Genomic DNA, 55,480 nt, shown 5'->3' with positions numbered 1-55,480 from the left:
GGTGCTGCCCCAGCTGCAGGAGGTGGTCATCGAGGGCCGGGCGGGCCAATGGCATCTGCCCCTCATCGAGCGTCCACAAGAGACGATGGCCATCCTGTCAAACTTTGCCGACTCGCGCCCGCCTTACCCGGGCGAGCGATCCGCTGAAGGCGGCCAGGCCGGCACCGGCCAGCGCGAGGAACGCGGTGAGGAACACGATGCCCGACAGCAGGCTGTGGTTGATAAACGAGCGCATGGACGTCTGACCGCTGCGGGCTAGAGCATCGATTTTGGTCTGCTGCTGGCTGACAATGTCAAGGAACATGTTGTCGATGGCGAGGAAGGTGCCGATGGTCAGGGCGCCGATCAGGGCCCCGGCGATCGCCCCGGCTAGGGCCAGCCCACCCGTGCTGACCGCGGTGCGCGAGGCCAGGATGCCAACCGCCGCCAGCGAGGCAAAGATCACCAGGTAGGCGACCAGGACGGAGACCGTGTCGTCGTCCTCCCGGCTGGGGAACACCACGTTGGACAGCACGATCTCCACCGACAGGGCGGCCCACACCAGCAGGCCGACGACCACGCCCTGTTTGAGGGCGCGCCGGGTATCTGTGCTCATCAGCGACTCCTTGGTGACATGCGCGTCTACCGCGCCGCGGGCGAGGTCGACGGCCATGGCCAGCCGCGCCGGCCACGGCCTGTGCTTCAGATCGTCAAGCAGCTGGCCCATCTCGGGGCCGTATCGTTCCCGCCACGCGGCCGGGTAGAGCGCGAGCAGCCATCTCATGCGAACGCCGCCAGCCGTTTGAGCCCGGCGGCCACTACCCGGCGCGCATCCTCCAAATAGGACCGAACGGCCTGCGCGCCGGCGGGGGTGATCCGGTAGGGGCGACGCCTGTCCTGCTCTGGCAACGCCTCTATCAGCTGCCGCTGCTCGAGCCTGGCCAGCGCCGCATAGAGCGTCCCCGGGCCCAGCGTGGTGCCCGCCAGCTCCTCGATGTCCTTGATCAGGGCATAGCCGTGCTTCGGGCCATCGGCGAGGCTGGCCAGAATCAGCACACTCGGCTCGGCGAACCTGCCCAGGCCATCCATGGTCACTCCGCTCTGCTCTATATCGCGACGCGCTATATCGTATAACGTAATAACCCGGCGGTGCTACTGTCCGGGGACGTGGGGAGAAGTCATGCCGTCGTCATTGGAGCCAGCGTTGCGGGTTTGACCGCCGCCCAAGCCCTGGCCAGCCGCTTCGACCGGGTCACCGTTCTCGACCGGGACATCCTGCCCGACAATCCGGTGCCACGCCGCGGCGTGCCGCAGGGGCATCACCCGCACGTTTTGCTGGCCTCCGGGCAGGCCGCGCTCGACGAGCTGTTTCCCGGCGTCAAAGAAGAGCTCGTCGCCGGTGGGGCGGTGCCCTTCGAGGCCGGGCGCGACATGTGCATCCACCGTTTCGGGGTGGTGTGGCCGCCCGCCGACACCGGACTGCACCTGGTCTCGTTCAGCCGCCCATTCCTGGAGACCACGCTGCGCGGCCGGCTTCTGGCGCACCCCAACGTGTCCATTCGCGACGGTGTGGCCATCGCCGCGCTCACCGGCAGCTCGCTGGGCGTCACCGGGGTCCGGCTCGACGACGGCGAGACGCTGGCCGCCAATCTTGTCGTCGATGCCACCGGGCGTGGCAGCCGTTCCGACCGCTGGCTGGCCAACCTCGACTTCCCCGTCCCGGAAGCGGCGGAGGTGAAAATCGGGGTGGGCTATTCCACCCGGGTGTTTCGCCGCGAGCCGGGCTTCCTGCCCGAAGGCGTCTGCGTCTTCATCCTGCCCACCCCGCCGCGGGGCAGGCGGGCCGGGCTCATCCTGCCCATCGAGGGCGACCGCTGGCTGGTCTCCATCGGCGGCTGGCACGGCCAGTTCCCCAAGGACGAGGCCGAGTTCCAGCGGTTCGCCAAGGAGCTGCCCTACCCGGCCATCGCTGACCTGCTTCGCGACGGCGAGCCTTTGAGCGAGGTCGTGTCCTACGGATTCCCGTCCAGCCGTCGTCGCTATTTTGAGAAGCTTCGTCTTGTACCGGGTGGGTTTGTCACGACCGGAGATGCTGTCTGTAGCTTCAACCCGATTTACGGCCAGGGCATGACTTGTGCCGCCCTCGACGCGCTCGCGCTGGGGCGGATGCTGGACAAGCACTCCAGCGCCGATGCCGCGATGGCCCGCGACTACTACCGGGAAGTCGGCTCGATTCTGGCCACGCCATGGCGTTTCGCGGCCGGCGGCGACTTCGCCTTCCCCGAGACGCAAGGCCCCAGGCCGCCCGGCATCGCTCTGCTCAACCGCTACTCGCGCCGGGTCCAGCTCGCCGCCCGCTATGACCCGGTTGTCCGCCGGGTGTTCAGTTCGGTCCAGCATCTGGTCATCCCACCGAGTGCACTTTTTCAGCCGTCCATCGTAGCCAAAGTCGTCAGGGGATCACGTAGCGTGAACGAATGACAGTCGTCGCGGTGCTCAATTACAAAGGCGGGGTCGGCAAGACCACGATGACCGCCAACCTCGGCGCTGAGATCGCCAACCGGGGCCGCAAGGTGCTCCTCATCGACCTCGACCCACAGGCCAGCCTGACGTTCTCGTTCTATCGGCCCGATGAGTGGGATCCCGATCGCACGATTCTGCGCTGGTACGAGTCGTACATCATGTCCGGCGCAGCCAAAAACCTGGAAGAACTGGTGCTCACCCCGCCGCGGGTCAACGCCGCGCTGGAAAGAGGCCGCCTCGACCTGATCTCCTCCGACCTTCGCCTGGTGGACGTGGAGCTCGATTTGGCCCACGGGCTGGGCGGCGCCCGCTACCAGACCTTCAACCCGCACTACCTTCGCGTCTACCGTCTGCTGGCAGACGCCTTGGCGGGCAAGGCTTTCGAAGAGTACGACGTGATCCTGATGGACTGCGCGCCCAATTTCAACATGGTAACCCGCACCGCCGTGGTCGCCAGCCAGCACATCCTCGTGCCGGCCAAGGCCGACTATCTGTCCACATTGGGCATTGACTATTTGCGTACCAGGCTTTCGCAGCTGGTCGACGAATACGATCGGGTGGCCGGCTCGAACCCGGCCGTCGCGATCAACCCGGTCATCCTCGGCGTCGTCTTCACCATGGTCCAATACGCCGGGGCCGGGCTGATGGTCAAACTTCAGGGATACATCAACGGGCTCAAGGACATCGAGGTGCCCGTGTTCCGGCACACGCTGCGGGAGAGCAAGGCCGTCTTCGCCGATCCGGGCGAGCACGGCATCCCGGCGGTACTGTCCCGCCAGACCACCGAGAACGTGGAATACGATCTGCACCAGATCACCAACGAGTTCCTCTCCCTGATCAGAGTTTAGGAGTGCAGGTGAACCTCGAGCGCACGCACGATGTCCTGGTCAAGGTGGCCGAGTTTCTGCGTAAGCTGCCCGACGACCAGGTCGACGCCCTGCTGTCCGGAGAGGCGCGCCTCGAGCTCATCCCCAAGGGCCATCGGGTCGCCGCCCCCGCCGGGGCGAAGAAACCGGCCGCGCTCGACATCTCAGCCGAGCAGGTCAACGCGGATCTCAAGGCGCTGAACGACCGGGCGGCCGCGACCAAGTACCTCAAAGACCTCAAGCTGGCCAAGGCGCCCCTCGCGGAACTGGCCAAGCAGCTCGACGTGGCCTGCGCCAGCAAGGACACCGCCGCGATCATCATGGAGCGGATCGTGGAACAGAAGGTGGGCCGCCGCCTGTCCAGCGACGCCATCTTCGCCCGCAAACAGTAGCCGGCGGTTTATTCAGGCCGCTCCAGGAGACGGGCTGCCTCGCGCAGCACTTCGGCCCAGCGCTCATTGGCGGTGCTGTTGCGCACCAGGATCGCCACCTGCGCGGCTGGGCCGGCCACCGACGAGGGAAGCGGCGCGCCGGGCATCGCCAGCGCCTTCCTCGACGGCTCGGATGCCTTGAGCGGCAAGGGATCTCCTACCGCGATGACGTCGAGGTAGCCGGTGGTACGGGTCAGCGCCACATAGAGCAACCGAAGCCCGCGCGGGTCCGAGGCGACAATCGCCTCCGGCTCAACAACTATCACCGCATCGAATTCCAGGCCCTTGGCCTCCTGCGGGCTGACCAGATTGATGGCGCGGCCCAGCTCGCCACGATCGGCGCTGCTCCAGCTGGAACCGTTGGCGGCCAGCGCCTCTTCCACCTCACCGCGCTGCGGCGCGGCGCAGATGATGCCGACGAACCGGCCCTCGGCCGCATGCACCGCGGCCATGGTGGCCACCCGCCCGGCCCGGTCGGCCTCCTCAGCGCGATGGATGCGCGGGCCTTGCGGGCCTTCGCGCACCGCCTCGGGAGCGACCGCCTCGGGAGCGGCCACCCGGTGAAGCGGGGCGGCGTGATCGAAGATCTGCTTGGGCACCCGGTAGCCGTAGCGCAGATTGACCACATGGTGTTCCAGCTTGGCCGGCAGGTGCTCGGCCACCTCGGCCCAGCTGTCGCGCGCCCATGCCCCGGTCGACTGCGACAGATCGCCGACGATGGTCAGCGAGCCGGTGGATGAGCGCCGCGCGATGCTGCGCAACTGCATCGGCGACAGGTCCTGCACCTCGTCGACGACGATGTGGGCATAGCGCTGCGGCGAACCATTGATCAATTGCTCGGCCTCGTCGAGCAGGGGCAGATCGTGGCGGCTCCACACCTGTTCGGAGAGCCGGTCTGCCGCCCTTCTGCGCAGCGACAGCAACTCCTCGGTGGTGAACTCCGCGCCGCCCGCGGCGAACAACCGCTCCTTTGAGCCCAGCAGATCGCGCAGGAACGCGCCCGGGGTCATCACCGGCCACAACCGGCTGAGCAGGTTTTCCACCACACCCGCGGGCGCGGCCAGGCCGCGGTCGGCCAGCATCTGCACCAGGCTGTCGCGCAAAGCCAGCCGCCGCTGGGTGTATGGCATGTCCAGCCGGCGTGCCGCCGTCACCGCCGCCTCCACCTCGGGACCCGGCAGCGTGACGAAGCGGCCATCGACCAGAAGCCGCTCGGCGGGCTCGGGAACACCGACGCGGCCGTCGAGCGCCCTTGCCAGCAGGCCCACCATCCGCGGGTCGCCTTTGAGCCGAACAGCATCGGGCTCGTCGCGCCAGCCGAGCGCCACCTCGGGCGCCAGCTTGGTGATGTCCACCTGTGCCACCTCGGTGTCGCCGAGGCTGGGCAGCACCGAGGTGATGTACCGGGCAAACGTCGGGTTGGGCCCGACCACCAGCACCTCACGGGCCTGAAGCCTTTCCCGGTGTTGGTAGAGCAGCCACGACACCCGGTGCAGCGCGATAACCGTCTTTCCCGTGCCCGGCCCGCCCTCGATGACCAGCACCTGTTCCAGCGGCGCGCGGATCAGCTCGAACTGGGCCGCCTGAATGGTCGCCACGATGTCACGAAGGCTTCCGGTGCGGCCGCGATTGAGATCCCGCAACAGTTCCGAGTCAGGCCCGGCCACCGCCGCCGCGATGCTGGCGAAGATGACGTCGGTAAAGTCGTCGATATGATTGCCGGAACAGGCAAAGGTGCGCTTGCGCGCCACATTCCTGGCATCGGCGTGGCTGGCCAGATAATACGGCTCGGCCGCGGGGGCTTTCCAGCTGATGACCAGCGGCTCGCTCTCCTCGTCGAGGATCAGATGCTTGCCGATGTAAAGCGCCGCGCCCTCCTGGTCGTCGATCCTGCCGATCGCCACCGCGTCGTCGGCCCCGCCGACCTGTTCGGCGCGCTGGCGCGCCTCACGGATGAGCGCCGCTGCGGCAGCCGGGTGCACACCGGCCTGACCGGCGAGGCTACCGCCCTGCCGCTTCTGTTCGCGGTGCTTTTCGGCGCGGTCGAAATACTCTTGCTCCCGCGCGATCTCCGCCGACTTCGGATCCACCGGGACAGGCTACTCACAGTTTCAGGTCGAGAACACCGCCGTCGCGGGTGAACCCGATCCGGTGATAGAACGGCCGAGGACGCAGCCCCGCGCGCACCGACAGGTTGGTCAGGCCACGCGCTCTGGACTCGGCGATGATGGTTGCCATCAAATGCCCACCAACGCCCCGATTGCGCCATTGCGGTGCCACATAGACACTCTGAATGTCACCCACGTAGCGGTTTAGCTGCCCGACACCCGGCGGGCGGGCGATCAGCGCCAGCCACGCCATGCCGACCGGCTCACCCTCCACAAAGGACAGATAGGCCGGGTGGGTATCGGTATGTGCACGAGCCAAATCGGCAAACGTGTCAACGTATTCCGACCGCCCAGGCGAGTCTGCGCCGCGATCCGGATCGCCCTCGTGACTCCACGCCCAGCGCATCCCACCAAGAATCTCCGCCTCGTCGGGCCCCGCCAGCCGCGTCACAAGTTGGTCCAGCACCCCAAACACGCTACCGCACAACGCAATCTCGAAATGAACAAATTCTTCGAGCAAACATTCGCACACCTGTTGCCACCGCAATCGCGCCAAAACTAGCCTGATCGCCATGACCGGGGAAACCTTGCAAGAAATCCACCGCAGACTGGGGCTGCCGGAAATCCCGCAGGAAGCCATCGACAAAGCGCGCGAGCAAATCCGTGAGCACGAGCAAAGGATGGCCGATCCTGAGCGAAGGGCCGCCCGTAAAGCAGAGTCAGAGGCACTCCTCGCCCAGTTCAGAAGGCCGAAAGTCAGGATGTTGCCGGGCGAAAGCCTGCCAGAGCTCCATCGGCGGCTCGGCCTGCCGGAAATCCCGCAAGAAGCCATCGACAAAGCCCGACGAGACTTTGCGGAGCAGGAGCGAATTCTTGCTGATCCCGTCCGCAAGGCCGCGCGGCTGGCCGAGAGCGAAGCGTTGCTTGCGCGTTTCAGGCGGCCAGCAAGGTGAGCACCGCCCGCATCATCGACACCAGTGCAATTCAGCGTTATGTCGCCGCCGAAGGGATAACTGTCTCGGGCGTGCTCTCGTTCATGGCCGACGTCGGGGTGAGGGTTCTGGCTCCAGCGGTCTCCATAAGTGAGGCCTATTGGGCTGTCAAACTTGACGACAGCCCAATGCTCGATGTCTTCCACACGTTGCCGCAGCTCGCGGTGGAGCCGCTGCAAGCCACAGATGCGATGATCGTCGGTAACATGGCCCGCTTCATGGGCAGCCTCGGCCTAGCCAACGCCTGCATGCTGGCCCGATCTATGGATATCCCGTTGATGACAGCTGATCCTGTGCCTGCGAGCAAGCTCTTGCCCGCCGAGCTCATCTGGGAGGTCTGACCGGCATGGAGCTGGCTCTGACCACCAGGGTTGCCGGGGCTTCCATGGTACGCCCGGTGGGCAGGTTGGCCAGGACCAGTTCCATCGCTTTGGCGCCCATGTCGGTGAGGTCCAGGCGGATGGTGGTCAGGGCCGGGGTCACGTCGACGGCGACCGGCAGGTCGTCGAAGCCGACGACCGAGACGTCGTGACGGCCCAGGTCTCGAAGCGCGGCAAGGGTTCCGACCGCCATCAGGTCGTTGAGGGCGAAGATGGCGGTCAGGGAACGGTCTTGCAGCAGCGACATCGCGGCGGCGCGGCCGCCTTCGCGGGTGAAGTCGGCTTCGGCGACGGCTGCGGGTTCCATGATCGAGGAGAAGCCGCCGAGGCGGTTGCTGACCGTGGCCAATGTGGAGGGTCCGGTGATGACGCCGACGGTGGTGTGGCCGAGATCGGCGAGGTGGGTGGCGGCGAGCTGGCCACCCCCGTAGTTGTCGGGGGCGATCGTGTCGAAGGCGTCGCCGTGCGTGCCGATGGCGACGACCCGGCCGCCTGTCGAGGTGAACTCGGAAAGGGAGGGGGTCAGTGAGGAGTCGGTGAAGGCGGAACCGGCGAGCAGCACCGCACGGGCCCGCTGGGCGCGCAGACGGGCCAGATAATCCATTTCCAGCCCGGGGTCGCGGAAGGTGTTGGCAACGAGGACCATGAGGTCATGTTCGCGGGCAACGCGCATGGCGCCAGTGGCGATGGCCGCGAAGTAGGGGTCGGCGATGTCGTGGACAAGGAGGCCGACGACGGTGCTGCGGGAGCTGGCCAGCGACTGCGCGGGAGCGTGAGCGACGTAGCGGAGCTGGGCGGCGGCGTCGGTGACCTTCTCCACGAGGGCGGACGCCGGTGTCCGCCCGCCGCTGCCGTGCAGCACTCGGGAGGCCGTCGCCAGCGACACCCCGGCGAGGGCGGCGACCTGCTGCAGAGTTGGACCTGTTGACGTGGCGCGAGGCATGTGCGTAGGGTACCGCATGCGCTGGAAAGCGCTTTCCGCAGTGCGGCGGGAGTCGGGCAGGGCACCGGGATGGGTGGAGTGTGGACGTGGACCGTAGATCTATAGGCATCGTGATGAACGGCGTTACCGGCCGGATGGGCTACCGCCAGCACCTCGTGCGTTCCATCCTGGCGATCCGGGAACAGGGAGGGCTCACCCTCAGCGACGGCAGCGTGATCTGGCCCGAGCCGGTCCTCGTGGGCCGCAACGCGGCCAAGCTTGAGCAGCTGGCCCATCAGCACGGGCTGACCCAGTACACAACAGATCTAGACAAGGCGCTCGAAGAGAACGAGATCTACTTTGATGCGCAAGTGACCACCGCGCGGGTAGATGCTCTGAAGAAGGCGATCCACCGCGGCCGGCACGTCTACACCGAGAAGCCCACCGCCGAGTCGCTGGCCGATGCGCTGGCCCTTGCCCGCGCAGCCGAAGCCAGGGGCATCAAGCACGGCGTGGTGGCCGACAAGCTTTACCTGCCGGGGCTTCGCAAGCTCAAGCGGCTGGTCGATTCCGGCTTCTTCGGCCGCATCCTCGATGTGCGCATCGACTTCGGCTATTGGGTTTTCGAGGGAGACTGGCAGCCCGCGCAGCGGCCCAGCTGGAACTACCGCGCCGAAGACGGCGGCGGCATCATCCTGGACATGTTCCCGCACTGGCGTTATGTGCTCGACCACGTCATCGCGCCGGTCAGGTCGGTTTTCGCCCACGCGAGCACCCACATTCCGCAGCGCTGGGACGAGCAGAACAACCCTTACGCCGCCACCGCCGACGACGCGGTCTACGGCGTGTTCGAGCTTGAGGGCGGCATCGTCGCGCAGGTCAACAGCTCGTGGACCACCCGGGTCGACCGCACCGAGCTGGTGACCTTCCAGGTCAACGGCACCGAGGGCAGTGCGGTGGCTGGGCTGCGGGGCTGCCGCGTGCAGCACCGCGCGACCACGCCGAAACCGGTGTGGAACCCGGATCTGCCGGTGTCGCACGACTTCCGTTCACAGTGGACAGAGCTTCCCGACAACGACGTCTACGACAACGGATTCAAGACGCAGTGGGAGGAGTTCCTCACCTGCGTGGTCACCGGTGCCGAGTACCCACATAATCTATTCGCCGGCGCCAGGGGTGTGCAGCTGGCCGAGCTGGGCCTGCGCTCGGCCCGGGAGGGTCGCCGCCTCGCGGTGGAGGACCTGGCATGACTTCCCGCATCTTCTATGCGGCAGCTCACGTGGTGGCCACCTCCGACACCGGCATCGACTGGGAAGCCACCCTGCGTTTCCGCCATCACCTGTGGTCGCTGGGATTGGGGGTGGCCGACGCGATGGACACCGCCCAGCGCGGCATGGGCATGCCTTGGGAGGCGACCAAGGAGCTCATCCGGCGCAGTGCCGCCGAAGCCAGCTCCGTCGGGGGCCTTCTTGCCTGTGGTGTGGGTACGGATCAACTGCCGCCCCAGTCCCAGTCCCTGGCCGACATCGAGGCGGCCTACCTCGAACAGCTGCAAGTGGTTCAGGAGGCGGGCGCCGGGGTCATCCTCATGGCATCCCGAGCGCTGGCCGCGGCGGCCGGCGGACCCGAGGACTACCATGCCGTCTACGGCAAGGTGCTGTCGCAAGTGGACAGTCCGGTGATCCTGCACTGGCTGGGTGACATGTTCGACCCGGCGTTGCAGGGCTACTGGGGTTCGGCCGACCTCGACCGGGCCGCCGAAAGCGCCCTGGCGCTGATGCATGAGCACGCCGACAGCATCGACGGCATCAAGGTGTCGCTGCTGGACGCCGACCGCGAGATCGCCCTGCGCGCCGCGCTGCCCGAGGGCATCCGGCTCTACACCGGTGACGACTTCAACTATCCCGCCCTGATTGAGTCGGGTTCGCATGCGCTGCTTGGCATCTTCGACGCCATCGCGGTGCCCGCGGCGGCGGCGAAGGCAGCCCTCGACGCGGGGGACACCGCACGTTTCCGCGAGCTGCTCGACCCGACAGTTCCGTTGGCGCGTCACATCTTCGAGACACCCACCTTCCACTACAAGACCGGCATCGTCTTCCTGGCGTGGCTCAACGGGCACCAGGAACACTTCCGGATGCTCGGCGGCCACCAGTCGGCCCGCTCCCCCGAACACCTGCGCCGCCTCTACGAGCTGGCGGTGCAGGCCGGAGTCATCGCCGACCCGGAGCTGGCCGCCGCCCGCCTGGCGAGCCTGGCATGAAGCTGTCGCTGAACACCGCGACCGTCAAGCGGGCCTCGCTGGCGCAGGCCGCGCAGCTGTGCGTGGAGAACGGCATCACCGGGATAGGGCCGTGGCGCGACGCGGTCGAGGCGGCGGGCGGAGCCGGCGCGGTGCGCAAACTGTTCGACTCCCACGGCCTGACGGTGACCAGCCTGTGCCGTGGCGGCTTCTTCCAGCTCGGGCTCGATGACACGCGCCGGGCGATCGAGGAAGCAGCCACGCTCGGCACCCGCGAGCTCATCCTCGTCGTGGGGGGCATGCCGGACGGGTCGAAGGATCTTCCGGCCGCCCGGCGGGTGGTGGCGGATTCGATCGAAGCCCTTGTCCCGTACGCGGTTCAGCACGACGTGCGGCTCGCCATCGAGCCGTTGCATCCGATGTTCTGCGCCGACCGCGCTGTGGTGTCCACCCTGGGCCAGGCGCTCGATATCGCCGAGCCCTTCGCGCCGCACGAGGTGGGGGTGGTGGTCGACACCTATCACGTGTGGTGGGATCCGCAGTTGCCCGCCCAGATCGCGCGCGCCGGCGACCGCATTGCCAGCTACCAGGTGTGTGACTGGGTGGTGCCGCTGCCCGAGGACATGCTGCTGGGCCGCGGCCACGTCGGCGACGGCCACATCGACTTCCCCGCCATCACCGGGGCGGTGCGGCGGGCCGGATACGACGGCTATGTCGAGGTGGAGATCTTCAATCAGTCCATTTGGGACACTGATCCGGCCACCACCGTCGCCACTGTCGCGCAGCGGTGGCCTCTCGTCGGCGTCTAGGCGGGCCCACGCGGCGGGGCCGTTGCCGGTAGCGTGGCGGCCTGTGACGATTGTTCGGCCCGCTCAGCCCACCGAGATTCCTGCCCTGACCGAATACTCCGGAGACGGTGAACGAAACGCCGCCACCGCTGGATATCTGACCAGCCTGCTGGAAAGCGGCTGCACCAAGCCGGAATGGTGCTTGGTCGCCGAGGAGCCGGGGGCCGGGCTCGTGGGCAATGTGGTGCTGTGGACCGCGCCCGGTCACCCGGAGCCGATCGATATCGTGCTGCTTGACGCCACCGACGCCTCGGTTGGCGGCCGGCTGCTGGAGCGGGCCGGTGAACTCGCCCGCAGCCTGGGCGCCCAGCGTCAGGGCCACTGCTGGGACAGCCCGGCCCAAGCGCCGCAGTTCCAGCGCGACCCGCAGCTGCGGGCTCAGCTCCTCGCCGACGCGGGGTTCGCCGTTGACCGCGACGGGGAAAGGTTCGCCTGGCGCACGGCCGACGGAATGCCCGAGCTGGATCCCCGGCTGACGTGGCGGCCGCTGACCGAGCTGGGCGAGGCGCCCTTCGTCGACCTGCTGGAAGACATCCTGGCCAACACCGCCGACGCGCTGCTGCGGGCGGCGGTCGCCGAGCAGGGCCTGCGCAAGGCCGCCGAGGCCCATTTCCGGGAGTGCCTCGAATATGACCACCAGCCCCATTGGTACGAGATCGGCTACGACCCGGACGGCACGGCCGCCGCACTGAGCCTGCCCGCCCGCAACGCCGCCTTCCCGATCATCGGCATGGTCGGCGTGGCGACCGCCCACCGCGGCAAGGGTTATGCCACCTCGGTGGTGGCCCGCGGTACCCACCTGCTGGCCATCAGCGGCGCGACGGAGATCCGCGGCGACTGCGACCGGTCCAATGTCGCCATGGTCAAGGCCTTCGCCCGCTGCGGCTACCAGAACTTCGCCAACCGCCGCATGTACAGCCGCGCGCTCTGAGCGGCATTGGGGTTGCCTTCGAGTGCGCTCTAAGACATAGCGTTGTCGCTGACGCCGCGATGTGCCGCGCCCGAAGGGACTCCCGATGAAGCTTGGACTGCACTACTGGAACTACTCGCGACCGGCCGATCCGGCATCGATCACGGACACGCTCGCCCAGACCGCGCAGGTGGCCGAGCAGGCAGGCATCTCCTCGTTCACCGTCATGGATCACTTCTTTCAGATGGAGGGCGCGGCGGCGGCCGACGAGCCGATGCTGGAGGGGTACACGACGCTGGGTTTTGTGGCGGCCAAGACCACCCGGATGACGCTGGGTCTGCTGGTGACCGGGGTGATGTATAGGCATCCGGGCGTGCTCGCCAAAACCGTGACCACGCTGGACGTGCTCTCGGGGGGCCGGGCCCGCCTGGGCATCGGCGCTTCCTGGTACGAGCGGGAGCAGCGGGGCCTGGGGGTGCCGGTGGTCCCGGTCGGCGAGCGCTTCACGCGGCTGGAGGAGGCGATACAGATCTGCCAGCAGATGTGGAGTGACAACAACGGGCCTTATGAGGGCCGGCACTATCAGCTGGCCGAGACGCTGTGCGTGCCCGCTCCGATCAGCAAGCCCGGTCCGCCCATCATGATCGGCGGCGGGGGTGAGCAGAAGACGCTGCGTCTGGTGGCGCGCTACGCCGACGCGTGCAACCTCTTCGCCACCAGCCCCGACGACATCGCCCACAAGCTCGGCGTGCTGCGCACCCACTGCGACGCGGAGGGACGCGACTACGACCGGATAGCCAAGACCGCCGTCTTCGTCCGTCCCGTGCTCAGCGACGTCGACGCGTTCCTCACCGACGTGGCGGCCTATGCGGCGCTGGGCGTGACCGAGATGCAGCTGATGCCCGACCGGCATCCCGTCGAGTACATGGAGGCAGTGGCCGAGCAGGTCCTGCCGCGCCTGGCGTGACCTGGGAAACATCGACCGACGTCCACGCGTTTCTCGCCGCGGCCGGTGACTTCCTGAGGGCCGCCCCGATCGACAACACGGTGTTGCTGACGGAGGCGGCGTATCTGGCTGCCCGGCCCGGCAGCACCACCGACCAGCTTTACGGCTGGTGGCAGCCGGCCACGGGCGATGTCGCGGGCGCGTTCCTTCGGGCGCCAGGGCATCCGCCGATCCTGTCGCTGATGGCCGGCGAAGCGCTGGAGTCCATTGTGGACGAACTGGCCGCAGCGAGCGCGGTCGGTGTGGACGGCCGGCTGGCCGATTCGGTGGTGGCCGCCTGGCGGCACGGCTCGGGCATCGAGCTTCGTGAGCGGTCGCGGATCAGGCTCTACCGGCTCGGCGATCTGCGGCCGCCACCTTTACCGGCCGGGCGGGCGAGGGTGGCCACCGCGGCCGACCGTGAACTGCTCGTCTCCTGGTTCGGCCGGCTGATGGCCGCATTTCCTGACGACCCCAGCGAGCTGGCTTATGTGGTCGACGACCCGCTCAGCTACGGCGGCATCGTGTTGTGGGAGCGGGCCGGCACGCCCAAAGCGATGGCCGGGCGGAGCCGCCAGGTTGCGGGCATGGTGCGGCTGAGCGCGGTCTACGCGCCCGATGACCCGGCCGACGGCGACGCCGCCTTCGTCGCCGCCTGCATCGCGGCAAAGGAGTTGGCCCGCGATGTCCTTGTCCTGGCTCAAGCAGCGGACACGGCCACCGCTGCGAGCCATCGGCAGCTGGGCTTCGAGCCGGTCCTTGACCGGATCATGCTCGCGGCTAGGTGACGGTGATGACGACCTTGCCTTTGGCGTGTCCTTCACCCAGGTACCGCAACGCCTCCGGCACCTCGTCCAGCCGGTACCGGCGATCGATGACGGTCGTGATCCTGCCCTCCTGGCACAGCTCGATGATGGGCGCCAGGTGCTTGACTCCCAGTGCCACCGGCAGCAGGCGTATCCGCTTGCCGGCTCGCCTTCCCATCAGCGGCCCGCGCAGCAGCACCCCAAAAAGCGTTGCCACGGAGCCACCGACATACAGATAGCGCCCGCCGGGGGCCAGCGCGCGGGAGTAGGCCGACACCGGGCGATAGGCGGCCAGGTCGAGAATCACGTCATAGGTGCGGCCGTTGCGGGTGAAGTCCTCCCGCCGGTAGTCGATGACATGGTCGGCGCCCATGGAGCGCATGAATTCCAGCTTCTCCGCATTGTCCACACCGGTAACTTCTGCGCCGAGCAGCTTGGCCAGCTGCACGGCATACATGCCCGATCCGCCCCCGGCGCCGTTGATCAGCACCTGCTCGCCGGGCTTGGCCAGCCCCCTGGTGCGAATGCCTTGCAGCGCAATGGCTCCCGCTTGGGGCAGCGCGGCCGCCTGCTCGAAGGTCATGCCGCTCGGCATGCGCGCCAGCACACCTTGCGGCACGCACACGTACTCGGCGAACCCGCCCATGTGACTGAGAATGTCGGCGAACACCTCGTCTCCGGGTTGGAACAGCGTGGCTTGCGGACCTGTCGCCTCGACCCGCCCGGCGATGTCCGACCCGAGAACCCGATGCCGCGGGCGAAACGGGCCGTTGATGCGCGAGTAGAGCGGCTTGCCCCGCAGCACCTCCCAGTCGGAGGCGTTCAGCGACACCGCGTGCACCTTCACCAGTACCTCGTCGGCCTTGGGGATGGGCGTGTCGATGTCTGCCAATGCCAGCACTTCGGGCGACCCGTACCGCGAATAGACAACAGCCTTCATGACTCTCCCTAGTCGATCAGATCAGGTGAGTGTTTCGACGAGCCTTTCGCCGTCGGGCCAAGGCCCGTAGCCGCTCGCCGTTTCGAGGTGGCCGGCCTCTCCCGCGTCGAAAAGCTCTGCGCCCCAATCGTCGGCATAACGCTGAAACTGTGCGAAGGACGTGTACGGATCGGTGTGGCTGGCTACGAGAATAGTGCGGAAGGGCAACCTCTGCCGCGGCACGAGCCCGAACGAGGGCCAATGCTTGTCTACATAGGGCGGCGTGACCAGCAACGCCGCTTGAACCGGGCCGACATGGCGCTGCGCCCACACCACCGTGCTGAGGCACCCGCCGCTGTGGGCGATCAGCACGGCCGGCTCGTCGTCGGCGGCGATGGCCGCATGCAGCGCCTGCACCCGATCCTCCAAAATGAACGGTGGACCCGGCGGGCGGGGCGCCCAAAGGTAGCTGGGATTCGCGGCGGCCCAGCGTTGCATCCAATGTTCCGGCTTGGGCAGGCCGCGTCCGGGCACCAGCAAATGTCGAGGCATAACTGCATTCTGCCTTCAGCGCCCTCGCCGATGTGAGAGGCTCCGGGTGACTTCGTGTCCGGCTGGGGAGGGGCGCAAACAGTGAAGGTTGTAGTCATCGGCGGCACCGGGCTGATCGGGTCGAAGGTCGTGACGGCGCTGCAGGGGCAGGGCCACGAGGCGGTCGCGGCCGCGCCCAACACCGGCGTGAACACCATCACCGGAGAGGGCCTGGAGGCGGCGCTGGAAGGCGCTTCCGTGGTGGTCGACGTGTCCAACTCGCCGTCCTTCGAGAGCGCGGCGGTGCTGGAGTTCTTCCAGACCTCAACACGTAACCTGCTGGCGGCGGCGATGCGGGCCGGCGTCGGGCATTACGTGGCGCTGTCGGTGGTGGGCACCGAGCGGCTGCCCGAAAGCGGCTACTTCCGGGCGAAGGTCGCCCAGGAGCAGCTGATCTCAAGCTCCTCGATCCCCTACACGCTGGTGCATGCCACCCAGTTCTTCGAGTTCCTCGACGCCATCGCCCAATCGGCGACAGAGGGCGACACCGTGCGCATCGCGCCGGTACTGTTCCAGCCCATGGCCGCCGACGATGTCGCCGGCATGGTGGCTGACGTGTCGGTCGGGGTGCCGTTGAACGGCAGGCTCGAAATCGCCGGGCCGGAGCAGTTCCGCTTCGACCAACTCATCCGTGACTACCTGCGCGCCAAGGACGACCCGCGCGAGGTGGTCACCGACCCCCACGCGCCCTACTTCGGCGCCGAGCTCAGCCAGGACAGCCTCATTCCCGCGGACGGGCATCGCGTCGGCCAGCTCCACCTGCAGGACTGGCTGAAGCGCCAGGCCGGCTGAGGAGCCGGAAAACGGTTTGCGCGCCTGTTCATCATGGCGGTATGACGTGGATCGCACCCGACGTAGCGCGGGGACAACGGACGGACATGGCCTGCGGCGAACGCGAGATGCTGGACAACTGGCTGAAGCTTCGCCGCGTTCTCCTGCTGCGCAAATGCTCAGGCCTGACCGCCGATCAGCTCAAGACCGCCTCCGTCGAGCCGTCGACCCTGACCCTGCTGGGGATCCTGCGGCACATGACCGAGGTGGAGCGCTTCTGGTTCCGGACCAAGTACCTTCACGAAGACGTGCCCGACGCCTACGCCACCGACGAATTCCCCGACGCCGACTTCGACCTCGTCGCTGATGCCGACGCACAAGCCGACTACGCCTTCTTCCTGAAAGAAACCGCAACATGCGACGCAGCGGTGGCCGAACGCGACCTGGACGAGCCGGTCGACGACCCCAAGGCCCCGACCGGCAAGGTAAACCTGCGCTGGGTCTACCTGCACGTGATGGAGGAATACGCGCACCACACCGGCCACGCCGACCTCATTCGCGAGCGCATCGACGGATTCACCGGCGCCTAGCTTAGCCGGGCAGGTCCAGCTCGAGGTTGAGCCAGTGGGCGAGGTCTTTGATTTCCCGTGTCACCGCGGCGGTGGCCGCCTTGGTGAAGGGGGCATCCTCGTGGATGGCGTCTACTCGCAGCACCCGTGCTTTACGGTCGGCCGTGGCGTCGAGTTTGCCGATAAGCCGGTCGCCGTAAAGGATCGGCAGGGCGTAGTACCCCCAACGTCTTTTTGCGACTGGCTTGTACATCTCCAGACCGTAGTCGAATTCGAATAGCTCGACCATTCGCTTGCGGTCATAGACAAGCCGGTCGAAAGGCGACAACAGCGCGGCCCGCCCGGAGAACGGTTGGCCCAGCTGCGCGGGGTCGACCCGCCAGGCACCCTTGACCCCTTCGATCACGGCTGGCTCCCCCACCTGCGCCACGTCCGCCGGCTCCACCGAGGTTTCCGGTGCTTGGGCGCGGGCGATGCCCAGCGACCGCAGGCGTTTGGCGTTGCGGATGTCCAGCGCCTTTTCCTCGGGCACGATTTCGTCGAGATAGACCCGCTCGGCCAGATCAAACAGGCGTTCCCGGCCACGCCTGCCGGCGATGGCGACCTCGCCTCGCAGCACCATGAAGCCCAGCAGCATGGACACGTTCCGATCGTCGTTCCAGCCGGTGGACTTCCACGGGATCTCGGTGGTGTCGGGCAACGCGGACAACGGAAGCGGGCCTTCGGCGTCGAGCCGATCGAGAATGTCGCGCCGGCAGGTATCGTTGGCCAGCACCCATTCCCGCTGGCCTTCCTCCCAATCGCGCAGACCGGTGCGGGTCTCCCAGGCGGCCATCTCGGCGCGGTACAGGGCGATGTCCTCGGCGGGCCGGATCATCCCGCGCAACTCCATCAGGGTCCCGTCCTCCAGCGCCTCCACCAGCTCGGCCGGGGCGTAGGACGACCCGAGACGGCTCCACACCACCAGATCGGCGCTGGGCGCGACCGCTGCAGTGGGTTCGACCTGGAGCAGAGTCAGCCGCCTCACCACGTCGAGCAGCGAGGCCGGGCGGTGGCTGTCAAGGAGCTGAGCGCGGATGGCGATGCGGCGCGCGTCGCGCCGCGAAAGCTCGTGCACGGTCACCCTTGCCAGGCTAGGCCATCATCGGGCCGGCCTGGCATCCTGTGAACTATGCAGAGCGTCTATGAAGCAGCCGGCGGCGACGAGGGATTACTGCGCCTGGCCGAGGCTTGGCATTCGCGGGTCATGGCCGACGAGAAGCCGCCTCACGCGACGCAGAACTCGTTGCCCTCCGGGTCGAGCATCACGACGTGGCCGAGGTGCTCGTCGTAGGATTCCTCCCGGACAAACGTGGCACCGGCGGCCACCAACTCGGCCGCCTTGGCCCGGATGAGCAGCTCGCGCTCGGCCATGTCCCAAGGCGGCTCGCCGGCCACCCGGATATCGATGTGCATCCTGTTTTTGGCTGTTTTTCCTTCGGGTACCTTGAGAAAGCCGATGGCTGGGCCAACCCCTCCGGATCGATGATGGAAGCGCCCTCCGGGTCGTCGTAACCCGGCTCAGTCACATACCCGAGCGCGATCGCCCAGAAGGCCGCAATCTTGTCCGGCTCGGCGGCGTCGCAGCCGAGCGTCCAATGTGTCGCCATGACGGGCAAGGTATCAGCGTTGTCGGGTTTCTGATAGCCGGAACCTTTTGGCGCGCAACGGCCAGGCCACTCATGTCAGCAGATGTGCCCGCGCGGGCACGAGCCTGACACGTGGAGGAACCATGACACGGACACGAAAACTGATCCGGCTAAGCCTGGCGCTCAGCGTCGGTCTGCTCGGATCTCAGCTGGTGCACGTCGCACCGGCCGCCGCAGCTGTCCCCGGCCTGGTCCGGATCTCGGCCACCAGCGTCAACGATTCCAGCGATCCCAAGACGGTCACCGCCCACTGTCCCGACGAAACAGTGCTGCTGAGCGCCGGGTACCAGATCAATGGCGCCACCGGTGAGGCGGTGGTCGACGACCTCCCGCTGACCAACTCGGCCTCGGTCACGGTGGTCGCCTACGAGGAGGATCCGTTTGCCGGCAACTGGAATCTGACCGCCTATGCCATCTGCGCCGAGGAGCTTTCGGGCCTGGAACGGATCACCGAGATCAGCAGCACCGAGTCGCAGGGCTTCAAAGGCGCCACCGTGGCCTGCGATATCGGCAAGGCGCTGATCGGCGGGGGCTTCGTCATCACCGGCGCGACCGGTGAAGCCTTGATCGACGACATTCTGCCGAGCAGCAACGTAGGTCTTGAGCCGCATACCGTCGCCGTCACCGCCTACGAGACCGACCTGGACTACCCGGCGAACTGGTCGGTGACCACGCACGCCACCTGTGCCTACCCCCCGACCGGTCTGATCCGGCGGTCGGCCACCAGCACCACCAGCTCAGCCGACTCCAGGAGCGTCACCGCCTCCTGCCTGGGCGATGAGGTCCTGGTCGGCGCCGGATACCAGATTCACGGCGGGCTGGGTGACGTGGTCATCGACGACATGCGGCCCAACGGCGACGCCACCACGGCGCCGACCTCGGTCACCCTTTCCGCCTACGAAACCGACCCGAATTTCCTTACCGATTGGGATATCACCGCGCACGCGGTCTGCGCCGACATCGCTGACTGATCACCCCACGGGAACGCGTGTGGGCGTGCCGGTTTCGGCATTGCCCGCACGCTCACCAACCGCCCGGTAACCCTCGAACAGCGGCCCGCCGTGGCGCTCGAGGAGCTGGCGGATATAGCCGGCCGGGTCTTGGCGCGCGGCAAGCCAGTCGTCGGCCACGGCCGGATCCCACTGCCTCAGCTCACGCAACAGCCATTTCCCGCCGCCCGTCCAGCGCCCGGCCAGACTGAGCGTGCACTCGCCCGCGGCCTGCCAGGCGGTAGCGGCGATCACGGTGCGCTCGCCGGGATCCACCGCGTGGACGAGATCATCGAGGAGATCGGTCAGCCCGTAGCGTGCCCGATCTCTCTCCGCTTCCGTCAACGGCGGCGGACCGCCGGCGAGCACCTTGGCGCAGCGTTCCTGCCACATCACGGGATCGCCGGTGAGAGCCACCCCGGTGCCGAGCATCCGGTGCAGGTGTGGCTTGCGGGCGGCCAGCTCGGTGGCCAGATAGTGACGCAACGTTTGCTCGTCGTGCACGAACAGCTCCACCGGCCAGCCGCGGTAACGACGCGAATCACGGTGTGGCGCTTGAGGATCGCCATCGGGCAGCAGCACGACGATGTCCAGATCCGATCCCAGCGTCCGCGCCGAGGTGATCACGCTGCCGGTCAGGATTGCCCAACGCGCCTGCGGGAACAGCTCGTCGACGACGTTGCGCGCGTCGAGGACCGGATTCTTGTTCATGGACCAAGGATCGGCGACCGGTGGCGCGGTGGGCAAACCAATTTGGGGCGAAGCCACCCGGCTCCACACTTTTTTGGCGGCGTGTTGTTGCAGCTCATCATGGATGTCGATCTCCGTTGGCGGATCTGTGAGCTGGGCTGCCCCGGTGGTACCGGGTAGCGTGTGGCGGCGTGACCCCCACCTGGTCCTATTCGCGCTGGAAAGCGGCAGTCGTCGCGATCGCGGTATTGCTGGCGTTGACCGCCGGCGCCCCGGCCACGGCCGAGCCGACGACGCCCGAAGAGGGCGGTTCGCAGGCGCTGACCACGCTGCGCGCCAATCTGGCCGCGGCGGCGGAGGGGTACATCAAAGCCGAGACCGAGTTCGCCGCCTCCAAAGCCAAGCAGGCTCAACAGCAGGAAAGGCTGGCGGTCGCCGAGAACGATGTGGCCCGGGTCCGGGCGCGCATCGCCGACTTCGCCGCCGAGGCCTACCGCACCGGCCGGATCACGCCGGTGGCGCTGATGCTGCAGGCCACCAGCACGGAAGACTTCCTCGGCCGGGCGCAGACCCTCGACAAGATCAGTCGCGCTGATCTTGATCGGATAGGCGATCTGGCGGAGGCCAAATCCCGTGCGGCGGAAGCGAAAGCCGCCATCGATGCGGAGGTCGGCGCGCAGGCGGCCGCGGTGCAGGAGATGGCCAAACGAAAGCTGGCCGCGGAAAAGGCGCTGGCGTCGGCCTCGGCGAAACGCGCCGATGTGGTGGACCCGTCCGGGATGCCGGTGGCGCAGCCCGCGCCGCGCAACCCCGACGGCACCTGGCCGAGCGAGTCGTGTTCGCTGGACGATCCGACCACCAGCGGCTGCATCACGCCGCGCACCCTGCACGCGATGGCCGAGGCGAAGCGGGCCGGGTTCACCTGGTACGTCTCCTGTTTCCGGCCCGGCAACCGCTATGAGCACCCGAAGGGCCGCGCCTGCGACTTCGCGGCGACCCCGGACGGGTTCGTCAACAGATCGGCCGGCGGGGAGAACAAAACCTACGGCGACCGGCTGGCCGCCTTCTTCGTCAAGAATGCCAAGGCCTTAGGCGTGATGTACGTGGTGTGGTACTGCCAGATCTGGCAATACGGCGTCGGCTGGCACCGCTACAACTCGGCCGGTTCCAACTGTGGCGACGACCCCGCGGGCGACCACACCAACCACGTTCACCTGTCGGTCTACTAGGGCTTCACCCGGCGATGAGATGGATCGGGGCGGTAGCCGCGACATCGCGCACGGGGGTCTCGTCGACCTTGGCCTCGGCGGTGACCACGACGGCAGCCTCCAATGTGGACGCTCCCGCGGCCAGCGCGCTCGCCACCGCCAGCTGCAGGGCGGTGACCTCGAACGAGGGCTGGCGGACGGTGACGCCGGTGTAGCTGCGGCCGTCCTCGTCGCGCACGGCCGCGCCTTCAACGGCCCCGACCCGGGCGCGGGCGGATTTGGCCAGAGTTACCAGCTTCTCGTCCTCGGCGGACAGCTCAGACATCGGCAAGGTGCCTTTCTCCGGATACGGCCGGCGACTCCTGCGCGATGGTGCGCCGGACCAGGACTGTATCGATGTGGTTGCGGCGGCCCGTGGTGCCCTCGGCGACCAGGGTGAGCCCGCCGACAGTGGCCGATGAGCCGGGGATCGGCACCCGGCCAAGGGCCTGCGCCAGCAACCCGCCCACGGTTTCGACCTCGTCGGCGGGCAGGGCGACATCGAAGATCTCACCCAGGTCCTCGATGGGCAGCCGGGCGGTGACCCGGACCTGATCCTCGCCGACCCTCTCGATGGGCGGCCGTTCGACGTCATATTCGTCGGTGATCTCGCCGACGATCTCCTCCAGGATGTCCTCGATGGTGACCAGCCCCGCGGTGCCACCGTATTCGTCGATGACGATGGCGATGTGGGTGCGGGCCGCCTGCATCTCGGAGAGCAGATCGTCGACCGGCTTGGACTCGGGCACGAAGACCGCGTCGCGCATCAGCATGAGCACCTGGGTGGTGGCGGCGTTGCCTTCCTGGACCCGCCGGGCGATGTCCTTGAGGTAGACCACCCCCAGCACGTCGTCGACGCTCTCGCCCACCACCGGAATGCGTGAGAAGCCCGAGCGAAGCGCCAGCGCGAGCGCCTGTTCGGCGGTCTTGCTGGCCTCGATCCACACCATTTCGGTGCGCGGCACCATCACCTCGCGGGCGATGGTGTCGCCCAGGGAGAAGACCGAGTGGATCATTTCGCGCTCGCCGTGCTCCACGACACCGCGCTGTTCGGCCAGGTCGACCAGCTCACGCAGCTCCACCTGGGTGGCGAAAGGCCCCTCGCGGAATCCGCGGCCGGGAGTGACCGCGTTACCGATGACGATCAGAAGGTTGGCCAGCGGGTTGAGAATGCGCCCGAGCCAGCGCACCACCGGCGCGGTGTAGCGGCCCACCGAATAGGCGTGCTGGCGGCCGATCGTGCGCGGGGCGACACCCACCACCACGTAGCTGATCAGCGTCATCGCCCCGGCGGTGACCAGGGCGGCCTTCCACGCCGAGCCCTGGAACGTTTCCACCGCCACCAGCGCCACCAACGTGGTCGCGGTCAGCTCGCAGAGCAATCTCAAGAGCAGCAGAAGATTTATATGTCGTACGGCGTCCGAAGCCACGGCATGCAGCGCCTGCGCGCCGCGCTTGCCCTCCCGGGCCAGCTCGGCCGCCCGCGCGGGCGACACGACGCCAAGCGCGGACTCGGTCATGGCGAAGATTCCTGCCAGCACCACCAGGCCCGCCGCCGAGCCGAGCAGGGCGGCGTCAGGCAGGCCGCCTAAATCACCACTCACTGTCTTGCCTGCCAGCTTTCCAGCAACTTGCCCTGCAGGGAGAACATTTCCCGCTCCTCTTCTGGCTCTGCGTGGTCGTAGCCAAGCAGATGCAGCACCCCGTGGATAGTGAGCATATTCAATTCGTCGGCGACGCCATACTTTCCGTCGGCGGGTCTTACCGCCTCGCCCTCATCTTGGTCGCGGCGCATGCGCGGATCGGCGTTGCCGTACTTGAGCGCCTGGGCGGTGGCCACCTCCGGGCACAGCACGATATCGCCGAGCAGGGTGGGCGCGCCGGTCGCCTCGGCCGGGCCGTGGTCGATGGTGTTCTCATCCATCGGGAAGGCCAGCACGTCGGTCGGGCCGTCCTTGCCCATCCAGCGATGGTTGAGCTCGGCCATGTAATCGGAGTCGACGAGCAGCACCGAAAGCTCGGCCAGCGGATTGACCCCCATCTGGCTCAGCGTGTGCCGGGCGATCGCCACGATCACATCGGCGTCGACTTCGTACCCGGACTCGTTGGCGATCTCGATCGACATATTTCCTCAGCTATCTACGTCGGCCCGCGCGGCGGCCCTGCATCGCGTGCACCTGTGGCGGGGCCTCCTGCGTGGCGTCCCACCTGGCATAGGCGTCAACGATCTCACCGACCAGCTTGTGTCTCACGACATCCGCGCTGGTGAGGCGGGAAAAGTGGACGTCTTCCACGCCATCGAGGATGTCCTGCACGACGCGCAACCCGCTTGAGGTGCCACCGGGCAGGTCGACCTGGGTCACGTCACCGGTGACGACGATCTTGGAACCGAACCCGAGCCGGGTGAGGAACATCTTCATCTGCTCGGGCGTGGTGTTCTGCGCCTCATCGAGGATGATGAACGCGTCGTTGAGCGTCCGGCCCCGCATGTAGGCCAGTGGTGCGACCTCGATGGTGCCCTGGGTCATCAGCCGCGGGATCGACTCGGGATCGATCATGTCGTGCAGCGCGTCATAGAGCGGCCGCAGATATGGATCGATCTTCTCGTTGAGCGTTCCGGGCAGAAAGCCAAGCCGCTCACCGGCCTCGACCGCGGGACGGGTCAGGATGATCCGGTTGATCTGCTTCGCCTGCAGAGCCTGGACCGCCTTCGCCATCGCCAGGTAGGTCTTTCCCGTGCCGGCCGGGCCGATGCCAAAGACGATGGTGTGCTGGTCGATGGCGTCGACATATTTCTTCTGGCCCAGCGTCTTGGGGCGGATGGTGCGCCCGCGACGGGAGAGGATGTTGAGGGTCAGCACCTCGGCCGGACGCTCGGCGGTGCCCTCGGTGAGCATTTCCGCGGTGCGCCGGACTGCGTCTTCGGTCAGCGTCTCGCCCTTCTCGATCAGCTCTAGCAACTCGGAAAAGAGTCGCTCGGCAAGCGCGTTGTCGGCCGCCGATCCGCTAATGGTGATTTCGTTTCCCCGCACCATGACATCGCTGGCGAGGGCTTTCTCGATGAACCGGAGGTTGCGATCTCCGGTGCCAAGAAGCTGAACCATGATGCGCGGGTCAGCAACGGTGATCTTGCTCTGTGTCGAACTGACGCTCATAACTCGGCCAAGCGGCCTACCGCCACCTGCTTCCTGGACTCGACGTTGGACTCCATGGTAATCGCCACTGCTAGCCACCCACGAACACGTTTACGCCATCAAAGGTCTGCTGACGGCGAGTGAATCGATAGGTGGCCCAGTGCATGACTGTTATTTCCCCGTCGGGGCCTCGCGTCAACCTCAGCAGCTCCCCGGCCTCACGCCCGGACATCGTGCGATAAATGTCCGTTTCACCGGCGACCGGGGCGAAGGTAGCGGGGGTCAGCCACTGCGGGTCGTCGACCCCGGTGGCCGTCAGCGAGCCCTCGGACCAGCGGAAGACGTATTCGTACCCCTCACCCCACCAGCGCCCCAGCGCGCTGCTCAGCTCGGCCGGCACCGGGGTGCCGGGCAGCCACACCGGGATGCTCATCGGATCGCCGGTCAGCGCCTCGTTGATCAGGCGGTGGGCCAGGTCGAAAATCTCCGACGCGGTGCCCGAGGAGGCCAGGACGGCCGCGCCCACGCCGCCGGGGTTGCCCGGCCCGCCCTGGCGGCCGTAGGCGGCGGCGAGGAAGCCGGGCATGGCGCCGTTGTGCCCGACGTGCACCGAGCGGTCAGGCTGGGGATAAAGCATCGGCCCAAGCCCAAAGCTGGTCAGCCACACCCCTTCATGGCGCGGGGTCAGCGGCCAGCGCATCTCGGCCAGCGTCGCGGCGGAGAGCACCTCACCGGACGACTCGACGCTTTCCGGGTCGGCCAGGAAGGCACCCCAGGTGGCCATGTCGGCGGCCGTGCTCCAGAGCTGGGCGGCGGGCGCCACCGCGCCGAAGTCGGCGGGCGGCTCGGGCCGGGCATTGTCGGAGTAGGCATCGACCAGATAGCCGGTCACCGCTTGCGAAGGTGGCGCCAGGGTGGTGGCGGCAAGGCCCAGTGGACCGCAGATGCGCTCCTGCACCAGAGGCCACCACTGACCGTCGAGCACCTTGGCGGCCAGCTGCCCCAGCACGGCGAAGCCGAGGTTGGAGTAGTGGAAACGGCGCGCTTGCGGGTGCACGGCCTCGGCCCGGGCCAGCTCCTTGAGCAAGCCCTCCAGATCGGGGGCGACCAGGGTGTCCCACACGTCGCCGAAGGGCTCGCGTTGCAGGCCCGCGGTGTGCGACAGCAGCCGCCGGATGGTCAGCTCGCCGTGGGCCGGGACGTCGAGGTAGCGCGACACCGGATCGTCAAGGCGCAGCAGACCCGCGTCGCGGCACTGCATCACCAGCACGGCGGTGAAGGTCTTGGTGATCGAGCCGATGCGGAACCGGCTGTCGGCACTGAGCTCGATGCCGGTGCCGGAGGTGCCGACCTGGCAGGTCCACAGCTCACGATCGTTGCGCCGCAAGGCCACGCTCAAGGCGGGCACCCGGGCCGTGGCCTGGGTCTGGCGGACCATCGTCTCCAGGGCGCGCTGCGACTCAGTCATAGATCTCCATATGTCTGCCCGCCGAGCACGTGGGCGTGGGCGTGAAAGACGCTCTGGCCGACCGACTCACCGGTGTTGAAGACCACCCGGAACCCATCACCCAACAGCCCTTCCTTCTCGGCCACCGCGGCCACACCGGCCAGCAGCTCACCCGCCAGCGCCGTGTCGCCGGCACCCAGCGCGGCGATGTCGGCATAGTGCTCCTTGGGTATGACAAGCACGTGCACAGGAGCCTTCGGGTGGATGTCGCGGAAGGCGAGCACAGACGGCGTCTCAAGGACCACCGTCGCCGGGATCTCACCGGCGACGATGCGGCAGAACAGGCAGTCGGTCACGAGTTGTTTCTACCAGCGCCCGAGCCGGACCGCGAGAACCGAAAGCGCGGCCACCCCCGCGGTCGAGGTGCGAAGAACGCTGTCGCCCAGCCGCACCGCACGCGCGCCCGCGGCCTGAAACGCCGCAAGCTCGGTGTCATCGATGCCGCCCTCGGGACCGATCACGATGACGATCTCACCGGAGGCGGGAAGCTCCACTGTAGACAGTTTTTCACCCGCTTCTTCGTGAAGTATCAACGAGTTGGCGTCGAGTCGCTTGGCCAGGGCCTTGGTGGACACGTCGGGTTCGCCGCCGATGACCGGCACCCAGGCGCGCCTGGCCTGTTTGGCCGCCTCCCGGGCGGTGGCCACCCATCTGTCCCGGGACTTGAACCCGCGATCACCGCGCCACTGCGCCACGCTGCGGGCGGCGGCCCACGGCAGGATCTCGTCGACCCCGGTCTCGGTCATGGCCTGCACCGCCAGCTCGCCGCGGTCGCCTTTGGCGATGCCCTGGGCCACCGTGAGAACCGGCTCAGGCCTTGCCGCGTACCCACGAGAAATCAGGGAAAGCAGAAGGCTGGCGCCGGCAACGGCCTTGACCCGAGCCTGGGCCATGCCGCCCCTGCCATCGGCAAGGAGCAGCTCCTCGCCTTCCCGCAAGCGCTGCACGGTGGCGGCGTGGCGGCCTTCCGGGCCATCGAGGGTGAACTCGTCCCCCGATGGCAGCTCGCCGACCAGAAATAGCGGAAGCGACATCAGTGACCGTTGAAGGCGTCTCGCATCCGGGAGAAGAAGCCGCCTTGCTTGGACAGCTCGGCCACCTCTTCGCCGCGCATCCGGGCAAACTCGCGCAGAATCTGTTCCTGCGTGGAATCAAGCTTTGTCGGGGTACGCACGTCGAGGTGCACGAACAGATCACCGCGCCCCTGCCCGCGCAGGTGTGGCACGCCCTTGCCCCGGATGCGAAGCGTGGAGGCGGGCTGGGTGCCGGCCTTGACCTCCAGCAGCTCCTCGGAGTCGAGCGTCTTGATGGTCAGCCTGGTGCCCAGCGCCGCCGCCGTCATCGGCACGGTCACCTTGCAGTGCAGGTCGTCGCCCTTGCGGGCGTAGACGTCATGCGGGCGCTCGTGGATCTCCACGTAAAGATCGCCGGATGGGCCTCCACCCGGGCCGACCTCGCCCTGTCCGGCCAGGCGGATGCGCATGCCGTCCTCGACGCCGGCCGGGATCTTCACGGTCAGGCTGCGCCGGGTGCGCACGCGTCCGTCGCCGCCACACGTCGCGCAGGGATGCGGGATGATCGTGCCGTAGCCCGAGCACGCGCCACACGGCCGCGACGAGACCACCTGGCCCAGGAACGTGCGCTGCACCGACTGCACCTCGCCCCGCCCGCCACAGGTGTCACAGGTCTGCGGATGGGTGCCCGCCGCCGCGCCCGCGCCTGCGCACGTGGTGCACAGCACCGCGGTGTCGACGGTGATCGGCGCTTCGACCCCGAACGAGGTCTCGACCAGATCGAGGTCGAGCCGCAGGATCGCGTCGGCGCCGGGCCGGGTGCGCTGGCGGGGCCCGCGGGCGGCGGTGCCGCCGAAGAACGCGTCCATGATGTCCTGGAAGCCCACAAACGGGCCGCCCGGGCCACCAGGCCCGCCCATGCCGCCGCCACCGGGGCTGAGCGGATCGCCGCCGAGGTCGACGATCTGGCGCTTCTGATCGTCGGAGAGCACCTCATAGGCGTTGTTGATGTCCTTGAACTTCTCCGCGGCCGCCGGGTCGTCGTTGACGTCGGGGTGATATTGGCGCGCCAGCTTGCGGTATGACCGCTTGATGTCGTCCGCGGTGGCATCCCGGGGAACGCCCAGAATGCCGTAGTAATCCTTGGCCACGTGATCCGTCTCTTCGTCACTCAGTGTTGGGTCAACAGGTCGCCGACGTAACGAGCTACCGCCCGCACGGTGGCGATGTTCGCGGGATAGTCCATGCGGGTGGGGCCCAGCACGCCAAGCCCGCCCACGACGGTACTTCCTGGACCGTAGCCGGTGCTGACGACCGAGGTCGTGCGGAGGTCTGCCACCTCATTCTCGTCGCCAATGCGCACGATCGCACTCCCAGCCTTGACCTGATCGAAAAGCTTGAGCAGGATCACTTCCTCCTCCAGCGCTTCGAGCACGGGCCGCAGCGAGCCCGCCAGGTCGAGCGGGGTGTGGAAACGGGCCAGGTTGGCCGTGCCGGCGATGGTGATGCGCTCCTCATGCCGCTCCACCAGCGTCTCCAGGAGCACCACCGCCAGCGCGTTCATCGCGGGCTGGTTGAGGTTGGCCTGCTCGGCCAGCTCAGCCACCAGCGGTGGGGTGTCGACCAGCTTGCTGCCGACCAGCTTTTCGTTGAGGGCTCGGGTGAGGTTTTCCACATCTTCCACCGAGGTGGGCTCGGGCAGCTCGACGATGCGCTGCTCGACCCGGCCGGTATCGGTGATCATGACTATCAGCAGGCGGGTGGTAGACACCGGGACAAGCTCGAGGTGCCGCACTGAGGAACGGGCCAGGCTCGGATATTGCACCACGGCGACCTGCCGGGTGAGCTGGGCGAGCAGGCGCACCGCCCGGTGCACCACGTCGTCGAGATCCACCGCGCCGACCAGGAAGCGCTCGATCGCCCGGCGCTCGGCCGGCGAAAGCGGTTTGACCTTGGAAAGGCGGTCGACGAAGAGGCGGTAACCGCGATCGGTCGGGACACGCCCGGCCGACGTGTGCGGCTGACGAATGTAGCCCTCTTCCTCCAGAACCGCCATATCGTTGCGCACGGTGGCCGGTGACACGCCAAGGGAGTGCCGCTCCACCAGTGCCCGGCTTCCGACGGGTTCCTGGGTCGCGACATAGTCCTCGACGATGGCTCGCAGCACGTCAAGCTTGCGGTCGTCCAACGCCATCTTCACCTCCACCCACGGCTAGCACTCGACTGTAGTGAGTGCCAGTCTACGTGTCAGTGTCACGAATCGGTCAGGTGTGTTGACTGGCGCGGTTTGATCGTTAGTCCTAGCCTGTCGGGCATGAGTGAACCCACCCCGCCCGGCGTGCCGCAGGATCCTACTGCGTCCCCGCCGGTCGCGCCGCCTTCGGCACCGAGCCCTCCTCCTAGTGCTCCGCCGTCGGCCCCGTACTCGGCCGCCCCGCCGCCGCCTGGTGGAGGTTACTCCGCCGGCCCGCCGATCAGTGGCAGCGTCGCCCCGGTTGGCTATGCCAACAATGATGAGAAAACATGGGCATTGGTCGCCCACTTCGGAGGAGCGGGTGCTGCCCTCATAACAGTGGGCTGGCTCGGCTGGCTCCCGCCATTGATCGCCATGCTGGTCAAGGGCAATGAGTCGCCAACCGTTCGCGCACATGCCGTCGCGGCGCTGAACTTCCAGATCCTCTGGGCAGCCGTCTCGGTGATCAGCTCTATCCTGATTTGCCTCGTTATCACCTTCCTCACCCTCGGCATCGGGGTCCTGATGGCCGTGATCTTCGGCATCATCGCCGGAATCAAGGCCAACGAGGGCCAGCTCTACCGTTACCCCGCCTCAATCAACATCATCAAGTAAGCAGATCGCGGACCACTGCGTCCGCCATTAGCCGGCCGCGCAACGTCAAGGTTGCGCGGCCGTCTTTGACTTCCAGCAGGCCCGGCTGCACCCTCGCCAGATCGAGGCCGGCCGTGGGCAGGCCCTCGGCCAGGCGCAGACCAAGCAGGATCGACTCGATGTGCCGCTGGTCGGCGGTGAGGATCTCGCGGCCCAGGCCCGGGGACTTGCCTTCGCCGAGGCGTTGCGCATATCGCTTGGGGTGCTTGACATTCCACCATCGCACGCCGCCGACGTGGCTGTGCGCGCCGGGGCCCAGCCCCCACCAGTCGCCGCCGCGCCAGTAGAGCAGGTTGTGCCGGCATCGGGCCTGCTCATCGGCGGCCCAGTTGGACACCTCGTACCAGTTCAGCCCCGCCTTGGTCAGCCGTTGCTCGGCAGCCAGGTAGCGGTCGGCGGCCACGTCGTCGTCGGGCGCGGCCAGCTCGCCCCGGCGGACCCGCGCGGCCAGCCGGGTGCCGTCCTCGACGATCAGCGAATAGGCGCTCACATGGTCCACCCCGGCTCCCGTCGCCCGATCCAGCGACTCGTCGAAGTCGTCGGCGCTCTCCCCCGGCGTGCCGTAGATCAAGTCCAGGTTGACGTGGGTGAATCCGGCCTCGCGCGCCTGGATCGCGGCCTGCGGGGCCCGCCCGGGCGTGTGCTGGCGATCCAGGATGCGCAGCACCGGCGCCGAAGCGGACTGCATGCCCAGCGAAATGCGGGTGAAGCCGCCGTCGCGAAGCTGGCGAAGCGATTGCGGCGTCACCGATTCCGGGTTCGCCTCGGTGGTGATCTCGGCGTCGCCCACGATGCCCCAGGTGGCATTGATCGCGTCGAGGAGGCGGCACAGCTGTGCCGGGCTGAGCATGGTCGGCGTCCCGCCCCCGACGAAGATCGTGTCCACCGGCCGTCCGGGCACTATCCCGCGCGCCAGCCGCAGCTCCGCCTCGATCGCGTCGAGGTATCCGTCGATGTCGGCGCCGCCCAGCTCGCTCGCGGTGTAGGTGTTGAAGTCGCAGTAGCCGCAACGGCTGGCGCAGAACGGCACGTGCAGGTACACGCCGAAGCCGCGCCGGCCGAAGCCGGCCAGGGCGGACTCGGGCAGGATTCCGTTCTCGGGTACCGGTTCCCCGTCAGGTAGCTGCGCCATGACCACTAGTCTGCCCTCATGCCCTACATTCGGAGCAGCCATGCGGGCGGGATCACCACCCTCGTGTTGGACTCCCCCGCCAATCGCAACGCGCTGTCCACCGGCCTGATGCGCGAGCTGCTCGCCGGGCTGAGCGCGGCCGCCACCGACGAGGCCACCCGGGTGGTGGTGCTCGATCACACCGGCACGGTCTTCTGCTCGGGCGCGGATCTGTCCGAGACGGCCGCGGCCGCCTCCAGCGGGGACATGCCCGCGAACATGATGGGCGATGTGCTGGCGGCGGTCGCCGAGAGCCCCAAGCCGGTCATCGCGGTGGTACGCGGCCCGGCCCGGGCCGGCGGCGTGGGCCTGATCGCCGCCGCCGATCTCGCGGTGTGTGCCGGCACGGCCACCTTCGCCTTCTCCGAGGTGCGCCTCGGGGTGATCCCGGCGCTGATTTCGGCCACGGTGCTGCCCCGGCTGGCCCCGCGGGCGGCCGCCGAGCTCTACCTGACCGGCGACGTCTTCGACGGCGCGAAGGCGGCGCAGGCCGGTCTGGTCAACGCGTCGGTGGCGGCCGAAGATATCGACGCGGTGGTATCCGCCTGGTGCGCTTCGCTGGTGCTGGGTGCGCCGGGCGCGCTGGCCGCCACCAAGCAGCTGCTGCGCCGCAGCCCGACCCTTTCGGACATCAACGAGCTGTCAGCGCTTTCCCTGGAGTTCTTCAGCTCCGCCGAGGGACGCGAAGGCGTGGCAGCCTTCCGGGCCAAGCGTGCCGCATCCTGGGTTCCGCCGACATAGAGTGTCTGCGTGCGGGCTCGGCCGACCATAGCTGTTCTGCTGTTCCTCGCCCTGGTTTTCATCCTGGGCGGATACCTGGCGCGCCAGCACTTCGGCGAAGGGCTGTCCATTCCCGATATGTCCAGCAACTGCGCGGCCAACGGCGACACCGAGGTGCGGCTGGACTCGGAACAGATGGGCAACGCGGCGACCGTGGCCGCGGTCGGCATCCGGCGCAACATGCCCGAGCAGGCGATCGTGGTGGCGCTGGCGGCCGCGTTGCAGGAATCGAAGCTGCGCAATCTCGACGATCTGGGCCACCGCAACGATCACGACTCGCTCGGCCTGTTTCAGCAGCGGCCCAGCCAGGGCTGGGGCAGCCCGGAACAGATCCTCGATCCCCGCTACGCGACGGAACGCTTCTACAGCGCGCTGGTGAAGATCAAGGGCTGGGAGCGGATGCGGGTAACCGAAGCGGCGCAACGGGTTCAGCGCTCGGCCTTTCCGGAGGCGTACCAGAAGTGGGCCGATGAGGCGCTCGTGCTGACCCTAGCGCTGACCGGCCAGCAGGGCGGCGCCATCGCCTGTGACACCGCGCCGGGCGCGGCCAAGTCGGGTGCGGCCGCGGCCACCGCGGCGGTGCAGCGACTCAAGCAGGATTTTGGGGCCAAAGCGCCGAAAATCACCACAGAACAGCACACCATCCTGGTACCGGCAAAAGATGCCAAGACCGGCTGGCAGCTCGCGCTCTGGATGGTGGCCAACGCCAATCGAACAGGGGTGACAAAGGTGAGCTTTGGCGACCAGCAGTGGTCGGCCGAGCGCGGATCGTGGGCGCTCACCGAGCCCGCCAGCCCGCAGGTGATAGCCGAGGTGCTTCCCGCGAAATAACGCGAGTTACTATCGGCTCTTCTAGTGCCCATCCGCTAGGGGAGCCAATGACTATCACCCCCCAAGTCGAAGAGACCGCTTACGAGCCGATCTCCGAGGCAGATCGACAGGAATTCCACGACCAGGGCTTTCTCCTGCTTCGTAATGTCCTGACCGAGGACCACCGGCAGCGCCTCGAAGACGCCATGGACCGGGTTTACGCGGAGGAGATCGCGGCCGGGCGCGGCTCCAAGGACGGCACCGTCCACCTGCTCGGCTTCCTGACGCGCGACGACCTCTTCGGTGACCTGCTGACCCACGGCCCCGTTTTCCGCTACATGTGGGGGCTGGCCGGCTGGAACATCTACACCCATCACAACCATCTCGACGTCACGCCGCCAGCGGCTGAGCCCGAGAAGCCTTACTGGGGCTGGCATCAGGACGGGTACAGGCAGAATTCCGACCCCGAGACGATGGACCCGAACCTGCCGCGGCCGATGTTCTCGCTGAAGGTCGCCTACGTGATCTCGGACATGTCCGAGACCGGCCGGGGCGCCACCAAGGTCATCCCGGGTGGGCACCTGCAGAATTCGCTGGCCCGCCCCGCCGACACCAAGGTGCACAACCCCGACCCGGACGGCACCGTCGAGATCACGGCGAACCCGGGCGACTGCTTCATCTTCGACCGCCGGTTGTGGCACTCGCGTTCCACCAACCTGTCGACGATCACCCGCAAGCTGCTGTTCATCGGCTACACGTACCGCTGGATCCGCCCGCTGGACGACATGCCCATCGACATGTCGAGCCCGTGGTGGGCCAACCGCACGCCGGTGCAGCGTCAGCTGCTGGGCGAGGCCACCCACACCGCCAACCACTGGGGCGTCAATTGGGACGGTTTCGTTGACGAGGAGATCCCGCTGCGCAAAGAGCTACGCGAGCGAGGCCTCCTCGACCGCGCCGTGCCCTGGCTGAGGTAACAGAAAAAGAGGGGCGCCCACGGCGCCCCTCTTTTGTGTCGTTCACAGGTTAAGCGTGAGAGATACACTCCCCGGCTACCAGTGCTGGGCTGTTGATCGGAATGACCAGGCCCACCAGGGAAACCGGGCCGTTCTCGCCACAGAACTGGAATGGCAGCAGCGTCAGGTCGAGGTTGCTCAGGAGCGGGATCTCCGCTGGGTTTTCCCGCGGCTCGATGTCGGCGGTCGCGTTGACGCAATCGCCAAGCACCGTCGTGGGCGAGTTCGCGGCGACGACCGCGCCGAGCCCGGCGACCGCGCTGGAGCCACAGACCTGCCAAGGCGCGACGCTGACGATCGAGCCACTCAGCAGCGACAGCAAGGTTCCGTTGTCGGGGCTCTCGCCGTCCGGCTCAAGGATGATGTTGTTGGCGTTGTAGCAGTCGCCGGTCACCGTGTTCGGGGTGCCGACGGACACCGTGGCACCCACCCCGGCCACCGCGTTGGAGCCACAGACCTGCCAGGGCAACGCCAATACTGACGTGTCATCGAGGATCGAGATGATTCCGGAGGTCGTGTCCTGCTTGAGCAAGACGTTGGCGTTGTAGCAGTCGCCGATGACCGTGTTGGCGCTCGATGCCGAAGCCACCGCACCGACTCCGCCTACCGCGTTGGAGCCGCAGATCTGCCAGGGCACCAACTTGGCGGAGCTGCCGACTCCGATGGTGATGAGCGGTTGTTGCACGGTGTCCCAGGGCGCCTTCATCGACAGCGCCGACTTGCCCATCGTCAGAGCCGTTGTGGGGGTGGACTTGTCCATCACCACGTTCGTCGCGGGCGCAGCAGCCGCGGCGGATCCCATGACCGCCACCGTTGCCAGTGCACCGGCGGCGACAACTCCCGCCTTGCCTATCTGCATCGTCACTCCTCTATAAGCATTCAGTAGGGCGGGCCGCTGGCGCGACCCGCCCTACGCGAAACGTTGCCGCGAGGTCAGCTGATGACCGTGTTGGCGTTGTTGCAGTTGCCGAAGACGGTGTTCTGCGAGGAAAGGTTGGCCGTGACTCCGATGATGCCGGAAACGGTGGTGGAGCCACAGTTCTGCCAGTCCAGGAGGCTGACCCGCGAGTTGTCCAGCACGGAGACGAGCGCCGTCGGGTCGTCCTGGTCGATCCAAACGTTGGCGTTGTCGCAGTCGCCCCACACCGTCGCCGGCGAGGTAACGGTGACGACGGCGCCCACGACACCGAAGACGGAGTCGCTGCCACAGGCCTGCCAGGTCAGCGCGGTGACGGCCGAGCCGGAGCCGACCGAGACCACCGACTGCGAGTCCTGGTCCCACGGAGCCGCCCAGCCGTTGCGGGCCTGCGGGGTCACGTTCTTGGACTTGCCATCCGCCTTACGGTTCGCCCACGCGGTGCGGGCGTCCTTGGCGGCGTCCTTCTTGCTCTGCGAAACCTTGGTGGTGGCCTGGCGGACCAGCTCCGAGGTGACGGTGGAGGACTCCTCGTGGTGGCCGTAACCGCCACGAGCCGACTTGTGGTAACCGTTGTGGTCGCCGTGGTCACCGTGGTCGTCGCCGTGGTCGTCTTCCCACTTGTGCTCACGGCCGATCAGGATGTTGCCATTGCTGCAGTTACCCACCACCGTGCTGGGCGACTGCAGGCTCGCGTTGATGACGCCGATGCCAGCACCCACCGTGGAGCCACAGGCCTGCCAAGTCGCGATCGACACCGCAGAGTCGTTGAGCACGGAGATCACAGCAGGGTTGGTGTCCTGGTTGAGCTTGATGTTGCCATTGTTGCAGTCACCAACAAGCGTGTTGGGTGAGTCGAGGTCGAGCGTCAAGCCCACGACGCCGCCGACTGCGGACGAGCCACAGAACTGCCACGCGGCAATCTGCGCCACCGAGCCTGAGCCGATGGCGAGAAGGGACTGCGTATCCTGGTCCCAAGGTGCGTCCCAGCCACCGCCGCGGGCGAGGTTCATCGTGCTGGCTTTGGTAAGTGCTGTGGCATCCATCGAGGGTGCCGCAGCGGCAGGAGCCCCCATGACCGCTACGGTCGCGAGAGCGCCCGTGGCGACGACTCCGGCCTTCTTAATCTGCATCGTCACTCCTTGTGCGACTTTGGACCCGCAATTGCCTCATATCGGGCGAAAGCGGTATAACAACTGCACTCTGGGTAACGACCACCTGATCAACCAGTTACTCGGACAAGTCGCCTTTTTAGGACTTAAGCACCAGTGCGACGGCATGAACCGCATGGATCATCGTGCTGAACGCCAACGGTGGTGGCGCCGCCGCATCGAACCAGCGCGCCTGCGTCGACTCGGCCGGATCCAGCTTCAGCCGGGCGCCGGCGGGCAGCGTGGCACGCCAGAAACAATCCAGTACCGGAAAAACCTCGCCCTGGAAGGGGTAGCTGCCGACGAACATGCCCAGGAACTCGCCCAGGATGACTTGCACCCCAAGCTCTTCGAGCCCCTCCCGCACGGCCGCGTCGGCGGGCTGCTCCCAGGCGTCGCAGAACCCGCCCGGCGTCTCCCACAGCCCCAGCCCAGGCTCGCGCGCCCTGCGCAGCAACAGAATCTGCCCCGCATCGTCGGTCACGACGAGGCTGCCGGTGGGGCGGGCGTTGAGATACTGCTCGTAACCGCATCCACCGCAGACCGCCGGCAGCGCCTGCGGCAGCAGCTGCCCGCAGCGAAAGCAGTGCCCTATCACGACTATTTCTTGGACTTGCTGTCTGGTGATTCCGAAGTGGACAGAGCCGCGATGAAGGCTTCCTGGGGTACCTCCACCCGGCCCACCATCTTCATGCGCTTCTTGCCTTCCTTCTGCTTTTCCAGCAGCTTGCGCTTGCGGCTGATGTCACCGCCGTAGCACTTGGCAAGCACGTCCTTGCGGATGGCCCGGATCGTCTCGCGGGCGATGACCCGCGAGCCGATGGCCGCCTGGATCGGCACCTCGAACTGCTGGCGCGGAATCAGCTCGCGCAGCTTCGCCGCGATCGTCGTGCCGTAGGCGTAAGCCTTGTCCTTGTGCACGATCGCGGAAAAGGCGTCGACCGCCTCGCCCTGCAACAGAATGTCGACCTTGACCAGGTCGGCCTCCTGCTCGCCGCTGGGCTCGTAGTCAAGGCTCGCGTAGCCCTTGGTGCGCGACTTGAGCTGGTCGAAGAAGTCGAAGATGATCTCACCGAGCGGCATCGTGTACCGGAGCTCGACCCGGTCGGCCGAGAGGTAATCCATGCCCAGCAAGGATCCCCGCCGGCCCTGGCAGAGCTCCATCACCGCGCCGACGAAGTCGTTGGGGGTCAACACGGTCGCCCGCACCGTCGGCTCGTGCACCGCACCGATCTTGCCCGTCGGGTACTCGCTCGGGTTGGTGACGGTCACCTCCGACCCGTCCTCCATGATCACGCGATAGACCACGTTGGGCGCGGTCGAGATGAGCTCGAGGTTGAACTCGCGCTCGAGGCGCTCACGGATGATCTCCAGGTGGAGCAGGCCGAGGAAGCCACAGCGGAAGCCGAACCCCAGCGCGGCCGAGGACTCCGGCTCGTAGACCAGCGCGGCGTCGTTGAGCTTGAGCTTGTCCAGCGCCTCGCGCAGGTCGGGATAATCCGAGCCGTCCAGCGGGTACAGGCCCGAGTAGACCATCGGCTTGGGATCCTTGTAACCGCCCAGCGCATCCTTGGCCGGACGCGAGTTGATGGTCACCGTGTCGCCGACCCGTGACTGGCGCACGTCTTTCACGCCCGTGATCAGGTAGCCCACCTCGCCGACGCTGATCGCCTTGGACTTGACCGGCTCCGGCGAGATGACGCCCAGCTCCAGCAGCTCGTGCACGGCCCCGGTGGACATCATCTTGATCCGGTCACGCGCCTCGATCTTGCCGTCGATCACCCGGACGTAGGTGACGACGCCTCGGTAGATGTCGTACACAGAATCGAAGATCATCGCACGGGCGGGCGCGGACGCGTCGCCGACCGGCGAGGGCAGCTGGCGCACGATCTCGTCGAGCAGATATGGCACGCCCAGGCCGGTCTTGCCGGACACCCGGATGCAGTCGTCGGGGTCGCAGCCGATCAGGTGGGCCAGCTCTTCGGCGTACTTGTCGGGCTGGGCCGCCGGGAGGTCGATCTTGTTGAGCACCGGGATGACGGTGAGGTTGTTCTCCATCGCCAGGTACAGGTTGGCCAGCGTCTGCGCCTCGATGCCCTGCGCCGCGTCGACCAGCAGCACCGCGCCCTCACACGCCGCCAGGCTGCGCGAAACCTCGTAGGTGAAGTCCACGTGCCCCGGGGTGTCGATCATGTTGAGAACGGCGTGCTCTCCGGTGCGCTCACCCTCCTGGATGGTCCAGGGCATGCGCACGGCCTGGCTCTTGATCGTGATGCCGCGCTCACGCTCGATGTCCATGCGATCCAGGTACTGCGCGCGCATCAAACGTGGGTCGACGACCCCGGTCAGCTGCAGCATCCGATCGGCCAAGGTCGACTTACCGTGGTCGATGTGAGCGATGATGCAGAAGTTGCGGATGGCGGCAGGTTCAGTGGCGCCGGGCTGATTCGAGCCAAACGTCGGTGGCACAGTGGTCCGTTCCTAGAGCGATTCGCTGAAGCGGTGCGTGACACTCTATGGTCCCATGTCGCTCCGCATGGTTGCCGCCGGATAAACCGGTAGCCGCGCGCTCGGCAGATCTTGCATCATCGCTGGCATGACGCAGCTGCTCCTCCCAGCCGTTCCCTACGACGCCACCGCGCAACGCCCGTCGTGGGACGACCTGCCGTCCGCCCTGCGCTCCGCGCTCGAGGCACGCCTTGGCGCGCCTGTGGTGGGGGCATCGGTCAGCGGCTGCGGCTTCACCCCCGGCTTCGCCGCCCTGCTCACCACCGTCGATGGCACCCAGCATTTCGTCAAAGCCGCGCACCTCTCCATCGAGGTGGCGCAGTGGTATGCGCAAGAGGCCAAGGTCACAGCCGCGCTGCCGCCCGGCATCCCCACCGCTGCCCTGCGCTGGAGCGGCGAGCTGGCCGATCATGTCGTGCTCTGCTTCGATGCGGTCGCCGGTGCGCGTACCCCTTCCCTGCCGTGGTCGCTCCCCGAGCTGAATGAGTGCCTGGACGCGCTGACCGCCGCCGCTCGAGCGCTGGCCGAGCCGGTGCCGCAAATCCTTGCGCTGCAACTAGATCCGTTCAGCAATGTGCTCGACCACGCGCTGAGCCAATGGCGTTCCGGCCAGGCCGGCCCAGACCCGCAGCGTGATGCCCTCATCGCGCTGGAGGCCCGGTTCGACGAGCTGACCCGGGAAAGCACCACCTTTGTCCACGGTGATCTGCGTCTCGACAACCTGCTCATCGACTCCGCCGGCACGGCGTGGATCTGCGACTGGAACTTCCTCGGCCACGGCCCGCCCTGGTTCGACCTGCTCACCGTGCTGATTTCGGCCGAGGCCGGCGGCCTGGACGTCGACACCCTCTTCGCCGAGCACCCCCTGGCGGTCAACCTGCCGCCGGACGCCCTGGACGCGGGGCTGGCGGCGATCCTTGGCTACTACCGCTACTCCGGCGCGCGCCCCGAGATCGACACCTCCCCCGCCGTGCGGGGCCACCAGCGCTATTACGCAGATTTGACCGGCCGCTGGCTGGCCCGGAGACAGGGTTGGGCATGACGGTTTGGTCCGGACTCTGCCCACCTGGTAATCTGGCACGTCGCGACCGATGCCCGTTTGGCGTTGGTCCCTTGGGCGAGTAATCAAAAGTAAGCAACCATCAGGCAATCACTGACGAGCAGGACGAAGGCTGTCGCGTGGCGAACATCAAGTCTCAGATCAAGCGCAACAAGCAGAACGAGAAGGCTCGGCTGCGCAACAAGTCGGTCAAGTCGGCCCTGAAGACGGCTGTCCGCAAGTTCCACGAGGCCGCCGCCAACGGCGACGCCGAGACCGCGACCGCGGCCTTCCGCGACGCCTCGCGCAAGCTCGACCGTGCCGTGAGCAAGGGCGTCATCCACAAGAACCAGGCTGCGAACCGCAAGTCGGCCATCGCCAAGAAGGCCGCAGCAATCTCCGCCTGAGCTATCAAGCTTCCAGCCCGGTCCTCTTCGAGGGTCGGGCTTTTGGCGTATCCCTACTCGTAGCGGCGGGTGGCGGCTTGCCGGGCGCGTTGTTTGGGCGAGCCGACCGGCTCGTCGGCGGGGGCCGGGGCAGGCTCGGCCGCGTCGGCGTGGGCCCGGCGCGGGACAGCGGCGCGGCCGAGGGCCTTGGTGCGCCTGGCCGCGCCGGCATAGGCGATCGCCCCCGCGATCACATCGTTCAGCTTGACCATGGCCGCCACCGCTGCGGGCAGCGCGGCGACCACCCACCAGCTCACCAGCTCGGCCAGGGCCAGCAGCACCGCCAGGGCGATGGCGCCCTCGAAGAACAGGAAGCACAGCAGGCCGCTTGGCCGCAGGTATTGGAGCCCGAGCACCCGGGCGTAAAGGGGGCGGTTCTTCGCCTCCTGCGCGCCGATGCCGGCCCGGCGCGAGCGCACCACGGTCATTTCGCACCGCCCTGGCGGGCCGCCGCGAACGCCATGATGGTGCGCTCCAGCGCATAACCACGATCCTCCGCGCCACCCTTGACGTCGGCGTTGCACACGGCTGCGGCTTGCATCGCGGCGACCAGGCCCTCGGGTGTCCAGCCGCGGGCCTGCCGTTGCGCCTTCTCGATTTTCCAGGCGGGCATGCCCAGCGTCGACGCGAGCTGGAAGGCGCTGCCACGGCCGGCGGAAGCCACCCTTGCCACGGTGCGGACGCCGTCGGCGAGCGCATCGGCTATCGGTACCGGATCAACCCCCGCATGCAAGGCCCAGCGCAGCGCTTCCAGGGCCGCCGGGACGTCCCCGGCCACCGCGGCGTCGGACACCGTGAACCCGCTGACCTCGGCCTTGCCCTTGTAGTAACGCCCGATGGTGGCGACATCCACCCTTCCGCCCGTGTCCGCCACCAGCTGCGAGCACGCCGCCGCCAGCTCTCGCAGGTCGTGGCCCACCGCTTCGATCAGCGCCTCGGCCGCGTCATTGCCGCACTTGCCGCCGAGCCGGCGGAACTCCGCGGTGACGAAGTCGACGCGGTCGCGGTGCTTGCTCAGTTTCGCCGCCGGAACCACTTCAGCCCCGGCCTTGACCAGACTGTCGGCGAACGCTTTGCCCTTGGCCCCACCCGCGTGGGTGATCACGAGCGTGACGTCGGGGTCGGGCGCCTTCACATAGTCGAGGATTACGGCCACCAGATCCTTCTTGGCGTCCTGCCCTCCGCGCAGCACAGCGACCCGGTTGCCGCCGAACAGCGACGGGCTGAGCAGACCGGCAAGCTCGCCGGGCAGCAACGTCGAGGCGTCGAACTCGCGCACCTCGGTATCGGGGTCGACGACCTTGGCGCGCGCGGCAGCATCGGCCACGGCGCGGGACACCAGCAGCTCCTCGTCGCCGAGTACCAGCAGCACCGGGGTCAGTTGGGGGGACGAAGCCTGACTCACACCGCCATCGTCGCACGGCGACCCGTAGCCCAGTCACCCTCAGGGCGCGACGCGTCACACGAAAGGTCAAATCACCGACACATGGCCTGCACGCGGTCAGGAAATGGGGTTCCAGCCGTCGGAGCCGGCCAGGTAGCGCTGTGCGGTGAAGTTGGGCGCGCTCGCGTCGGGCAACTGGGGCCGATCTGCGGTGATCGGCGAGCCGGGTCCGGTGTTGTGGTACTCGAAGAAGCGCGCATCACGCCACGAGAAGCCCGACATATCGGTCCACGGCGAGCTCTTGATGTGCGCACCCATCGTGGATTCCCGGTACAGCACCTGTGCGATGGCATTGACATCGCCGCTGGGATGCCACGGCCGTCCAAGATGGACGCTTTGCGCCGCGACGCCGGAGGCGGAAGTCAGCTGGCACTGGAAGAACAGGTAGCCATACGGATTCGTGTTCGTGGTCGACGCCGCCGTCACATACCCGTTGTTGCTCGACGATCCACGGTTGAGCGAGCGGATCTCGCACCGGTCGAATACCGCTGTGCCACGGCCGAAGATGAAGTCCACATCCCCTTCCACATAGCAGTTGCGGTAATAGGCCCGGCTCACCGTGGCGGTGTTGGGCGAGCTGGGCTGCAAGGTGTCCTGGTTGCCAAGGAAGCGAACGTTGTCGAAGATCAGCCGGTCACCGCGGGTGGTGACGGCGACCGCCTGCTCCGCGCTGAAATCGTGCGCCGCCTCGTCGAAGGAGTTGGAGAAGGTGAGGTTGCGGGCGATGAAGTCGTTGCCATCAATCATGACCGAGGAGCTGCCGGTCGTGCCGTAGGTGCCGCTGCCGTCCGGTTTCGTTGTGCCGCTGGCGTTGTCATAGGTGATGACCACATCGGCGGCGTTGCCCGTGGCTCCGATGAACGAGATGAAGGGCTTGTTGGCCGGGATGGTCACCAGCTCCCGGTAGGTGCCGGCCTTGATGCTGATGGTCCGGCGGGTGGTGTTGTTGGCGGGCACCGCATTCACTGCCGCCTGGACAGTGGTGAAGTTGCCCGTGCCGTCCTTCGCCACGATGATCGATCCAGCCGGCGGCGGGCTCGACGACGGGCTGGGTGAGGGGCTCTGCGAGGGGCTCGCTGACGGCGTCGGCGGTGGCGAGCTGGGTGTCGTACCATCCGAAATGGACACATCGTCAAAGGACGCCGACGCGAAGTAGGTGGCCACGCCGATCCCGCCGCTGGCGAACTGGGTGTCCACCGCGCTCAGCCTTGCCGTGCCGTTCACCAAACCGGTCAGGCTGGATCCGGCCACCGAGAGCGCCACCGTGTACCAGGTGCCGGTCGTGACGGTGAACGAGCCGGTCGCCAGCGTCGTGGAGGAGCCGCCCACGAGCTTTTTCAGCTCGATGGTGTTGGTGGATCGCAGGGTCAGGTAGTAGTAGCTCGTGTTCGACTGGGCGCGCGCAAGCACGGCCACGAACCGGCTGGATCCGTTGAAAGCGGTGGGCTTGACCCGGGCGGTCACGGTGTAGTTGGTCCACGAGGACGATCCGGCGCGGGCTCTCGCGTCCGAGCTGGTACCGGTTTGGCTCAGCACCCTGCTTCCGTCGGTGGTGACCGACCAGGTGCCGCCGGAGGTGGTCCAGCCGGTGGAGTTGCCGTCTTCGAAGTCGTCGGCAAAGAGCGTGGCCGCCGAAACGCTGCTGATGGCGAACAGAGCCACCGCCACGGCGACCGCCGCAGCGACGGCCCCCATGATCGGCCTTGACGGTGCATGGCGGAACGGCATCCAGCGCATAGTCGCCTCCTCACGGCAGACATCAGCGTATGGAAATCGCTTTCCGTAAGACAAGGCTTGGCGTTTGCAGGTTTGTTGCAGCTCAGTTCAGCCGTAGCCGCCACCGGATCGCCGTCGGCCCGGGATGGATGAGGATCTCGTCCATCCCGGGCCGAAGCGGTCGGCCAGCGCGAGCTCTCGGCAGAGCCCGCCGAGGCCGGCCACGCCCTCGGGGCGGAAGGTAATCCTCGGCGGATCGTTAAAGTGTCGTAGCGACGGGGTACCGTGGTAGGCGTGACCGACCCAGTGCCGTCTTCCTCCCCCGTTTCCTGCAACCCGTTCCACGCAGGCGACCAGCCCGCGCCCGTCGCGAGCGCGAGCGCGAGCAAGCCAACTGATCATGTTCGCCCCAGCCTGCCCGCACCTTTGGTTTTCTCCCACGATCCCGCGCGGCTGGCGGCCCAGGGCGGTCCGGCGCAGCGCTGAGCGCTCGTTTCCACATTGGACAGAGTCATTTTGTCGACATCTGCAGCCCTGCAGTCCCGGCCGAGACTGCGATCGCGCCATCGAGGTCCGTGCGCATGACCCGGGTGCCGGTGCGTTGCCACCATGCCAGCAGAGCCGGATTGGGGTGGCCGTAGTCGTTTCCGGCGCCCACCGAGACGACGGCCAGCTTGGCCCGCATCGCCTCAAGCAACGCGGGCTCCTGGTAGGCCGAGCCGTGGTGGGCCACCTTGACCACATCCGCGGTCAGGGAAGGGTTGTCGGCGTGCAGCATGCGCTGCTGTTCGGTCTCGGCATCGCCCAGCAGCGCGATGCCCACGTCGCGAATCTGGCCGAAGAGCACCAGCGAGTTGTTGTTGGGATCTGACCTGGTGCCGTGAAGCGGTGCGGTAGCAAGCACGCGCAGCGTCACTTGTCCGACAGTCCAGACCGCGTGGGGCGGCGCTTCGGCGATGGGGATGTGCGCCTGCGCCGCGGCAAGGTGCACGGCTTCCCGGCCCGGCGCAGGCTCCGGCCAGACCCCGGTGACGATTTGGCCCGGGTGATAGGGCAATGCCGCGCTGAGACCACCGATGTGATCGAGGTGAAAGTGGCTCAGCAGGACCAGGGGAAGGGAGGTGATGTCGAGATCGGCAAGGCATTCGGTCAGGGCTCTCGGGTCGGGCCCGGTGTCGACGAGGATCACCGCTCCGCCGCCCGCGTTCAGCACCACCGCGTCGCCCTGCCCGACATCGCAAACCACCATCACCCAGCCGGGCGGAGGCCAACCCGGTGCCAGCAGGCGCACCGGCACCGCTCCAACCATGGCAGCCAGCCCGGTCACCAGCACCAACCGCCGCACCACCCGGCTTCGAAAGCCAAGGATCAGCAGGGCCGTGAGCGCAGCGAGCAGCAGCCCACCCCCGACCCCGCCGGGCCACGGCACTGCGCCCGCCGGGACGGCGGCAGCGCTGCGCGCCACCCAAACCAGCCACCACGCAGGCCAACCACTAAGCCAGGCCAGGAACTCCGCGGCCGCGGGCCACACCGGCGAGATGACGGCTGCGGCCACCCCGCTGATCGTGGCCGGCGCTACCGCTGGCACGGCAAGCAGATTCGCCGGAACCGACACCAGGCTCACGCTTGCCGACAGCCCAGCGATCACCGGAGCGCAGGCCAGCTGAGCACTGGCCGGGATGGCCAGCGCCTCGGCCACGCCAGCGGGAAAACCCTTGGCCCGCAATCGATCCCGGATAGGTGGCGCGAGCAGCAGCAGGCCGCCGGTGGCCAGCACCGACAACGCGAAGCCCGCTTCCCCGGCCAGCTCGGGATCGAGCACGATCAGGCCGATGACGGCGGCGCTGAGCGCGGGTAGCGCGGCCCGGCGACGCCCGCTGGCCAAGGCGATCAGCCCGATGCCGCCCATGAGCCCCGCTCTGAGCACGCTGGGCGACGGGCGAACCAGGACCACAAACCCCATCACCGCGAGCGCCGCGACCAAGGCCGCCGGACCGGGCCCAAGCCTTGCCCAGCGCGCCATCAGCACCACCAGCCCCACGACGATCGCGACGTTACTGCCGCTGACGGCCACCAGGTGGGTGAGGCCGGCCGCCCGAAACTCCTCCTCCAGCACGGGATCCAGCGCGCTGGTGTCGCCGATGACCAGCCCTGGCACCAATCCTCCGGGCCGATCGGGCAGCGGCGCACATGCCCGTTGCAGACCGGCCCGCAACCGCCCGGCAGCGCGCTGGATCCAGGGTGGCTCACCGATCGGGGTCGCACCCGAATTGGTGGAGAGCACCGCCGCGGTGAGGTCCGCACCGCGTGCGGCTCCAAACCGGACCGATGCCGAGACCCGTTGCCCCGGAAGCAGACCGCGCCATCCGTCGTGACTCGCGAGCACCACCACCCGCGGCGAGCCCGGCCGGTCGAGGGTCGCCTTCACCACCCAAAGCCGTTGCTGCCCAACGCTTTGCGCCGCCAGTCGGGGATCGTCGCGGATGGTCAGCATCACCGACTCGGTGCCTCGCTGTGCCACCAGCCGCGCCACCTCCGGGTCGGAGCGGGCCGGCAGCTGAGCGCAGACGGCCGCCGCGCCGCACAGCGCCCCCGCGACCGAGGCCAGGGCAATCCAGCGCCAGCCCGGCCGGATCCGGCTCACCATCCCGGCCGCAAGCAACGCCAGCCCGAGCAGGCCGAGCCCGGCGCGCCAGCCCAGGTGCAGCGTGGTCAGGGCCGCGGCCCAGCAGCCGAGCGCGGTCGGAGCAAGGCGCAGGTCCATCAGACCACCACCAAATCCTTAAGGCGGGCAAAGGTTTCCTCGCCTATCCCGTCCACCTGGCGCAGCTCGTCAACCTTGGTGAACCCGCCTCGCTTGGCGCGCATGTCGATGATGCGCTGGGCCAGCACCGGGCCGACCCCGGGCAGGGCGTCGAGCTGCGCGAGGGTGGCGGTGTTGAGATTGAGCGGACCCGCCTGCGCGGCACCGGTGACGACGACGCCGATGGCGATGAGCTCGCCGTCGACGACCTTGCGGGCGAGGTTTACCGCGCTCAGATCGGTGCCGGGCAGCGCGCCCCCGGCCGCCTGCAGCGCATCGGCCACCCGCGCCCCGGCCGGCAGGCGCACCAGGCCCGGCCGCTGAACCTGACCGGAGACGGCCACGACGAGCTCGGCCGGATTGGGCTGGCCGCTGGCCATGGTGGTGGCCAGCATCGGCACGGTCACCGGATCGGGCTGTGCCTGCCACACCAGATAGGCGGCGCCCAGCGCCACGGCCGCGGCGATGGCGGCCAGCACCCGAAGGCCTCGCCTGCCGGGATCAAAAGCGGACATCCCGCCGAGGCGCGTGGGCTCGGCGGTCGGCTCATACGGCTTGCGCACGCCCGAAACGCTAGAGCGCGCAACGATTTCGGCCCGGCTGTCGGCCACTCGGGCTGTGGACAGCCGAGGGCTTGGGGATAACTCTCCAGCACCCCTCTGGATCTGTTATTGGGCAGCGGCGGGCTGGCTCGGGTGCCGATGCACCACGACGCCGGCCAGTCCCGGCCCCACATGGGCGGCGACCACGGCCCCTACCTCGCTGGTATAGAACGCGCGGATCCGGCCGGACAGGCGGCCTTCGAGGGCCTGGGTGAGCTGCGCTGCGCGCTCGGGTGCGGCCAGGTGGTGCACGGCGACGTCGACCTCGCCCTGCCCAGCGGCCTCCTCGGCGAGCGCGACGAGGCGCTCCAGCGCCCGCCCTGCGGTGCGAACCTTGTCCCGCAGCGTGATTTTGCCTTCGACGACTTCGAGGAGCGGCTTGACGGCCAAAGCCGTCCCCAGCAACGCCGAAACCGCGGTGATGCGCCCACCTCGGCGCAGATGCTCAAGAGTATCTACATAGAAGAATGTCGAAGTGTTGGCGACCGCCTCCAGCGCGGCATCCCTCACGCCGTCGAGGTCCTTGCCCTTCTTCGCGGCGGCCGCTGCGGCCAGCGCGACGAACCCCAGACCCATTCCGGCCGACCGGGAATCGACGACGGCGACCGGGCCGTCTGCGGCTTCAGCGGCGGCTTCCGCGCCGGTGAGGGTGCCCGACAGCGCGGCTGACAGGTGTACCGAGACGATGCCCTCAGCCCCGGCCGCGAACAGCTTGCGGTAGACAGCGGCGAACTCCCCCGGCGTCGGCTGGGAGGTCGAGACGGTGACTCGTTTGCCCTTGTCCGGCGGGGGGCTCAGCGCCTTGGCCACCGAGGCCGGGTCGATTTCGATGCCTTCACGCCCGGAGACACCTCCCATGACCACGTGCAGCGGCACTACGGTCACTCCGGCCGACTCGGCACTGGCCGGCAGGTAGGCGGTGGAGTCGGTGACGACCACGATGGGCATGTCGGCACGTTAGCCGATCACGCGGGCTGTGACGAGGTAACCTCCAACACCGGTCCCATCTGGCAGATGGTCGACAGGTCTGTTCGGATCTTGCCTGTGACGGTGACGCGCGCGCCGGACTTGAGGATGTTGGGGTCACCACCCATCAGCTCAAAGGTTTTGTTGGTGTCTGCGCGCAGCACTGTGCAGCCGCCTTCGAGATCTATCCGCTCGACCATCCCGGTGAGGGTGACCTCGCTGGTGCTGGCCTTGGTTGGCTGAAGAGGTGTCGCGGTCAGTGGCGGAACCTTCGGGGTCGCCGAGGAGCCGGACGTGGCCGAGGGGTCGGGTGTCACTGTGCTGCCCTCCGGGTTGGCCTGGGCGCAGCCTGCCGCGAACACTCCGGTGACCAGTGCACCCATGATGAGGAAACGCAGTTGCCTAGTCATAACAGCTCGGACGCTACCTGTCGGGCCGTCGTTGCGCGAACGCGCCTTAGCGCCCAAGTTGTGACCAAGGGCGTAGCCACTGCGGCAGCCGCAGTCACGGGACGCCCAGGTTGTACCCGACGAGCAACCAGCCGCGCTCGGTGTCATGCTGCAGCCTGGCCCAGTGGCAGTTGCCCATGCCGCGCAGTGTTTCCACGGTCTCCTCGGGCCAGCCGAGCAATGCGCCGATGCCCCACTTGGTGGAGCCGCCATGAGTGACCAGAACCGCGGTCTTACCGGGCACCCGCTCGGCGGTGTGCCGGATCATCTCGGCCATCCGTTTGCCCAGGTCGGCGATGGGCTCGATGCCGCAGCCGGGGTGAGGATCGCCGGAAAGCCAGCGTGCCCACGCCTCGGGGAACCGCTGCGCGACCTCGCTGCGGGTCAGGGTCTCCCACTCACCGAAGCAGCGCTCGCGCAGTCTCACGTCGCGTTCCACCGGCAGACCGGTGGCATCGCCCAGGGCGGCGGCGGTGGCGGCGCAACGGCTCAGGTCACTGGTCACCACCAGATCGGGATTCAGCGCGGCCAACCGTCCTGCGGCGGCGACGGCCTGGGTGAGGCCGCGCTCATTGAGCGGGACGTCGGTTTGGCCCTGAAAACGCTGTTGGTTGTTCCAGTCCGTGTTGCCGTGCCGCCACAGGATGATCGTGGTCACGAGATGAGCGCCCGATCGACGAACTCGATGTGGGGGCAGTCCTTCCAGAGCCGGTCCAGCGCATAGAACTCGCGCTCGTCACTGTGCTGGACATGCACGACAATGTCGTTGAAGTCCAGCAGCACCCATCGACCTGCCCGCTCCCCCTCGCGGCGCACCGGCTTGGCCTTCTCCGGCATGAGGAGCAGCGCTTCTTCGATGGCATCGACGATGGCCTGCACCTGACGCTCGTTGGGCGCAGAGGCCAGCACGAACACGTCGGTGATGACGAGATGCTCGGACACATCGAGGATGGTGATCTTCTCGGCCTTCTTGTCGGCAGCAGCCTGGGCGGCGGTCAGCGCCATCTCCACTGCTCGCTCGGTAGCGGGCACATTTCTCCTTTGGTTCGGTCCGTGCCTCTAGGGTCTCACATCGTCGGTGCCATCGGCTCGCGATAAAGGTGATGTTTGGTGATGTACTGCACCACACCATCTGGCACCAGGTACCAAATCGGCTGGCCGGCGGCGACCCGGTTACGGCAGTCCGTCGACGAGATGGCCATCGCGGGAACGGGCACCAGGCTGACCGGCGCGTCGGCCGGCAGATGGGCGTCGGACAGCTGGAAGCCGGGACGCGTCACCCCGATGAACTGGGCCATCCCGAACAGCTGATCGGCGTCCTTCCACGAGAGGATCTTGGCGAGGACGTCGGCGCCGGTGATGAAGAACAAATCGGCCTTGTCGCCATATCTGGCGTTGAGGTCGCGCAGGGTGTCCACGGCATAGGTGGGGCCATCGCGATCGACGTCGACCCGGCTCACGGTGAAGCGCGGGTTCGACGCGGTAGCGATGACTGTCATCAGGTACCGGTCCTCGGCAGCGGACACGACCTGATCGCTTTTCTGCCACGGCTGCCCCGCCGGCACGAAGATGACCTCATCGAGGGCAAACGTGTCGGCGACCTCGCTCGCAGCCACCAGGTGGCCATGATGGATCGGGTCGAAGGTGCCGCCCATGACGCCAATGCGGGATGTCACTCCTCCATGCTAGGCCGATCTTGCGCCCTCCCGGGCCCTCAGCGCACGGCGCAGGTCGTCGGTCTCGTCCATCAGCGAGCGTCGCAGCTGTGGGTGCAGGTCACCGGCCAGCGTGCGCTCGGCAAGGTCGAGTGTGTCCTGCGACACGGCGAAGACCGGGTACCCCGCGTGACCGATGAGCGCCATCAGATCGGGCGAACGTCCCTGCGAAATCGGCAATTCCGTGAAGAAACGCTCCACATAGGACGAAGTCAGCTCGGCGTGCTCCGGCTGCCACAGGCCATATCCGGCGTACTCGACAATCCGGTTGGACAAGCCCTTCTCATTCATGAGGATGTCAAAGGCGGTCGCCTTGGCCGCCGCATCGGGAAGCGAGGCCCGTGCCCGGGTGGCCTCCTGGCGACCCCGAGCCGACGTGTCCCGCTGCAGCTCCGCATCGATCTGCTCGTGACCGATCTCGCCCAGCACAGCCAGCCGGCACAGGATCGACCAGCGCAGGTCGGAGTCCACCACAAGTCCTTGCGGCACACCGATTCCGGCCAGCCAGCCGCGCAGCATCGGCGCCTGGCTGGTCGACGACACCAGGTTGCGCGCGCCGGCGAGCTGACGTCCGCTGCTGGCCGGCGCCACCTCCACAATGGACGCCGCGGTCGCGGCGAGACTGTCCAGCGCCCGCTGATAGGTGGTCATCGGAAGCAGGCGCGGCACCGCCACGGTGCGGGCCAGCTGGAAGACCGAATCCAGGAGGGTGACGTCGGTTTCGCCGCTCAGCGCCGCCCCGACCAGGTCTACGAACTCGTCTGCGGGCCACTCGGCGTCGCGTACCGCGTCGAAGGCGGCGTTCCACATCAGGGCCCGCGACAGCGTGTCCGGCTGACGGGCCAGCAGATCGACCAGATCGGCCCGGGTCTGATCGTCGAGGCGCACCTTGGCGAAGGTGTAGTCGCCGGAATTGAGCAACAGCCCACGTCCGGCCACCCCGGCCAGTTGCGGCACCGGGGTCACCTCGCCGGACACCTCGGCCTCGGTCGAGGCCCACTCGCCGCTGGGGGTGAGCCAGCTGATGCCGATGCGGTGCGGCCGCAGCACCGGATAGCTTTCCGGGGCGCTTTGGTGCACCGTTACCGATTCGAAGACTCCCGGCTCGGAGAACGAGATCTCCGGGCGCAAGGTGTTGACCTGTGGCGTGCGCAGCCAGAGGTGCGCCCAGGCATCGATGTCGCGCCCGCTGGACTCCGACAGGGCGCCCAGCAGATCGGCCAGGGTCGCGTTGCCCCAGGCGTGCTTGTCGAAGTACTTGCGCAGCCCGCCGAAGAAGGCGTCGTCGCCGATCCAGGTCACCAGCTGACGCAGCGCCGAACAGCCCTTGGCGTAGGAGATTCCGTCGAAGTTGTTGATGGCGTCATCGGTGTCGCTGACCTTGGTCGGTGCCACCGGGTGGGTGGACGGCCGCTGATCAGCGGCGTAGCCCCACACCTTGCGGTTCACGCCGAACCGCGTCCACGACTGGGGCCAGCGCGTCACCTCCGACACCAGCCTGTACCCCATATAGGTGGCGAAGGATTCGTTGAGCCACAGGTCATCCCACCACCGCATCGTCACCAGATCGCCGAACCACATGTGGGCCATCTCGTGCGCGATGACCGCCGCCCGCTCGAGCCGCTCGGTATCGGTGACGGTGGCCCGGAACAGATATTCGTCGCGGAACACCACGCACCCGGGGAACTCCATTGCCCCCCAACTGAACTCGGGCACGAAGGCCTGATCGTATTTGCCGAACTGGTACCGGATGCCAAAAAGCTCATGAAAGCGGTCGAAGCACGCCTTGGTGACCTCGAAGATCTCTGGAGCATCGCGCTCAAGGACCTCGGAGTAGCTCTTGCGGGCCAGCACGCCAAGCGAGATGCCGTCGTGCTCGTCGCGGATCTCCACCAGCGGCCCGGCCACCAGCGTGATCAGGTAGGTGGCGATGGGCTTGGTCGGGTGGAAACGCCACCGGCCCGGCTTCTCCTGCACGCATTCCTCGTTGGCGCGGATCGTCCAGGACGGGTTGGCCGTCACCAGCAACGTGACCGGCGCCTTCAGATCTGGCTGATCGAAGCAGGCCATGAACCGCGGGGCGTCGGTGATGGACGGCTGCGCATAGACGTAGACTTCTCCATCGGCCGGGTCGACGAAGCGGTGCATGCCCTCGCTGGAATGCGAATACGCGAACTCGGCCGCCACCACCACGGTGTTGTCGCCGGACAGGCCGGAAAGCTCTATCCTGCCATCGACCACGGTGGCATCGAGGATCGCATCGTTGAGCGTTACCGAGACCAGGCGCTGCGGCCGCACCTCGACGAAGGTAGAGGCGCCCTCCTGCGCGGAAAAGCGCAAGGTGGTGATGCTGGTAAATGTCTCGGACCCGCCGGTGAGGTCGACGTCAAGCTCATAGGAGAGCTTGCGGACCACGGCCGCGCGGGTAACGGCCTCGGCGTGGGTCAGACTGCGATGCGACATGGACTTCATCCTGCCTGATGGGATCGCCTCGCGGCCAACCCTGAACACAATTCGCTTTCACACCTCCAGCAGCTCCAGCAGCATCGCCACCTCCTGCTCGGCCAGCTCGGGCACCAGCTGTCGCAAGCGCAGCACCAGATCTGCCGCGGCGAGCACCGCCGACTGGGGCGCTGCCGCGAGCTGGCGCACCCGAGCGCCCGAACGCTCCACGTCGCGCACCCCGCACACCACCGCCGCGGCGAGGCACGGCTCGCCGCGGACGAGCTCGACACGCTGCTCACCCGCCGGGCCGTCCAGCAGCAGGACTACACGGTGTGCCACAGCCGTCATCCAACTGCAGAAAAACTCTGGTGGGAGGAGCCAGTGGCCCCTTGTCAACATTGCACCGGACAGGGATAATTCGTGCGTGCGCACCCAAACGATGAGCTGGTGGCTGCCCTGACAGGGCGGCCCGCTTAAGCGCACCCGACATCACCAGGCCGCCCGACCGGGCGGCCTTTTTGTGCTCCCGGCCGGGCTTTCGACCCGAGGAGACACCGCCATGACCGCTACCGCCACCACCGCCACGCTGACCCGCACCCGCCGCCTCACCGGCCTCAAGCCCACCGGTCACCTGCAGCTGGGCAACCTGCTCGCCGCCATACTCCCGCTGGCCAACACGCAGTACGAACACGACTCCGTAGTGATGATCGTAGATCTGCATGCGCTCACGGTGGAGCACGACCCACGTCGCGTCCGCGAACTGACCCTGGAACAGGCGGCGGTCATGCTCGCCGCCGGCGTCGATCCGGGGCGCACCACGCTATATGTCCAATCACACCTGTCCGAGCACGCTCAGCTGCACTATCTGCTCGAGTGCACAACCGGCTACGGCGAGGCCCGCCGGATGATCCAGTTCCGGGAGAAATCGAGCGGCCCGGATCCGGTGCGGCTGAGCCTGCTCACCTATCCGGTGCTGATGGCTGCCGACATTCTTCTGCACGACACCGATGAGGTACCCGTCGGCGACGACCAGTCGCAGCATCTGGAGCTGGCCCGCGATGTCGCGTACCGGTTCAACACCCGTTACGGGCACACGTTTACCGTGCCGAAGGTGGTCAATCCGCCCTTCGCCGCGCGCATCATGGATCTTTCGGATCCGTCGATGAAGATGGGCAAGAGCAACCAGGTGACGGCCGGCGTGATCAGCGTGCTGGACCCGCCGGATATGGTGCGGCGCAAGGTGATGCGGGCGGTCACCGACAATCGGGCGGTGGTGCGCCACGATCGGGAACGCCAGCCCGGGGTGACCAACCTGCTGGAGATCCTGGCCGCCTGTACCGGCGACCACTCGTTCGAGCTGGGCTCCTACGGCGCGTTGAAAAGCGCGGTCGCCGACGCGGTGATCGCTGTGCTGGAACCGATTCAGCGCAACTATGCCCGGCTGACCCCGGCCGAGGTGGAGCAGGTGCTGCGCGACGGCGCGGCCAAGGCCCGGCCCCGCGCCGCCGCGACGCTGCGGCGGGCATCGGAGGCGATCGGACTGGTTACAGCCGCTTACTGAAACACACCGAGACCGGGTTGCCGATGTGGTGACCGTAGGGCTCGATGCGCTGGTATCCAAGGGATTCGTAGAACGGCAAGGCTTCGGGCTGGCGGGTTCCCGAAGCCAGGATCAGCTCGCCCACCTGTGCCGCAATGGCTTTGCGTTCCAGCGCCAGCAGGATGCGCCGGGCCACCCCATTGCGGCGGTGGGCGGGCAGCACATAAAGCCGCTTGATTTCCGCGACGCCCTCATCGAGCAGGATGAGGGCGCCGCAGCCCACCGGGCGGCCGAGCACATAGGCGACCACGAAGCGGGCATGCGGATTGACAGTCGACGGCACCTGTTCGGGGTAACGAACGATGAGCTCGTCCTCGGCGTTGCGGACAAGCAGGGTGACATCGGGGTGGGTGATCTCCTTGTTCTGGATCAACACCCAATGCAGGTTAGACACGCCGTGTTTCCGGCCTGTTACCGAACGCTCTACTCGTCCTCGACCCAGTCGCCCGCGGTGTCGCCCTCCTCGCGCACCCGGCGCGCCTTGCGGGCGGCCAGCCGCTCGGCGGCCCCGGCCCGGGAGTCGTTGTCCTCCAAGCGAAGGTCGGCGCCACGGGTGGTGGGAACGAACTCGGCCTCGATGGCGGGCTGCCAGTCGAACTCCATGGTGCCGATGCGCACCGGGTCGCCCGGCTCTGCGCCCAGCTTCGCCAATTTGTCCTCAACGCCCAGGCGGGCCAACCGATCGGCCAGGTAGCCGACGGCTTCGTCGTTGTCGAAGTTGGTCTGCCTGACCCACCGCTCCGGCTTGGTGCCCTTGATCACCCACACGTCGTCGGCGTCGCGCTGGATCGTGAACCCGGAATCGTCCACAGCCGACGGTCGCAGCACCAGCCGGGTGGGCTCCAGCACCGGCTGCGCGGCGCGGTGCTCGTCGACCAGGCGGCCCAGGGCATAGATGAACTCCTGCAAGCCTTCCCGGGTGGCGGCACTGACCCGGTAGACCGGCCAGCCGTACCGAGCCAGGTCCGGCTCGACGATGTCGGCCAGGTCGCGGCCGTCCGGGACATCGATCTTGTTCAGGACGATGATCCGGGGCTTGTCCTCCAGCCCGCCGTAGGCGGCAAGCTCGGCTTCCAGCGCGTCGATGTCGGCCACCGGGTCGCGGCCCGGCTCCAGCGTCGCGGTGTCCACCACGTGCGCCAGCACGGCGCACCGCTCGATGTGGCGCAGGAACTGCAACCCCAGGCCCTTGCCGGTGGCCGCGCCCGGAATGAGGCCGGGCACATCGGCGACCGTGAAGACACGTTCCCCGGCTTGCACCACGCCGAGGTTGGGTACCAGTGTCGTGAAAGGATAGTCGGCGATCTTCGGCTTGGCCGCGGATATCACCGAGATCAGCGACGACTTGCCGGCGCTCGGGAAGCCCACCAGCCCCACGTCGGCAACGCTCTTGAGCTCCAGCACCACGTCCAGGCGCTCACCCGGCTCGCCCAGCTCGGCGAAACCCGGAGCCTTGCGCCGCGAGCTGGCAAGCGCCGCGTTGCCGCGCCCGCCCCGCCCGCCGCGAGCCACCTCAAGCGTCGTGCCGACCCCGACCAGGTCGGCGATCATCTCGCCGGCCAGCGTCTGGACCACCGTCCCGGAAGGGACTTTGAGCACCAGATCTCCGCCGTTGGCGCCATCGCGGTTGCCACCGGATCCGCCGGCCCCATTCTTGGCCCGCACATGGGGACGGAAATGAAAGTCGAGCAGGGTGTGCGAGTTCTGGTCCACCTCAAGCAGAATTCCGCCGCCGTGACCGCCGTTGCCACCGTCGGGCCCGCCCAGCGGCTTGAACTTCTCGCGGTGGATGGACACACAGCCGTGGCCGCCGTCGCCGGCCTGCAGGTGCAGCACCACCCGGTCAATGAAGGTCGCCACGAATACATCCTCTCGTACACAAACATCAGGCGGGCGGGAGACCTCGTCT

At 67.6% G+C, this 55,480-nt stretch carries 61 protein-coding genes (1 of these 61 cut by a window edge); 24 read left to right on the top strand and 37 right to left on the bottom strand.

The annotated features are described in order from the left end of the window. A protein-coding gene (locus tag Rhe02_RS06130; RefSeq protein WP_203907094.1) for a hypothetical protein crosses the window boundary here: on the top strand, window positions 1–259 show its 3' portion. Its footprint begins 776 nt before the window's first position; the window shows 259 of its 1,035 coding nt (coding positions 777–1,035); its start codon lies beyond the left edge, outside the window; it ends in the stop codon at window positions 257–259. Between the two features lie 500 nt (window positions 260–759). Here Rhe02_RS06130 and Rhe02_RS06125 read toward each other — a convergent pair whose 3' ends face one another. Further along, window positions 760–1,068, bottom strand: coding sequence for a PadR family transcriptional regulator (locus Rhe02_RS06125; RefSeq protein ID WP_203907229.1), 309 nt, complete (start codon window positions 1,066–1,068; stop codon window positions 760–762). 78 nt (window positions 1,069–1,146) lie between these two features. Between Rhe02_RS06125 and Rhe02_RS06120 the strand changes: the two genes are divergently transcribed. Genes Rhe02_RS06120 through Rhe02_RS06110 form a run of 3 tightly spaced genes read left to right on the top strand, consistent with a single transcriptional unit; the run spans window position 1,147 to window position 3,760 of the window. Beyond that, the gene (locus Rhe02_RS06120) at window positions 1,147–2,460 is read left to right on the top strand and encodes an FAD-dependent oxidoreductase (RefSeq protein WP_203907093.1); all 1,314 of its coding nucleotides are present in this window, start codon (window positions 1,147–1,149) and stop codon (window positions 2,458–2,460) included. Further along, window positions 2,457–3,350, top strand: coding sequence for a ParA family protein (locus tag Rhe02_RS06115; protein ID WP_203907092.1), 894 nt, complete (start codon window positions 2,457–2,459; stop codon window positions 3,348–3,350). The genes Rhe02_RS06120 and Rhe02_RS06115 overlap by 4 nt, the downstream gene beginning before the upstream one ends. 8 nt (window positions 3,351–3,358) lie before the next feature. After that, window positions 3,359–3,760, top strand: coding sequence for a hypothetical protein (locus Rhe02_RS06110; RefSeq protein WP_203907091.1), 402 nt, complete (start codon window positions 3,359–3,361; stop codon window positions 3,758–3,760). A gap of 8 nt (window positions 3,761–3,768) precedes the next feature. Here Rhe02_RS06110 and Rhe02_RS06105 read toward each other — a convergent pair whose 3' ends face one another. Then, entirely contained in the window at window positions 3,769–5,889 is a 2,121-nt protein-coding gene (locus tag Rhe02_RS06105) for a HelD family protein (protein ID WP_203907090.1), read from the bottom strand. 13 nt (window positions 5,890–5,902) lie between these two features. Continuing rightward, window positions 5,903–6,481: a GNAT family N-acetyltransferase gene (locus Rhe02_RS06100; RefSeq protein WP_203907089.1), complete on the bottom strand. Its 579-nt coding sequence runs from the start codon at window positions 6,479–6,481 to the stop codon at window positions 5,903–5,905. On the opposite strand from Rhe02_RS06100, the gene Rhe02_RS06095 reads away from it, so the two are divergent. Both Rhe02_RS06095 and Rhe02_RS06090 read left to right on the top strand, forming a co-directional pair. Then, window positions 6,480–6,860 carry an ABC transporter substrate-binding protein gene (locus tag Rhe02_RS06095; protein ID WP_203907088.1) on the top strand — a complete coding sequence of 127 codons (381 nt, stop codon included), beginning with the start codon at window positions 6,480–6,482 and terminating at the stop codon, window positions 6,858–6,860. The genes Rhe02_RS06100 and Rhe02_RS06095 overlap by 2 nt on opposite strands. Further along, on the top strand, window positions 6,857–7,240 hold the full coding sequence (locus Rhe02_RS06090) for a hypothetical protein (protein WP_203907087.1): 384 nt from the start codon (window positions 6,857–6,859) through the stop codon (window positions 7,238–7,240). The genes Rhe02_RS06095 and Rhe02_RS06090 overlap by 4 nt, the downstream gene beginning before the upstream one ends. Here Rhe02_RS06090 and Rhe02_RS06085 read toward each other — a convergent pair. Beyond that, window positions 7,224–8,222, bottom strand: a complete 999-nt coding sequence (locus Rhe02_RS06085) for a LacI family DNA-binding transcriptional regulator (RefSeq protein ID WP_203907086.1) — start codon at window positions 8,220–8,222, stop codon at window positions 7,224–7,226. The two genes, Rhe02_RS06090 and Rhe02_RS06085, sit on opposite strands and share 17 nt — an antisense overlap. Before the next feature lie 86 nt (window positions 8,223–8,308). Here Rhe02_RS06085 and Rhe02_RS06080 point away from each other — a divergent pair, with 86 nt between their 5' ends. The 6 genes from Rhe02_RS06080 to Rhe02_RS06055 all read left to right on the top strand — a co-directional run bounded on the left by Rhe02_RS06080 (window position 8,309) and on the right by Rhe02_RS06055 (window position 13,971). Next, window positions 8,309–9,451, top strand: coding sequence for a Gfo/Idh/MocA family protein (locus tag Rhe02_RS06080; RefSeq protein WP_203907085.1), 1,143 nt, complete (start codon window positions 8,309–8,311; stop codon window positions 9,449–9,451). Beyond that, on the top strand, window positions 9,448–10,461 hold the full coding sequence (locus Rhe02_RS06075) for a DUF993 family protein (protein WP_203907084.1): 1,014 nt from the start codon (window positions 9,448–9,450) through the stop codon (window positions 10,459–10,461). Before Rhe02_RS06080 ends, Rhe02_RS06075 begins: the two co-directional genes overlap by 4 nt. Next, window positions 10,458–11,249, top strand: coding sequence for a sugar phosphate isomerase/epimerase family protein (locus Rhe02_RS06070; protein ID WP_203907083.1), 792 nt, complete (start codon window positions 10,458–10,460; stop codon window positions 11,247–11,249). Before Rhe02_RS06075 ends, Rhe02_RS06070 begins: the two co-directional genes overlap by 4 nt. Window positions 11,250–11,292: 43 nt before the next feature. Beyond that, window positions 11,293–12,219, top strand: coding sequence for a GNAT family N-acetyltransferase (locus Rhe02_RS06065; protein WP_239123441.1), 927 nt, complete (start codon window positions 11,293–11,295; stop codon window positions 12,217–12,219). Window positions 12,220–12,304: 85 nt separating this feature from the next. Next, the gene (locus Rhe02_RS06060; RefSeq protein ID WP_203907082.1) at window positions 12,305–13,165 is read left to right on the top strand and encodes an LLM class F420-dependent oxidoreductase; all 861 of its coding nucleotides are present in this window, start codon (window positions 12,305–12,307) and stop codon (window positions 13,163–13,165) included. Continuing rightward, a complete protein-coding gene (locus tag Rhe02_RS06055; protein WP_203907081.1) occupies window positions 13,162–13,971 on the top strand; it encodes a hypothetical protein in 810 nt (269 codons plus the stop codon). The genes Rhe02_RS06060 and Rhe02_RS06055 overlap by 4 nt, the downstream gene beginning before the upstream one ends. On the opposite strand, the gene Rhe02_RS06050 is transcribed toward Rhe02_RS06055, so the two are convergent. Continuing rightward, window positions 13,964–14,929 carry an NAD(P)-dependent alcohol dehydrogenase gene (locus Rhe02_RS06050; RefSeq protein WP_203907080.1) on the bottom strand — a complete coding sequence of 322 codons (966 nt, stop codon included), beginning with the start codon at window positions 14,927–14,929 and terminating at the stop codon, window positions 13,964–13,966. The genes Rhe02_RS06055 and Rhe02_RS06050 overlap by 8 nt on opposite strands. 21 nt (window positions 14,930–14,950) lie before the next feature. Continuing rightward, window positions 14,951–15,460, bottom strand: coding sequence for an RBBP9/YdeN family alpha/beta hydrolase (locus tag Rhe02_RS06045; RefSeq protein ID WP_203907079.1), 510 nt, complete (start codon window positions 15,458–15,460; stop codon window positions 14,951–14,953). An 81-nt stretch (window positions 15,461–15,541) separates the two neighbouring features. Here Rhe02_RS06045 and Rhe02_RS06040 point away from each other — a divergent pair, with 81 nt between their 5' ends. Both Rhe02_RS06040 and Rhe02_RS06035 read left to right on the top strand, forming a co-directional pair. After that, entirely contained in the window at window positions 15,542–16,291 is a 750-nt protein-coding gene (locus tag Rhe02_RS06040) for an SDR family oxidoreductase (protein ID WP_203907078.1), read from the top strand. Between the two features lie 41 nt (window positions 16,292–16,332). Beyond that, a complete protein-coding gene (locus Rhe02_RS06035; RefSeq protein WP_203907077.1) occupies window positions 16,333–16,860 on the top strand; it encodes a DinB family protein in 528 nt (175 codons plus the stop codon). 1 nt (window position 16,861) lies between these two features. Here Rhe02_RS06035 and Rhe02_RS06030 read toward each other — a convergent pair whose 3' ends face one another. Further along, a complete protein-coding gene (locus Rhe02_RS06030) occupies window positions 16,862–17,962 on the bottom strand; it encodes a DNA glycosylase AlkZ-like family protein (protein WP_203907076.1) in 1,101 nt (366 codons plus the stop codon). A gap of 143 nt (window positions 17,963–18,105) precedes the next feature. Then, window positions 18,106–18,339: a VOC family protein gene (locus tag Rhe02_RS49655; protein ID WP_373320606.1), complete on the bottom strand. Its 234-nt coding sequence runs from the start codon at window positions 18,337–18,339 to the stop codon at window positions 18,106–18,108. Between the two features lie 271 nt (window positions 18,340–18,610). Here Rhe02_RS49655 and Rhe02_RS06020 point away from each other — a divergent pair, with 271 nt between their 5' ends. After that, entirely contained in the window at window positions 18,611–19,498 is an 888-nt protein-coding gene (locus tag Rhe02_RS06020) for a hypothetical protein (protein ID WP_203907075.1), read from the top strand. Here the strand turns inward: Rhe02_RS06020 and Rhe02_RS06015 are convergent, their stop codons facing one another. Beyond that, a complete protein-coding gene (locus Rhe02_RS06015; RefSeq protein ID WP_203907074.1) occupies window positions 19,499–20,227 on the bottom strand; it encodes a nucleotidyltransferase domain-containing protein in 729 nt (242 codons plus the stop codon). Window positions 20,228–20,397: 170 nt separating this feature from the next. Here Rhe02_RS06015 and Rhe02_RS06010 point away from each other — a divergent pair, with 170 nt between their 5' ends. Further along, the gene (locus Rhe02_RS06010) at window positions 20,398–21,435 is read left to right on the top strand and encodes a coiled-coil domain-containing protein (protein ID WP_203907073.1); all 1,038 of its coding nucleotides are present in this window, start codon (window positions 20,398–20,400) and stop codon (window positions 21,433–21,435) included. 4 nt (window positions 21,436–21,439) lie between these two features. On the opposite strand, the gene Rhe02_RS06005 is transcribed toward Rhe02_RS06010, so the two are convergent. The 9 genes from Rhe02_RS06005 to hrcA form a co-directional block, all read right to left on the bottom strand. Continuing rightward, entirely contained in the window at window positions 21,440–21,739 is a 300-nt protein-coding gene (locus Rhe02_RS06005; RefSeq protein ID WP_203907072.1) for a cytidine deaminase-like protein, read from the bottom strand. Beyond that, the gene (locus Rhe02_RS06000; protein ID WP_203907071.1) at window positions 21,732–23,057 is read right to left on the bottom strand and encodes a hemolysin family protein; all 1,326 of its coding nucleotides are present in this window, start codon (window positions 23,055–23,057) and stop codon (window positions 21,732–21,734) included. Before Rhe02_RS06000 ends, Rhe02_RS06005 begins: the two co-directional genes overlap by 8 nt. Next, complete coding sequence (gene ybeY, locus Rhe02_RS05995; protein WP_203907070.1) at window positions 23,054–23,578, bottom strand: rRNA maturation RNase YbeY; 525 nt, start codon at window positions 23,576–23,578, stop codon at window positions 23,054–23,056. The genes Rhe02_RS06000 and ybeY overlap by 4 nt, the downstream gene beginning before the upstream one ends. Window positions 23,579–23,588: 10 nt before the next feature. Then, window positions 23,589–24,608 carry a PhoH family protein gene (locus Rhe02_RS05990; RefSeq protein ID WP_203907069.1) on the bottom strand — a complete coding sequence of 340 codons (1,020 nt, stop codon included), beginning with the start codon at window positions 24,606–24,608 and terminating at the stop codon, window positions 23,589–23,591. Between the two features lie 70 nt (window positions 24,609–24,678). Beyond that, window positions 24,679–26,055, bottom strand: a complete 1,377-nt coding sequence (locus tag Rhe02_RS05985; RefSeq protein ID WP_203907068.1) for a serine hydrolase domain-containing protein — start codon at window positions 26,053–26,055, stop codon at window positions 24,679–24,681. Continuing rightward, window positions 26,052–26,390, bottom strand: coding sequence for a histidine triad nucleotide-binding protein (locus Rhe02_RS05980; protein ID WP_203907067.1), 339 nt, complete (start codon window positions 26,388–26,390; stop codon window positions 26,052–26,054). Before Rhe02_RS05980 ends, Rhe02_RS05985 begins: the two co-directional genes overlap by 4 nt. A gap of 9 nt (window positions 26,391–26,399) precedes the next feature. Continuing rightward, on the bottom strand, window positions 26,400–27,128 hold the full coding sequence (locus tag Rhe02_RS05975) for a 16S rRNA (uracil(1498)-N(3))-methyltransferase (RefSeq protein ID WP_203907066.1): 729 nt from the start codon (window positions 27,126–27,128) through the stop codon (window positions 26,400–26,402). Further along, entirely contained in the window at window positions 27,128–28,258 is a 1,131-nt protein-coding gene (dnaJ, locus tag Rhe02_RS05970; protein WP_203907065.1) for a molecular chaperone DnaJ, read from the bottom strand. Before dnaJ ends, Rhe02_RS05975 begins: the two co-directional genes overlap by 1 nt. Window positions 28,259–28,278: 20 nt before the next feature. Next, window positions 28,279–29,301 (bottom strand): heat-inducible transcriptional repressor HrcA, encoded by a 1,023-nt coding sequence (gene hrcA / locus Rhe02_RS05965; RefSeq protein WP_203907064.1) that lies wholly within the window; start codon window positions 29,299–29,301, stop codon window positions 28,279–28,281. Between the two features lie 120 nt (window positions 29,302–29,421). Between hrcA and Rhe02_RS50480 the strand changes: the two genes are divergently transcribed. Beyond that, window positions 29,422–29,955: a DUF4870 domain-containing protein gene (locus Rhe02_RS50480; RefSeq protein WP_203907063.1), complete on the top strand. Its 534-nt coding sequence runs from the start codon at window positions 29,422–29,424 to the stop codon at window positions 29,953–29,955. Here Rhe02_RS50480 and hemW read toward each other — a convergent pair. Next, a complete protein-coding gene (gene hemW / locus Rhe02_RS05955; RefSeq protein WP_203907062.1) occupies window positions 29,948–31,126 on the bottom strand; it encodes a radical SAM family heme chaperone HemW in 1,179 nt (392 codons plus the stop codon). The genes Rhe02_RS50480 and hemW overlap by 8 nt on opposite strands. A gap of 18 nt (window positions 31,127–31,144) precedes the next feature. On the opposite strand from hemW, the gene Rhe02_RS05950 reads away from it, so the two are divergent. Genes Rhe02_RS05950 through Rhe02_RS05940 form a run of 3 tightly spaced genes read left to right on the top strand, consistent with a single transcriptional unit; the run spans window position 31,145 to window position 33,732 of the window. Then, a complete protein-coding gene (locus tag Rhe02_RS05950) occupies window positions 31,145–31,906 on the top strand; it encodes an enoyl-CoA hydratase-related protein (RefSeq protein ID WP_203907061.1) in 762 nt (253 codons plus the stop codon). A 9-nt stretch (window positions 31,907–31,915) separates the two neighbouring features. Then, window positions 31,916–32,776 (top strand): hypothetical protein, encoded by an 861-nt coding sequence (locus tag Rhe02_RS05945; RefSeq protein WP_203907060.1) that lies wholly within the window; start codon window positions 31,916–31,918, stop codon window positions 32,774–32,776. Window positions 32,777–32,823: 47 nt separating this feature from the next. Continuing rightward, window positions 32,824–33,732: a phytanoyl-CoA dioxygenase family protein gene (locus tag Rhe02_RS05940; RefSeq protein ID WP_203907059.1), complete on the top strand. Its 909-nt coding sequence runs from the start codon at window positions 32,824–32,826 to the stop codon at window positions 33,730–33,732. Window positions 33,733–33,781: 49 nt separating this feature from the next. On the opposite strand, the gene Rhe02_RS05935 is transcribed toward Rhe02_RS05940, so the two are convergent. From Rhe02_RS05935 to lepA, 4 genes are all read right to left on the bottom strand, one after another. Further along, entirely contained in the window at window positions 33,782–34,630 is an 849-nt protein-coding gene (locus Rhe02_RS05935) for a hypothetical protein (protein WP_203907058.1), read from the bottom strand. Window positions 34,631–34,704: 74 nt separating this feature from the next. Beyond that, window positions 34,705–35,820 carry a hypothetical protein gene (locus Rhe02_RS05930; RefSeq protein WP_203907057.1) on the bottom strand — a complete coding sequence of 372 codons (1,116 nt, stop codon included), beginning with the start codon at window positions 35,818–35,820 and terminating at the stop codon, window positions 34,705–34,707. A gap of 118 nt (window positions 35,821–35,938) precedes the next feature. Further along, entirely contained in the window at window positions 35,939–36,436 is a 498-nt protein-coding gene (locus tag Rhe02_RS05925; protein WP_203907056.1) for an NUDIX domain-containing protein, read from the bottom strand. Between the two features lie 2 nt (window positions 36,437–36,438). Continuing rightward, on the bottom strand, window positions 36,439–38,307 hold the full coding sequence (gene lepA / locus Rhe02_RS05920) for a translation elongation factor 4 (RefSeq protein WP_203907055.1): 1,869 nt from the start codon (window positions 38,305–38,307) through the stop codon (window positions 36,439–36,441). 127 nt (window positions 38,308–38,434) lie between these two features. Here lepA and Rhe02_RS05915 point away from each other — a divergent pair, with 127 nt between their 5' ends. Both Rhe02_RS05915 and rpsT read left to right on the top strand, forming a co-directional pair. Then, entirely contained in the window at window positions 38,435–39,388 is a 954-nt protein-coding gene (locus Rhe02_RS05915) for a phosphotransferase (RefSeq protein WP_203907054.1), read from the top strand. A 137-nt stretch (window positions 39,389–39,525) separates the two neighbouring features. Continuing rightward, on the top strand, window positions 39,526–39,792 hold the full coding sequence (gene rpsT, locus Rhe02_RS05910) for a 30S ribosomal protein S20 (protein ID WP_203907053.1): 267 nt from the start codon (window positions 39,526–39,528) through the stop codon (window positions 39,790–39,792). A 53-nt stretch (window positions 39,793–39,845) separates the two neighbouring features. On the opposite strand, the gene Rhe02_RS05905 is transcribed toward rpsT, so the two are convergent. From Rhe02_RS05905 to Rhe02_RS05895, 3 genes are all read right to left on the bottom strand, one after another. Further along, a complete protein-coding gene (locus tag Rhe02_RS05905) occupies window positions 39,846–40,259 on the bottom strand; it encodes a hypothetical protein (protein ID WP_203907052.1) in 414 nt (137 codons plus the stop codon). After that, a complete protein-coding gene (gene holA, locus Rhe02_RS05900) occupies window positions 40,256–41,236 on the bottom strand; it encodes a DNA polymerase III subunit delta (protein WP_239123436.1) in 981 nt (326 codons plus the stop codon). The genes Rhe02_RS05905 and holA overlap by 4 nt, the downstream gene beginning before the upstream one ends. 96 nt (window positions 41,237–41,332) lie before the next feature. Next, window positions 41,333–43,012: a pectinesterase family protein gene (locus Rhe02_RS05895; RefSeq protein ID WP_203907051.1), complete on the bottom strand. Its 1,680-nt coding sequence runs from the start codon at window positions 43,010–43,012 to the stop codon at window positions 41,333–41,335. A gap of 273 nt (window positions 43,013–43,285) precedes the next feature. On the opposite strand from Rhe02_RS05895, the gene Rhe02_RS05890 reads away from it, so the two are divergent. Beyond that, window positions 43,286–43,477: a hypothetical protein gene (locus Rhe02_RS05890; protein ID WP_203907050.1), complete on the top strand. Its 192-nt coding sequence runs from the start codon at window positions 43,286–43,288 to the stop codon at window positions 43,475–43,477. A 25-nt stretch (window positions 43,478–43,502) separates the two neighbouring features. Here Rhe02_RS05890 and Rhe02_RS05885 read toward each other — a convergent pair whose 3' ends face one another. The 9 genes from Rhe02_RS05885 to Rhe02_RS05845 all read right to left on the bottom strand — a co-directional run bounded on the left by Rhe02_RS05885 (window position 43,503) and on the right by Rhe02_RS05845 (window position 52,310). Continuing rightward, window positions 43,503–45,755 carry a ComEC/Rec2 family competence protein gene (locus Rhe02_RS05885; RefSeq protein ID WP_203907049.1) on the bottom strand — a complete coding sequence of 751 codons (2,253 nt, stop codon included), beginning with the start codon at window positions 45,753–45,755 and terminating at the stop codon, window positions 43,503–43,505. Beyond that, on the bottom strand, window positions 45,755–46,357 hold the full coding sequence (locus Rhe02_RS05880) for a ComEA family DNA-binding protein (protein WP_444544521.1): 603 nt from the start codon (window positions 46,355–46,357) through the stop codon (window positions 45,755–45,757). The genes Rhe02_RS05885 and Rhe02_RS05880 overlap by 1 nt, the downstream gene beginning before the upstream one ends. Before the next feature lie 105 nt (window positions 46,358–46,462). Then, window positions 46,463–47,344: a DegV family protein gene (locus Rhe02_RS05875; RefSeq protein ID WP_203907048.1), complete on the bottom strand. Its 882-nt coding sequence runs from the start codon at window positions 47,342–47,344 to the stop codon at window positions 46,463–46,465. 17 nt (window positions 47,345–47,361) lie between these two features. Continuing rightward, on the bottom strand, window positions 47,362–47,772 hold the full coding sequence (locus Rhe02_RS05870; RefSeq protein ID WP_203907047.1) for a hypothetical protein: 411 nt from the start codon (window positions 47,770–47,772) through the stop codon (window positions 47,362–47,364). Between the two features lie 94 nt (window positions 47,773–47,866). Then, complete coding sequence (locus tag Rhe02_RS05865; protein WP_203907046.1) at window positions 47,867–48,469, bottom strand: histidine phosphatase family protein; 603 nt, start codon at window positions 48,467–48,469, stop codon at window positions 47,867–47,869. Beyond that, window positions 48,466–48,843, bottom strand: coding sequence for a ribosome silencing factor (gene rsfS, locus Rhe02_RS05860; RefSeq protein ID WP_203907045.1), 378 nt, complete (start codon window positions 48,841–48,843; stop codon window positions 48,466–48,468). Before rsfS ends, Rhe02_RS05865 begins: the two co-directional genes overlap by 4 nt. 35 nt (window positions 48,844–48,878) lie before the next feature. Further along, window positions 48,879–49,487 (bottom strand): nicotinate-nucleotide adenylyltransferase, encoded by a 609-nt coding sequence (gene nadD, locus Rhe02_RS05855; RefSeq protein WP_275412594.1) that lies wholly within the window; start codon window positions 49,485–49,487, stop codon window positions 48,879–48,881. A 9-nt stretch (window positions 49,488–49,496) separates the two neighbouring features. Beyond that, window positions 49,497–51,989 (bottom strand): aminopeptidase N, encoded by a 2,493-nt coding sequence (pepN, locus tag Rhe02_RS05850; protein ID WP_203907044.1) that lies wholly within the window; start codon window positions 51,987–51,989, stop codon window positions 49,497–49,499. Window positions 51,990–52,046: 57 nt separating this feature from the next. Continuing rightward, window positions 52,047–52,310 carry a hypothetical protein gene (locus Rhe02_RS05845; RefSeq protein WP_203907043.1) on the bottom strand — a complete coding sequence of 88 codons (264 nt, stop codon included), beginning with the start codon at window positions 52,308–52,310 and terminating at the stop codon, window positions 52,047–52,049. Between the two features lie 220 nt (window positions 52,311–52,530). On the opposite strand from Rhe02_RS05845, the gene trpS reads away from it, so the two are divergent. Further along, a complete protein-coding gene (gene trpS, locus Rhe02_RS05840; RefSeq protein WP_203907042.1) occupies window positions 52,531–53,532 on the top strand; it encodes a tryptophan--tRNA ligase in 1,002 nt (333 codons plus the stop codon). Here the strand turns inward: trpS and Rhe02_RS05835 are convergent. After that, entirely contained in the window at window positions 53,516–53,947 is a 432-nt protein-coding gene (locus Rhe02_RS05835; protein WP_203907041.1) for a GNAT family N-acetyltransferase, read from the bottom strand. The genes trpS and Rhe02_RS05835 overlap by 17 nt on opposite strands. Window positions 53,948–53,994: 47 nt before the next feature. Next, on the bottom strand, window positions 53,995–55,431 hold the full coding sequence (obgE, locus tag Rhe02_RS05830; RefSeq protein WP_203907040.1) for a GTPase ObgE: 1,437 nt from the start codon (window positions 55,429–55,431) through the stop codon (window positions 53,995–53,997). Window positions 55,432–55,480 lie beyond the last annotated feature (49 nt).

The sequence above is a fragment of the Rhizocola hellebori genome (assembly GCF_016862955.1).
Lineage (GTDB): Bacteria > Actinomycetota > Actinomycetes > Mycobacteriales > Micromonosporaceae > Rhizocola > Rhizocola hellebori.
This window is presented reverse-complemented; position numbering and strand designations above follow the sequence as displayed.

Coding starts and splice junctions, on each gene's coding strand:
- Rhe02_RS06125 (WP_203907229.1), bottom strand. CDS start 1,068: ATGGATGGCCTGGGCAGGTTCGCCGAGCCGAGTGTGCTGATTCTGGCC.
- Rhe02_RS06115 (WP_203907092.1), top strand. CDS start 2,457: ATGACAGTCGTCGCGGTGCTCAATTACAAAGGCGGGGTCGGCAAGACC.
- Rhe02_RS06095 (WP_203907088.1), top strand. CDS start 6,480: ATGACCGGGGAAACCTTGCAAGAAATCCACCGCAGACTGGGGCTGCCG.
- Rhe02_RS06100 (WP_203907089.1), bottom strand. CDS start 6,481: ATGGCGATCAGGCTAGTTTTGGCGCGATTGCGGTGGCAACAGGTGTGC.
- Rhe02_RS06085 (WP_203907086.1), bottom strand. CDS start 8,222: ATGCCTCGCGCCACGTCAACAGGTCCAACTCTGCAGCAGGTCGCCGCC.
- Rhe02_RS06075 (WP_203907084.1), top strand. CDS start 9,448: ATGACTTCCCGCATCTTCTATGCGGCAGCTCACGTGGTGGCCACCTCC.
- Rhe02_RS06070 (WP_203907083.1), top strand. CDS start 10,458: ATGAAGCTGTCGCTGAACACCGCGACCGTCAAGCGGGCCTCGCTGGCG.
- Rhe02_RS06060 (WP_203907082.1), top strand. CDS start 12,305: ATGAAGCTTGGACTGCACTACTGGAACTACTCGCGACCGGCCGATCCG.
- Rhe02_RS06050 (WP_203907080.1), bottom strand. CDS start 14,929: ATGAAGGCTGTTGTCTATTCGCGGTACGGGTCGCCCGAAGTGCTGGCA.
- Rhe02_RS06045 (WP_203907079.1), bottom strand. CDS start 15,460: ATGCCTCGACATTTGCTGGTGCCCGGACGCGGCCTGCCCAAGCCGGAA.
- Rhe02_RS06035 (WP_203907077.1), top strand. CDS start 16,333: ATGACGTGGATCGCACCCGACGTAGCGCGGGGACAACGGACGGACATG.
- Rhe02_RS06020 (WP_203907075.1), top strand. CDS start 18,611: ATGACACGGACACGAAAACTGATCCGGCTAAGCCTGGCGCTCAGCGTC.
- Rhe02_RS06015 (WP_203907074.1), bottom strand. CDS start 20,227: ATGAACAAGAATCCGGTCCTCGACGCGCGCAACGTCGTCGACGAGCTG.
- Rhe02_RS06005 (WP_203907072.1), bottom strand. CDS start 21,739: ATGTCTGAGCTGTCCGCCGAGGACGAGAAGCTGGTAACTCTGGCCAAA.
- ybeY (WP_203907070.1), bottom strand. CDS start 23,578: ATGTCGATCGAGATCGCCAACGAGTCCGGGTACGAAGTCGACGCCGAT.
- Rhe02_RS05990 (WP_203907069.1), bottom strand. CDS start 24,608: ATGAGCGTCAGTTCGACACAGAGCAAGATCACCGTTGCTGACCCGCGC.
- Rhe02_RS05985 (WP_203907068.1), bottom strand. CDS start 26,055: ATGACTGAGTCGCAGCGCGCCCTGGAGACGATGGTCCGCCAGACCCAG.
- Rhe02_RS05975 (WP_203907066.1), bottom strand. CDS start 27,128: ATGTCGCTTCCGCTATTTCTGGTCGGCGAGCTGCCATCGGGGGACGAG.
- hrcA (WP_203907064.1), bottom strand. CDS start 29,301: ATGGCGTTGGACGACCGCAAGCTTGACGTGCTGCGAGCCATCGTCGAG.
- Rhe02_RS50480 (WP_203907063.1), top strand. CDS start 29,422: ATGAGTGAACCCACCCCGCCCGGCGTGCCGCAGGATCCTACTGCGTCC.
- hemW (WP_203907062.1), bottom strand. CDS start 31,126: ATGGCGCAGCTACCTGACGGGGAACCGGTACCCGAGAACGGAATCCTG.
- Rhe02_RS05950 (WP_203907061.1), top strand. CDS start 31,145: ATGCCCTACATTCGGAGCAGCCATGCGGGCGGGATCACCACCCTCGTG.
- Rhe02_RS05940 (WP_203907059.1), top strand. CDS start 32,824: ATGACTATCACCCCCCAAGTCGAAGAGACCGCTTACGAGCCGATCTCC.
- Rhe02_RS05935 (WP_203907058.1), bottom strand. CDS start 34,630: ATGCAGATAGGCAAGGCGGGAGTTGTCGCCGCCGGTGCACTGGCAACG.
- Rhe02_RS05930 (WP_203907057.1), bottom strand. CDS start 35,820: ATGCAGATTAAGAAGGCCGGAGTCGTCGCCACGGGCGCTCTCGCGACC.
- Rhe02_RS05915 (WP_203907054.1), top strand. CDS start 38,435: ATGACGCAGCTGCTCCTCCCAGCCGTTCCCTACGACGCCACCGCGCAA.
- Rhe02_RS05905 (WP_203907052.1), bottom strand. CDS start 40,259: ATGACCGTGGTGCGCTCGCGCCGGGCCGGCATCGGCGCGCAGGAGGCG.
- Rhe02_RS05895 (WP_203907051.1), bottom strand. CDS start 43,012: ATGCGCTGGATGCCGTTCCGCCATGCACCGTCAAGGCCGATCATGGGG.
- Rhe02_RS05885 (WP_203907049.1), bottom strand. CDS start 45,755: ATGGACCTGCGCCTTGCTCCGACCGCGCTCGGCTGCTGGGCCGCGGCC.
- Rhe02_RS05875 (WP_203907048.1), bottom strand. CDS start 47,344: ATGCCCATCGTGGTCGTCACCGACTCCACCGCCTACCTGCCGGCCAGT.
- Rhe02_RS05870 (WP_203907047.1), bottom strand. CDS start 47,772: ATGACTAGGCAACTGCGTTTCCTCATCATGGGTGCACTGGTCACCGGA.
- pepN (WP_203907044.1), bottom strand. CDS start 51,989: ATGTCGCATCGCAGTCTGACCCACGCCGAGGCCGTTACCCGCGCGGCC.
- trpS (WP_203907042.1), top strand. CDS start 52,531: ATGACCGCTACCGCCACCACCGCCACGCTGACCCGCACCCGCCGCCTC.